This is a genomic window from Hyphomonas sp. UBA4494, from assembly GCF_002388935.1.
Lineage (GTDB): Bacteria > Pseudomonadota > Alphaproteobacteria > Caulobacterales > Hyphomonadaceae > Hyphomonas.
This window is the reverse complement of sequence record NZ_DGNK01000012.1, coordinates 115,343-171,672: the sequence shown is the minus strand read 5'-3', so window position 1 is coordinate 171,672 and position 56,330 is coordinate 115,343. Positions and strand designations below refer to the sequence as shown.

At 57.3% G+C, this 56,330-nt stretch carries 59 protein-coding genes (2 of these 59 running past the window's edge); 19 read left to right on the top strand and 40 right to left on the bottom strand.

What is annotated here, in order from left to right; translation table 11 throughout:
* The 5 genes from ntrX to B2P82_RS04955 all read right to left on the bottom strand — a co-directional run.
* Positions 1–936 carry the 5' portion of a nitrogen assimilation response regulator NtrX gene (gene ntrX, locus B2P82_RS04975; protein ID WP_206990434.1) on the bottom strand. It extends 453 nt beyond the left edge of the window, so only the first 936 of its 1,389 coding nucleotides appear in the window; its start codon is at positions 934–936; the stop codon falls past the left edge of the window.
* Between the two features lie 13 nt (positions 937–949).
* Positions 950–3,214, bottom strand: a complete 2,265-nt coding sequence (locus B2P82_RS04970; protein WP_290495565.1) for a sensor histidine kinase — start codon at positions 3,212–3,214, stop codon at positions 950–952.
* A gap of 110 nt (positions 3,215–3,324) precedes the next feature.
* Positions 3,325–4,701: a sigma 54-interacting transcriptional regulator gene (locus tag B2P82_RS04965; protein WP_290495563.1), complete on the bottom strand. Its 1,377-nt coding sequence runs from the start codon at positions 4,699–4,701 to the stop codon at positions 3,325–3,327.
* Positions 4,694–5,767, bottom strand: coding sequence for a two-component system sensor histidine kinase NtrB (locus tag B2P82_RS04960; protein ID WP_084333139.1), 1,074 nt, complete (start codon positions 5,765–5,767; stop codon positions 4,694–4,696). The genes B2P82_RS04965 and B2P82_RS04960 overlap by 8 nt, the downstream gene beginning before the upstream one ends.
* Positions 5,767–6,756, bottom strand: a complete 990-nt coding sequence (locus tag B2P82_RS04955; RefSeq protein WP_290495561.1) for a tRNA dihydrouridine synthase — start codon at positions 6,754–6,756, stop codon at positions 5,767–5,769. Before B2P82_RS04955 ends, B2P82_RS04960 begins: the two co-directional genes overlap by 1 nt.
* A gap of 118 nt (positions 6,757–6,874) precedes the next feature.
* Between B2P82_RS04955 and B2P82_RS04950 the strand changes: the two genes are divergently transcribed.
* Positions 6,875–8,017: a bifunctional 2-C-methyl-D-erythritol 4-phosphate cytidylyltransferase/2-C-methyl-D-erythritol 2,4-cyclodiphosphate synthase gene (locus B2P82_RS04950; protein ID WP_290495560.1), complete on the top strand. Its 1,143-nt coding sequence runs from the start codon at positions 6,875–6,877 to the stop codon at positions 8,015–8,017.
* 51 nt (positions 8,018–8,068) lie between these two features.
* Entirely contained in the window at positions 8,069–8,560 is a 492-nt protein-coding gene (locus tag B2P82_RS04945; protein WP_034812824.1) for a CinA family protein, read from the top strand.
* Here the strand turns inward: B2P82_RS04945 and B2P82_RS04940 are convergent.
* The gene (locus B2P82_RS04940; protein ID WP_034812822.1) at positions 8,557–9,015 is read right to left on the bottom strand and encodes a type II toxin-antitoxin system RatA family toxin; all 459 of its coding nucleotides are present in this window, start codon (positions 9,013–9,015) and stop codon (positions 8,557–8,559) included. The genes B2P82_RS04945 and B2P82_RS04940 overlap by 4 nt on opposite strands.
* 2 nt (positions 9,016–9,017) lie before the next feature.
* The gene (lipA, locus tag B2P82_RS04935) at positions 9,018–9,995 is read right to left on the bottom strand and encodes a lipoyl synthase (RefSeq protein WP_290495558.1); all 978 of its coding nucleotides are present in this window, start codon (positions 9,993–9,995) and stop codon (positions 9,018–9,020) included.
* Positions 9,996–10,147: 152 nt separating this feature from the next.
* Here lipA and B2P82_RS04930 point away from each other — a divergent pair, with 152 nt between their 5' ends.
* On the top strand, positions 10,148–11,725 hold the full coding sequence (locus B2P82_RS04930) for an AMP-binding protein (RefSeq protein ID WP_290495556.1): 1,578 nt from the start codon (positions 10,148–10,150) through the stop codon (positions 11,723–11,725).
* Here the strand turns inward: B2P82_RS04930 and B2P82_RS04925 are convergent.
* Positions 11,722–12,060, bottom strand: coding sequence for a winged helix-turn-helix transcriptional regulator (locus tag B2P82_RS04925; RefSeq protein WP_290495554.1), 339 nt, complete (start codon positions 12,058–12,060; stop codon positions 11,722–11,724). The two genes, B2P82_RS04930 and B2P82_RS04925, sit on opposite strands and share 4 nt — an antisense overlap.
* 60 nt (positions 12,061–12,120) lie before the next feature.
* Between B2P82_RS04925 and B2P82_RS04920 the strand changes: the two genes are divergently transcribed.
* Positions 12,121–12,726, top strand: a complete 606-nt coding sequence (locus tag B2P82_RS04920; RefSeq protein WP_290495552.1) for a 2-hydroxychromene-2-carboxylate isomerase — start codon at positions 12,121–12,123, stop codon at positions 12,724–12,726.
* On the opposite strand, the gene B2P82_RS04915 is transcribed toward B2P82_RS04920, so the two are convergent.
* Complete coding sequence (locus tag B2P82_RS04915; protein WP_290482656.1) at positions 12,717–13,715, bottom strand: adenosine kinase; 999 nt, start codon at positions 13,713–13,715, stop codon at positions 12,717–12,719. The genes B2P82_RS04920 and B2P82_RS04915 overlap by 10 nt on opposite strands.
* Positions 13,716–13,797: 82 nt before the next feature.
* Between B2P82_RS04915 and B2P82_RS04910 the strand changes: the two genes are divergently transcribed.
* A complete protein-coding gene (locus tag B2P82_RS04910; protein ID WP_290495550.1) occupies positions 13,798–14,673 on the top strand; it encodes an ATP-grasp domain-containing protein in 876 nt (291 codons plus the stop codon).
* Positions 14,674–14,679: 6 nt separating this feature from the next.
* On the opposite strand, the gene B2P82_RS04905 is transcribed toward B2P82_RS04910, so the two are convergent.
* On the bottom strand, positions 14,680–15,441 hold the full coding sequence (locus B2P82_RS04905; protein ID WP_290495549.1) for a DUF481 domain-containing protein: 762 nt from the start codon (positions 15,439–15,441) through the stop codon (positions 14,680–14,682).
* A 120-nt stretch (positions 15,442–15,561) separates the two neighbouring features.
* A complete protein-coding gene (gene nth / locus B2P82_RS04900) occupies positions 15,562–16,284 on the bottom strand; it encodes an endonuclease III (RefSeq protein ID WP_290495547.1) in 723 nt (240 codons plus the stop codon).
* A 54-nt stretch (positions 16,285–16,338) separates the two neighbouring features.
* Between nth and B2P82_RS04895 the strand changes: the two genes are divergently transcribed.
* The 4 genes from B2P82_RS04895 to B2P82_RS04880 all read left to right on the top strand — a co-directional run bounded on the left by B2P82_RS04895 (position 16,339) and on the right by B2P82_RS04880 (position 19,647).
* Positions 16,339–16,833, top strand: a complete 495-nt coding sequence (locus B2P82_RS04895) for a DUF2244 domain-containing protein (protein ID WP_290495545.1) — start codon at positions 16,339–16,341, stop codon at positions 16,831–16,833.
* A gap of 96 nt (positions 16,834–16,929) precedes the next feature.
* Positions 16,930–18,261: a cytochrome P450 gene (locus tag B2P82_RS04890; protein ID WP_290478849.1), complete on the top strand. Its 1,332-nt coding sequence runs from the start codon at positions 16,930–16,932 to the stop codon at positions 18,259–18,261.
* Positions 18,262–18,323: 62 nt separating this feature from the next.
* On the top strand, positions 18,324–18,995 hold the full coding sequence (locus B2P82_RS04885; RefSeq protein ID WP_290495543.1) for a nitroreductase: 672 nt from the start codon (positions 18,324–18,326) through the stop codon (positions 18,993–18,995).
* A gap of 43 nt (positions 18,996–19,038) precedes the next feature.
* Positions 19,039–19,647, top strand: coding sequence for a DUF1287 domain-containing protein (locus B2P82_RS04880; protein ID WP_290495541.1), 609 nt, complete (start codon positions 19,039–19,041; stop codon positions 19,645–19,647).
* On the opposite strand, the gene B2P82_RS04875 is transcribed toward B2P82_RS04880, so the two are convergent.
* The 6 genes from B2P82_RS04875 to B2P82_RS04850 form a co-directional block, all read right to left on the bottom strand.
* Positions 19,619–20,659 (bottom strand): hypothetical protein, encoded by a 1,041-nt coding sequence (locus B2P82_RS04875; RefSeq protein WP_290495539.1) that lies wholly within the window; start codon positions 20,657–20,659, stop codon positions 19,619–19,621. The two genes, B2P82_RS04880 and B2P82_RS04875, sit on opposite strands and share 29 nt — an antisense overlap.
* 254 nt (positions 20,660–20,913) lie before the next feature.
* Entirely contained in the window at positions 20,914–21,912 is a 999-nt protein-coding gene (scpB, locus tag B2P82_RS04870) for an SMC-Scp complex subunit ScpB (protein ID WP_290495537.1), read from the bottom strand.
* Between the two features lie 10 nt (positions 21,913–21,922).
* Positions 21,923–22,756 carry a segregation and condensation protein A gene (locus B2P82_RS04865; protein WP_206990416.1) on the bottom strand — a complete coding sequence of 278 codons (834 nt, stop codon included), beginning with the start codon at positions 22,754–22,756 and terminating at the stop codon, positions 21,923–21,925.
* On the bottom strand, positions 22,753–23,793 hold the full coding sequence (gene nagZ / locus B2P82_RS04860; RefSeq protein ID WP_414652011.1) for a beta-N-acetylhexosaminidase: 1,041 nt from the start codon (positions 23,791–23,793) through the stop codon (positions 22,753–22,755). The genes B2P82_RS04865 and nagZ overlap by 4 nt, the downstream gene beginning before the upstream one ends.
* Entirely contained in the window at positions 23,790–24,620 is an 831-nt protein-coding gene (locus B2P82_RS04855) for an SPOR domain-containing protein (RefSeq protein WP_290495533.1), read from the bottom strand. Before B2P82_RS04855 ends, nagZ begins: the two co-directional genes overlap by 4 nt.
* Before the next feature lie 134 nt (positions 24,621–24,754).
* Positions 24,755–25,927 (bottom strand): deoxyguanosinetriphosphate triphosphohydrolase, encoded by a 1,173-nt coding sequence (locus B2P82_RS04850; RefSeq protein WP_290495531.1) that lies wholly within the window; start codon positions 25,925–25,927, stop codon positions 24,755–24,757.
* 27 nt (positions 25,928–25,954) lie between these two features.
* Here B2P82_RS04850 and erpA point away from each other — a divergent pair, with 27 nt between their 5' ends.
* The gene (gene erpA, locus B2P82_RS04845; protein WP_206990414.1) at positions 25,955–26,296 is read left to right on the top strand and encodes an iron-sulfur cluster insertion protein ErpA; all 342 of its coding nucleotides are present in this window, start codon (positions 25,955–25,957) and stop codon (positions 26,294–26,296) included.
* 58 nt (positions 26,297–26,354) lie between these two features.
* On the top strand, positions 26,355–27,536 hold the full coding sequence (locus B2P82_RS04840) for an epoxide hydrolase family protein (protein WP_290495529.1): 1,182 nt from the start codon (positions 26,355–26,357) through the stop codon (positions 27,534–27,536).
* 308 nt (positions 27,537–27,844) lie between these two features.
* On the opposite strand, the gene nusB is transcribed toward B2P82_RS04840, so the two are convergent.
* The 7 genes from nusB to glyA are packed head-to-tail and all read right to left on the bottom strand — an operon-like array spanning position 27,845 to position 32,941.
* On the bottom strand, positions 27,845–28,312 hold the full coding sequence (gene nusB / locus B2P82_RS04835; protein WP_290495528.1) for a transcription antitermination factor NusB: 468 nt from the start codon (positions 28,310–28,312) through the stop codon (positions 27,845–27,847).
* On the bottom strand, positions 28,309–28,737 hold the full coding sequence (gene ribH, locus B2P82_RS04830) for a 6,7-dimethyl-8-ribityllumazine synthase (RefSeq protein ID WP_206990411.1): 429 nt from the start codon (positions 28,735–28,737) through the stop codon (positions 28,309–28,311). The genes nusB and ribH overlap by 4 nt, the downstream gene beginning before the upstream one ends.
* Positions 28,737–29,864: a 3,4-dihydroxy-2-butanone-4-phosphate synthase gene (ribB, locus tag B2P82_RS04825; RefSeq protein ID WP_206990410.1), complete on the bottom strand. Its 1,128-nt coding sequence runs from the start codon at positions 29,862–29,864 to the stop codon at positions 28,737–28,739. The genes ribH and ribB overlap by 1 nt, the downstream gene beginning before the upstream one ends.
* An 8-nt stretch (positions 29,865–29,872) precedes the next feature.
* Positions 29,873–30,490 carry a riboflavin synthase gene (locus B2P82_RS04820; RefSeq protein ID WP_206990409.1) on the bottom strand — a complete coding sequence of 206 codons (618 nt, stop codon included), beginning with the start codon at positions 30,488–30,490 and terminating at the stop codon, positions 29,873–29,875.
* A 22-nt stretch (positions 30,491–30,512) separates the two neighbouring features.
* Positions 30,513–31,160 (bottom strand): RibD family protein, encoded by a 648-nt coding sequence (locus B2P82_RS04815; RefSeq protein ID WP_290495525.1) that lies wholly within the window; start codon positions 31,158–31,160, stop codon positions 30,513–30,515.
* A complete protein-coding gene (gene nrdR, locus B2P82_RS04810; RefSeq protein ID WP_206990407.1) occupies positions 31,157–31,627 on the bottom strand; it encodes a transcriptional regulator NrdR in 471 nt (156 codons plus the stop codon). Before nrdR ends, B2P82_RS04815 begins: the two co-directional genes overlap by 4 nt.
* A gap of 6 nt (positions 31,628–31,633) precedes the next feature.
* Complete coding sequence (gene glyA / locus B2P82_RS04805) at positions 31,634–32,941, bottom strand: serine hydroxymethyltransferase (protein ID WP_290495523.1); 1,308 nt, start codon at positions 32,939–32,941, stop codon at positions 31,634–31,636.
* Positions 32,942–33,163: 222 nt separating this feature from the next.
* On the opposite strand from glyA, the gene B2P82_RS04800 reads away from it, so the two are divergent.
* Positions 33,164–33,589 (top strand): Ros/MucR family transcriptional regulator, encoded by a 426-nt coding sequence (locus B2P82_RS04800; protein WP_290495521.1) that lies wholly within the window; start codon positions 33,164–33,166, stop codon positions 33,587–33,589.
* Positions 33,590–33,602: 13 nt separating this feature from the next.
* On the opposite strand, the gene hemA is transcribed toward B2P82_RS04800, so the two are convergent.
* Entirely contained in the window at positions 33,603–34,820 is a 1,218-nt protein-coding gene (hemA, locus tag B2P82_RS04795) for a 5-aminolevulinate synthase (protein WP_034812777.1), read from the bottom strand.
* A 103-nt stretch (positions 34,821–34,923) separates the two neighbouring features.
* On the bottom strand, positions 34,924–35,715 hold the full coding sequence (locus tag B2P82_RS04790) for a class II aldolase/adducin family protein (protein ID WP_290495519.1): 792 nt from the start codon (positions 35,713–35,715) through the stop codon (positions 34,924–34,926).
* Between the two features lie 170 nt (positions 35,716–35,885).
* Here B2P82_RS04790 and B2P82_RS04785 point away from each other — a divergent pair, with 170 nt between their 5' ends.
* Entirely contained in the window at positions 35,886–36,650 is a 765-nt protein-coding gene (locus B2P82_RS04785; protein ID WP_290495517.1) for an NAD kinase, read from the top strand.
* A 175-nt stretch (positions 36,651–36,825) separates the two neighbouring features.
* Entirely contained in the window at positions 36,826–37,290 is a 465-nt protein-coding gene (locus B2P82_RS04780; RefSeq protein ID WP_290495580.1) for an Hpt domain-containing protein, read from the top strand.
* Here B2P82_RS04780 and B2P82_RS04775 read toward each other — a convergent pair whose 3' ends face one another.
* Complete coding sequence (locus B2P82_RS04775; RefSeq protein ID WP_290495515.1) at positions 37,291–38,130, bottom strand: alpha/beta fold hydrolase; 840 nt, start codon at positions 38,128–38,130, stop codon at positions 37,291–37,293.
* Positions 38,131–38,154: 24 nt separating this feature from the next.
* Positions 38,155–39,843 (bottom strand): alpha/beta fold hydrolase, encoded by a 1,689-nt coding sequence (locus B2P82_RS04770; protein ID WP_290495513.1) that lies wholly within the window; start codon positions 39,841–39,843, stop codon positions 38,155–38,157.
* 155 nt (positions 39,844–39,998) lie between these two features.
* Between B2P82_RS04770 and B2P82_RS04765 the strand changes: the two genes are divergently transcribed.
* Positions 39,999–40,631 (top strand): TetR/AcrR family transcriptional regulator, encoded by a 633-nt coding sequence (locus B2P82_RS04765; protein WP_290495511.1) that lies wholly within the window; start codon positions 39,999–40,001, stop codon positions 40,629–40,631.
* Between the two features lie 54 nt (positions 40,632–40,685).
* Here B2P82_RS04765 and B2P82_RS04760 read toward each other — a convergent pair whose 3' ends face one another.
* Positions 40,686–41,630: a helix-hairpin-helix domain-containing protein gene (locus B2P82_RS04760; RefSeq protein WP_290495510.1), complete on the bottom strand. Its 945-nt coding sequence runs from the start codon at positions 41,628–41,630 to the stop codon at positions 40,686–40,688.
* A 143-nt stretch (positions 41,631–41,773) separates the two neighbouring features.
* Here B2P82_RS04760 and B2P82_RS04755 point away from each other — a divergent pair, with 143 nt between their 5' ends.
* A complete protein-coding gene (locus tag B2P82_RS04755; protein WP_290495508.1) occupies positions 41,774–42,475 on the top strand; it encodes a dienelactone hydrolase family protein in 702 nt (233 codons plus the stop codon).
* Here the strand turns inward: B2P82_RS04755 and phoB are convergent.
* From phoB to pstC, 5 genes are all read right to left on the bottom strand, one after another.
* Positions 42,472–43,158 (bottom strand): phosphate regulon transcriptional regulator PhoB, encoded by a 687-nt coding sequence (phoB, locus tag B2P82_RS04750; RefSeq protein WP_034812767.1) that lies wholly within the window; start codon positions 43,156–43,158, stop codon positions 42,472–42,474. The genes B2P82_RS04755 and phoB overlap by 4 nt on opposite strands.
* A 26-nt stretch (positions 43,159–43,184) precedes the next feature.
* The gene (gene phoU, locus B2P82_RS04745) at positions 43,185–43,877 is read right to left on the bottom strand and encodes a phosphate signaling complex protein PhoU (protein WP_034812765.1); all 693 of its coding nucleotides are present in this window, start codon (positions 43,875–43,877) and stop codon (positions 43,185–43,187) included.
* Between the two features lie 9 nt (positions 43,878–43,886).
* Positions 43,887–44,777: a phosphate ABC transporter ATP-binding protein gene (locus tag B2P82_RS04740; protein WP_414652010.1), complete on the bottom strand. Its 891-nt coding sequence runs from the start codon at positions 44,775–44,777 to the stop codon at positions 43,887–43,889.
* Complete coding sequence (pstA, locus tag B2P82_RS04735; RefSeq protein WP_290495506.1) at positions 44,771–46,339, bottom strand: phosphate ABC transporter permease PstA; 1,569 nt, start codon at positions 46,337–46,339, stop codon at positions 44,771–44,773. Before pstA ends, B2P82_RS04740 begins: the two co-directional genes overlap by 7 nt.
* Positions 46,332–47,747: a phosphate ABC transporter permease subunit PstC gene (pstC, locus tag B2P82_RS04730; protein WP_290478865.1), complete on the bottom strand. Its 1,416-nt coding sequence runs from the start codon at positions 47,745–47,747 to the stop codon at positions 46,332–46,334. The genes pstA and pstC overlap by 8 nt, the downstream gene beginning before the upstream one ends.
* A 129-nt stretch (positions 47,748–47,876) precedes the next feature.
* On the opposite strand from pstC, the gene hslV reads away from it, so the two are divergent.
* Together hslV and hslU are read left to right on the top strand one after the other, a co-directional pair.
* Positions 47,877–48,434 carry an ATP-dependent protease subunit HslV gene (gene hslV, locus B2P82_RS04725; protein ID WP_290495504.1) on the top strand — a complete coding sequence of 186 codons (558 nt, stop codon included), beginning with the start codon at positions 47,877–47,879 and terminating at the stop codon, positions 48,432–48,434.
* A gap of 62 nt (positions 48,435–48,496) precedes the next feature.
* Positions 48,497–49,801, top strand: coding sequence for an ATP-dependent protease ATPase subunit HslU (gene hslU / locus B2P82_RS04720; RefSeq protein ID WP_290495502.1), 1,305 nt, complete (start codon positions 48,497–48,499; stop codon positions 49,799–49,801).
* On the opposite strand, the gene B2P82_RS04715 is transcribed toward hslU, so the two are convergent.
* Complete coding sequence (locus B2P82_RS04715; protein WP_290495501.1) at positions 49,798–50,601, bottom strand: NUDIX hydrolase; 804 nt, start codon at positions 50,599–50,601, stop codon at positions 49,798–49,800. The genes hslU and B2P82_RS04715 overlap by 4 nt on opposite strands.
* On the opposite strand from B2P82_RS04715, the gene B2P82_RS04710 reads away from it, so the two are divergent.
* Positions 50,580–51,404, top strand: coding sequence for an EAL domain-containing protein (locus tag B2P82_RS04710; protein WP_290495499.1), 825 nt, complete (start codon positions 50,580–50,582; stop codon positions 51,402–51,404). The two genes, B2P82_RS04715 and B2P82_RS04710, sit on opposite strands and share 22 nt — an antisense overlap.
* Here B2P82_RS04710 and spbR read toward each other — a convergent pair.
* The 5 genes from spbR to B2P82_RS04685 all read right to left on the bottom strand — a co-directional run.
* Complete coding sequence (spbR, locus tag B2P82_RS04705; RefSeq protein ID WP_290495497.1) at positions 51,401–52,561, bottom strand: SpbR family protein; 1,161 nt, start codon at positions 52,559–52,561, stop codon at positions 51,401–51,403. The genes B2P82_RS04710 and spbR overlap by 4 nt on opposite strands.
* A 141-nt stretch (positions 52,562–52,702) precedes the next feature.
* Positions 52,703–54,040 carry a trigger factor gene (gene tig / locus B2P82_RS04700; RefSeq protein ID WP_349679729.1) on the bottom strand — a complete coding sequence of 446 codons (1,338 nt, stop codon included), beginning with the start codon at positions 54,038–54,040 and terminating at the stop codon, positions 52,703–52,705.
* A 337-nt stretch (positions 54,041–54,377) separates the two neighbouring features.
* Positions 54,378–55,292, bottom strand: a complete 915-nt coding sequence (locus B2P82_RS04695; protein ID WP_290495493.1) for a hypothetical protein — start codon at positions 55,290–55,292, stop codon at positions 54,378–54,380.
* Between the two features lie 12 nt (positions 55,293–55,304).
* Positions 55,305–56,159 (bottom strand): CsgG/HfaB family protein, encoded by an 855-nt coding sequence (locus B2P82_RS04690; RefSeq protein WP_290495491.1) that lies wholly within the window; start codon positions 56,157–56,159, stop codon positions 55,305–55,307.
* Positions 56,160–56,161: 2 nt separating this feature from the next.
* A protein-coding gene (locus tag B2P82_RS04685) for a hypothetical protein (RefSeq protein WP_290495489.1) crosses the window boundary here: on the bottom strand, positions 56,162–56,330 show its 3' portion. The gene runs 218 nt beyond the window's last position; the window shows 169 of its 387 coding nt (coding positions 219–387); its start codon lies beyond the right edge, outside the window; the stop codon is at positions 56,162–56,164.

The window sequence follows — 56,330 nt, the reverse complement described above, 5'->3', positions numbered from 1 at the left end:
CTCTGCAAGCGACGGGACCCGCAACGGCACGACACTCAACCGATAGAACAGATCTTCACGAAAGCGGCCTTCCGAAATTTCATGACGAATATCCTTGGTGGTGGCCGACATGACCCGAACATCTACGGTCACGTCCGACTTCCCGCCTACGCGTTGAAAACGCTGCTCGGTCAGGACCCGCAAAATCTTGTTCTGGGTCCCCAGTGGCATGTCAGCCACCTCATCAAGCAACAATGTGCCGGTATGAGCTTTTTCAAAGAGGCCAATTCGGGTTGTCCGACCCTGGGAGTCCTCTTCGCCAAACAGGGCGCTCTCCATCTGGTCCGGCGCTATGGTGGCCGCGTTCACAACAATGAAGGGGCCATTTTCGCGCAGGGAATTACGATGGATGAGCCGCGCGGCAAGTTCCTTGCCGGACCCGGCTGGCCCGGAGATCATCACTCTGGAATTCGTTGGCGCTACCTTCTCAATCGAAGCTCGTAATGCCGAAGCCGCCTGACTGTCTCCGATCCATTCTTCATTGTCACCGGCTCTGTTCTTCAGCGCAGCATTCTCGTATTTCAGCGCCGCGGACTCGATTGCGCGCTCCACCATGTGCAATAGACGATCAGTCTTGAACGGCTTCTCGATGAAGTCATAGGCTCCACGCCGGATCGCCGCGACGGCTGTTTCGATGTTGCCGTGACCGCTTATCACGATGACTGGAAGAATTGGATCAATCGACTTCAGGTATTTGAGGAGCGACAGCCCATCCATTCCACTGCCCTGAAGCCAGACATCCAACACCACGAGCCGTGGCGTTCGTGCACGGACTTCCTCAAGAGCGCGTTCGGCGGTGTCGGCCGTACGGGCTGAATAGCCTTCATCTCCCAGCACACCCGCAATCAGTTCACGGATATCTGGTTCGTCATCAACCACAAGAATGTCCAAGGCCATAACGCAGGCTCCTCTACACTAGTCCGGCACGTGCCGGTGATTCATCTGTTTCTTCTTCGGGCGTCACTTCAAAAGCGTCGTGCACCCGCATCGCATTGTGCGGCAGCCAAACGCGCACTCGCGCCCCGCGCATCCCATCAAGCCTGTTCTGAAGCGAGATAGAGCCACCATGATCAACTATGATCCGATTGACGATGGCCAGACCAAGTCCGGTCCCCTTTTCGCGCGTCGTGACGTACGGCTCCAGCAAGCGGTCGCGTGCGTCCTCTGGAAATCCGGGACCATTGTCTTCGATGGTAATATCAACGCCCTTGTCAGTATCCGAGAGCACAACTCGAATTTGGCCACGCACCTCAGCCTCTTCCGGCATGCCCTCGATCGCCTCTGCAGCGTTCTTGAGCAGATTGCCCAGCGCCTGACCGATCAGGCGTTCGTCGCCAAGATAGGAGACCTTTTCAAGCTCTGATTCAAACTCCACGGCAATATCCGGCGTAACCATGCCTTGAGAAAAGCTGGTCGCTTTCAACAGGGACGTCATATCGAACTGGCTGGCATTCGGCTTCGGCATGCGAGCGAATGAAGAAAACTCCTCAACCATTCGGCCTATGTCGCCTACCTGACGCAGAATTGTTTCGATGCACCGGTCAAATACGCCGTCAGTATCATCAATCTTGTCGGCATAACGCCTCCTCAGGCGTTCCGTGGACAGCATAATAGGCGTCAGTGGATTGCGAATCTCATGCGCGATGCGACGGGCGACATCTCGCCAGGCCAACTGTCGCTGCGCATTCACAAGCCGCGTTGTATCATCGAAGGTCAAAACGCAGCCGCCTGCCGGATCTGGCGCTGTCTTGAGCCTGAAGTGTCGTATGGCACCGTTGCGATTGATGTCGATAGACGCATCGACCGGAGAGTTCTGCTGTAATGTATCGTGAGCATATCGAACGAAGTCAGGTGCCACCGCGCCCAGGCTCTCACCGTCTTCAATCGCATCAATGCCGAGCAGGTCTCCGGCGGACCTGTTGGCAAGCGTGACAACCATATTGCCATCCATACGGATAACGCCCGCGCTGACTTCCGCCAGCAATGTCTCGACAAAGCGCCGGCGGTCTTCTTCCACTTCGCGCGCCTGGATGAGCGCATTTCGCTGTTCTGACAATTGCTCTGTCATCGCATTGAACGACTGGCTCAGAGCATAGACCTCGTCCTTCGCACCCGTCACAGGAACGCGAACAGTGAGATCTCCGTCGCGCACGGTATGAGCTGCAATTGCAAGGCGACCAATGGGGCCGGTCACCCGACCAGCTGCTTCGAGGCCCAGTCGACCAGCGAGCAGCAGAACCAGCGCCGCGATTTGCGCATAGCCAATGGCGAAAATCGTCTGCAACCGGCCACCCTGCCGCTTGGCATTATTGTATTGAATGATCTCGGCTTCGGCTTCGCGGAGACGCACGGCAGCGTTCCGATCAAAATTCTTCACCGCATAGATGTATCCATCCAGCGGTTCCGTAATATGGATCAGGGCTGTTGCGATGCCTCGATTTTCATAAAGCGTGGTCGCAATCTCGCCCCGGTCCGCCTCTTCAAAGGCAGGAGCCGGGGGCGGAATCAGGATCGCATCCTGCACGCTCTCCTGAGCAATCAGTTCAACACCATCGGCCCCCAAAATGGCGATGGTGAGGAAATCGCGAAAGGCGAGTTCCGAACGCAAGCCTTCCGAGAATGCGAGGGACGCTTCAGATGACAGGTTTCTGGCGGCTTCTGCGTCTGTGAGATTGGCCTCAACTTCACGCGCGAAGTTTTCAACATCAAGCGCGGCGAGGCGCACATCCACGTCAAACGTAGTCTCGAAATTATCGACATAGGTACGAAAGATTTCAGCGTTCTTTTCCATGACGGAATCGACGCGCTCTCCAAGCCAGTTATCCAGGCCTTGGGTAAAAATGGCTCCCAGAAAAACCGCGACGATGGCCGATGGAACAAGCGCGGAGAAACCGAACAGCATGACGAAACGGCGGGCCAGCCTGCCGCGTCCCTCGCTCTCGCTGTTCGACTGGATCGTCAGATACTCGCGAACAATGATGGTCGCGAGCACAATAATGACGACAAAGTTCAGCCCCAGCAGCCAGGGTGTGGCGCCGGCGGTCGGATTGTCAGGATCAACTCCGGATATGGCAATGAAGGTCGCAAACACGGCGACGAGAGCCGCAATGATAAAGAGACCTTCAAAGAGTGCCCAACTGGCCTTGGTGGCTTGCTGGCTCAGTACATTCGACAACGATACACCGTTCTACACATGGCCGCCCCGGCCCAGTTGCGCTTAAGTCACACTTTCGTGCCTCAAAAGCAACAGTGGTGCAGTAAAGCCACAGTCGTCGATGCAGTCAATCACTCTTCTGCAATCCCCAATGCGTTGATCTTGGCTCTCAACGTGTTGCGGTTCATGCCCAGCAATTGCGCGGCCTTGACCTTGTTGCCCGCAGTCACTGAAAGAGCCAACCGGATCAGAGGTCGCTCAACCTGATCAATGACGTTGGAATACACACTGGAATCCTCGTGGTCGCCACTCGCAATCAGGTCCCCCATCACATAGCGGTGCAACAGGGTTTCAATATCTTTTTCAAAGCCCGCACTCGATCCCTTCTGCTCGCTGGCACCGGCGCGGAGCTCCCGCTCCACATCGCGCAATGTGATCGTTTCGTCGGGACAAAGCACTGCCAGCCGCAAGACAAGGTTTTCAAGTTCACGCACATTGCCCGGCCAATCATAGGCGGTGAGCAGATCAAGCGCTGATTTGTCCAGCGTCTTGGCGGCCAGGCCCTGTCGCTGTGCCCGGATGAGAAAAGCCCGAGCGAGCTCAGGAATGTCCTCCTTGCGAAGTCGCAGAGGCGGCATGGTCAGCCGCACCACATTCAGTCGATAATAGAGGTCCTCGCGGAACTTGCCGTCATCAACCAGCCTACCGAGGTTTCTGCGGGTGGATGCAATGATCCGCGCGCCACTTGAATCCCGCATCAACTTCACAAGCTGCGTCTGCGCTTCAGCGGGAAGATCACCAATCTCGTCCAGATAAAGTGTGCCGCCTTTCTGGTGGACAGCGCCCTGTTCGCCATTGTGGCCAAATAGCTGACGATTGATTTCCGAAGCAGGTAGTGCCGCAAGATCCAAAGCGACGAAGTTTCCATTTTTCGCGTCGCCAAGTTGATGGATCGCACGTGCCGCCAACTCTTTGCCGGTCCCGCTCTCTCCCTCAATCAGCACAGTCAGATCGGTGTTCATCACTTTCGCGATGATCCGATAGACTTCCTGCATCGCATCAGACCGCCCAATCAACGGAAGACCCGCATCGCTGATGGCCTTTTGAGACTCGGGATTGATTGCGCGGGCAGACACTTTGGGTTGTGATTTCAAGGCGCGCTGGACAAGCCCGGACAGCATGTCGATGTCGAATGGCTTGGGCAAATAGTCGAACGCACCATGCTGCGCCGCCGAGGCTGCGGTCAGGATTGTATTCTGGCCACTCATGACGATGAAGGGCAGATCGGGTCTGGCGAGCTTCAGCGAAGGGAGCAGGTCAAAAATGGAGGCGTCCCCAAGGAACACATCCGAGACGACCACGTCGCCCTCCCCGTTACGCACCCAGCGCTCCAAGGCCTCAGGGGAACTCGTCGCCCGGACCTCATAGCCCGCAGCCACGAGGGTCTGGTTCACAATCAATCGAATGCTTGCATCATCTTCTGCAAGCAGAACGGTTTTCTCAGCCATCGGTCTTTTCCCCAGTACCAAGCGGTAACAATACTGAAAAGCGCGTCGAGCCCGGCACGCTGTCTACACGAATCTGGCCGCCATGAGCGGTCACGACTTCCTTTACAATCGACAGTCCAAGCCCACGGGCCCCAGACTTGCTGCTCTGGAAAACCTCGAAAATGGTGTTTTGCCGATTGCGAGCTATGCCCTTTCCGGTGTCTTCTACCGAAACCAGCATTGCGCGGCGAAGACCTGCACCCAGTCGCGCCTGACGGAAAGAAAGACCGGCGGCATAGGAGGTTCTTACCGTCACCTTGCCCGGCGTGTCGCCGTCCATCGCGGCTTCCGCAGCATTGCGGATGAGATTTTGGAAAGCCTGCTGCAGATGGTCAGAATCCCCAATCACTGGTGGAAGCGATGGATCAAAGTCCCGTTTGAATTCCACCTTGCTCCCCATCGCGGCACGTTCCGAGGCCAAAACGCGCTCCAGGAGAGCGTGGATATTGAAAGGCTCCATGTGCGGCGCTGAAAACAGTTCGAATGCCGAAAGGCGGTTCACCAGTCGTTCTATGCGCCGGGCCTCTTCCTTGATGATTGATAGCAACTCGGACTGGCCATCGACCGATTGGCGTTCGAGCAATTGCGCGGCACCGATAATGCCGCCGAGCGGGTTTTTCACTTCATGGCCCAATATGCGACCGAAACCAGCCACACCAGCGGCAGACTCGTTGACGTCCCGCGTAGCGGCTTCGCACATGGCGATCATGAAACCATTATCGTCAGTTGATCTGACCCAAATATCGCAGATCTGTCGCGACATAAGACCAGGACCGGTGATCGGAGTCCCTGGCGCAGTAATATCGCCCACGGTTCGATGGGCCCGGTCAAGCAGTTCGAAGACCGGGGAGTCGTGATAGACGATCTCGCTCAGAGGCTTGCTGCGAAGGCCCCGACGAGACAGCTGCAACAGGCTTTCCGCTGCCGCGTTCACCTCAACAACCTTCCTGCGTGAATCAATCAGCAACAACGCAATAGGAGACAGATCTCCCAACCTCGGAGCTGACATGGCGACGTCGCTGGCCATCAGGCGGCCTCCATTTCTTTGGTTCTTGAGTAGACGGCACGAAGCGCCGATTTCAGTTCTTCGAAATCGGCGATTTGACAGAGCCGGGAGCGAAGCCTCCGCCGCGCATCCGATTCGAGCGGCAGGTGGACAGCATCAATCGCCGCCGAAACGTGCTTGCGTACCGTGCGAAGACCGAGAAACTCTCCGTAGAGTTCAACACTGTCAGAAACCTGCTCAAGCAGACTATCGAGTTGCTCGGAAAGGCCAGGCATATGGAAGATTCTACCTTCGAGATGAGCGCTGATTTGACCCGGCAGCCAGGGACGACCCATGGCGGCGCGGCCAATCATGACGCCATGCGCGCCCGACTGCGCAAGCGCAACATCAGCATCTTCGGACGTCTCGATGTCGCCATTCACGATCACTGGCAGGGATACCGCCGCAACCGTGTCAGCCACCCGCGCCCAGTCTGCATTGCCTTTGTAGAATTGGCATCGCGTCCGGCCGTGAACGGTGAGCATACAAATACCCATCCGCTCGGCAGCGGCCGCGATCTCCGGCGCGTTCAAGCTCTGGTCGTCCCAACCAAGGCGCATTTTCAATGTCACGGGCAGGCCGGCTGCGCCATCAAGGGCAGCTTGAATAATTTCGAGCGCCAGAGGCACATCCCGCATCAGGGCAGAACCTGACTGCGCGCCCGTCACCTGACGAGACGGACACCCCATATTGATATCGATCACGTCGACGCCGGTCTCACGCAACAGTTGCGCCCCCCTCAGCATCGCCTCAGGACGGCTGGCCGCGAGTTGGACGATCCAGTGCCCCTGGCCATCATGACGACATGTGCGACGCACCACATCCGGACGAGCTGCAGCGAGCATGTCACCGGCAACCATTTCTGACACGACAGCAGGCGCGCCAAAACGACTTGCTTGACGACGCATCGGCGCATCTGTCGCGCCGGACATCGGCGCGAGCCATACTCGAGGTGCCCGAAAATTGGTCATTCTACTATCTTTCCGTTTTTTTAGACTTTCGCAAGTGCACAATATGCAAGCAGTTTTCCGCGAATGTCGCCACAATCACCTGTAGCCAACCTTTGCGACCTCCCATAAAAAGCGTCGTATGAACAAGGTGATCGCCATCATAGTCGCCGCAGGCCAAGGTCGACGGGCAGAGAGTGCACGTGCGAAACAGTGGTGCGATCTCAATGGCCGACAAGTCATCGAGTGGTCAATTGAGGCTTTCAGGACACACCCTCGTATTGATGAGATTATTGTCGTTACAGGTTCGGATGTCCCGGAGGATTTCACTCCAACACACTGCCTATGCGTATCCGGTGGAGCCACCCGCACACTATCCGTCCGCAACGGGCTCAATGCGATCAATGCCCCGCAAGACGACGCAATCGTCCTGATACATGATGCGGCAAGACCGGGGCTGACCCATAAGGTGATCGATGTTCTATTGGACGCCCTGAACACACATGCTGCTGCAGCACCTGCCCTGCCCGTCCAGGATGCGTTGAAACGACAGACGGACAACACCCTGGAGACCGTCTCCCGCGAGGCCCTGTTCCGCGTCCAGACCCCTCAGGCCTTCCGGTTTGGCGCCATATCGCACGCACTCGAAGAGGCGAGTGATGATCTGGTTGACGATCTGGCAGCGATTGAGGCGCAAGGCATCGAAGTAAAACTCGTGCGCGGCTCGGACTGGCTGCACAAAATCACCTATCCCGAGGATTTCGATATGGTTTCGAGGCTCATGGCACCACCAGTCAGTCATATGCGTATCGGAAAGGGGTTCGACGTCCATGCTTTTGAACCAGGAGATCATGTCACGCTATGCGGCGTAAAAATCCCGCACTCCGCATCGCTGAAGGGGCATTCTGATGCAGATGCTGCCTGGCATGCCCTCACCGACGCAATTCTGGGTGCGGCTGCACTTGGCGATATTGGCGATCACTTCCCTCCAAGCGATGACCGGTGGAAGGATGCCGATAGCGGCATGTTCCTCAAGCATGCCCAACGGCTTGTCGGCGAGCTGGGGCTAGCCATAGGAAATTGCGACATCACCGTGATCTGTGAAACACCGAAGGTGAAACCGCATCGGGAAGGTATGCGGGTTCAGACCGCGGAGTTGCTCGACCTGCCTCTGGAGGCAGTGAGCGTGAAAGCAACGACAACCGAAGGGCTTGGCTTTACCGGTCGCCGGGAAGGCATCGCCGCCGAGGCCGTCGTCACGCTTTACCCAACGACGACCGACTGAGGCTCAAATCTGCTCTTCACGGCAGGCCGAACTCCCCATATCGTGCGCCACATGTTTCCAGACCGACTCCGAAATCTCGCAATGTTGATCCTCGACGACGCGGCTCAAGCTCGCCTGCGCATCTGCACGGCCGAAAGCTGCACAGGTGGCCTTCTTGCAGGCTTGCTGACAGACATCCCCGGCAGCTCCGCCGTGTTCGAACGGGGCTTCGTCACCTATTCCAACCGCGCCAAAGAAGAAATGCTGGGCATCGCTGGCGATGTCATGGCTGACTATGGTGCCGTGTCCGAGCCCGTTGCGCGCATGATGGCAGAAGGCGCGCTGGACGCCAGCCGCGCTAATATCTCCGTTGCCATCACAGGCGTAGCTGGCCCCGGTGGCGGCACCCCCATGAAACCAGTGGGGACCGTCCATGTGGCGTGTGCGCGCGAAAATCGCGCCGTCATTCATGAAATGCTTCAGGTTGGCGATATCGGACGTGAGCAGATTCGTCTCGCGGCAATGGAATGCGCGCTGAAACAGATCCAGATGCAGATCGCCTAGGCTGAACCGCCATAACGCCGCTCGGCCTCGGCCAGGAAAGCCGAGAGGATCTTGTTGACCGCAAGCTCCTGATTGGCGGCGGCCAGCATGCCGATGAACGGATTCCGAAAATCATAATCGATTGAAAGCGAAATATCAGAGCCATCCTGGCTCGATGCAAGAATCGTCCACTCGGCTTTCAGCTTCCGAAATGGCCCTTTGACCAGGGACGCAACCACATTGCCGGCATTCGGGTCGGCCACGACTCGCGTGGTGAACCGCTCAACGAACCCCTTGAAGCCAACGGCGGCCTCTCCGATACAGGTAAAGCTGCCATCCTGGCGCGCCGTCATTTCGGACACGCGCATGGCGGTGATCCACTTAATGAAGTTCGGATACGCCGCAATGTCGGACACAAGCTCGAAAGCCTGCTCCCCACTATACGGAACACGAACAGATTTCGAGAAATGCGGCATGCCTAAACGGCTGCAGCGGCCATCTTGGCCTCACGCGCAGCCCGCAACCGGGCAAAATCTTCGCCCGCATGGTGCGACGACCGGGTAAGAGGTGAAGCTGACACCATCAGGAAACCTTTGGAGCGGGCGATTTCCTCATATGTCTTGAACTCTTCCGGCGACACATAGCGATCGATCGCGGCATGCTTGCGAGTCGGCTGCAGATATTGACCGATGGTCAGGAAGTCGATTCCGGCTGACCGCATGTCGTCCATGACTTGCATGACCTCTTCCTTGGTTTCACCCAAACCCACCATCAAACCAGATTTTGTGAATTGGGTCGGATCACGGTCCTTCACTTTCTCCAGAAGTCTGAGGGAATGAAAATAGCGCGCGCCCGGTCGAATGGACAGGTAAAGGCGAGGCACCGTTTCGAGATTGTGATTGAATACGTCCGGCTTGGCGTCGATCACCAGATTTTCGGCACCGTCCTTGCGCAGAAAATCTGGCGTCAGGATTTCGATTGTGGTACCGGGTGACATCGCCCGGATTGCCTGAATCGTGTTGACGAAGTGCATCGCCCCGCCATCAGGCAGGTCATCCCGATCTACCGATGTGATAACAACATGCTGCAAGCCCATTTCGGCGACGGCCTCTGCCACACGGCGCGGTTCATCTTCTTCTACCCGGCCCGGAGTCAGTGGCTTGCCTGTGGAAACATTGCAGAAACTGCATGCCCGGGTGCATATCTCACCCAGAATCATCATCGTGGCGTGTTTCTTGTCCCAACACTCTCCGATATTCGGGCATCCGGCTTCTTCACAAACAGTGACCAGCCCTTTCGACTTCACGATCTGGCGCGTTTCAGCATAGCCCTGCGAGGTCGGCGCTTTAACACGAATCCAATCAGGTTTGCGCAGGAGCGGCGTATCTGGCCGCGACTGCTTTTCCGGGTGTCTGTGCTTACGCGTGCTTTGCGTCAGATCGATGAGATTTGCCATGGCGTGAAAATGGACGTGACCAGCTGTTTCATCAAGGGAAATACACTGCAGAGTGTTTATGCAATCTTGCATTAGGGGTTGCGACAGTGTCGATAAATGACAGATTGTTACAATAAACATGAGGCAACGCCTCGGAGGAAACGAAGGCCATCATGACCGGACAGACCATCCCGGCACCTTTGCCATACCAGCCATCTCGCACCAGAACCGACCTTTTCAGCGCGCTCTTTCGCGCGAAAAAGGAATTCGGCGCGAACAAGACGATTCTCGTTGATGGCGACGACCGGCAACTCACCTACAAGGATCTTGTTCAGGGGTCCCTCGCCCTCGGATCAGCGTTGCGCCAAGGAACCAAATCGGGTGAGGCAGTCGGCGTGATGTTGCCCAGCGGCGCCGGTGCCGTGATTGGGTTTTTCGCGCTCAGCGCCTTCAATCGCATTCCCGCCATGTTGAACTTTACCGCTGGCTCGCGAAACCTGAAGGCCGCGCTTAAGGCAGGTCAGATAAGCCGCATCATCACGGCTCACAAGTTCGTCGAGCTCGGCGGACTCGAAGCACTGATGGAAGAATTGTCGGGCTCCGCCGAGATCGTCTACCTTGAGGATGTGCGCGAAAACCTGACACTGGCCAACAAGCTGATAGCCGCTGTAGGGAGCATCCTGCCCGGTCTTGTCCGGAAACAGTCCCGCTACAAATCCCCCGGCGTCATGCTGTTCACGTCTGGCACAGAGGGCGAGCCCAAAGGGGTCGTGCTGAGCCATGAAAACGTCATGGCAAATGTTGAACAGGTACGGGCACATATAGGTCTCAGCCCCGATACGGACAGTCTGTTCAATCCCCTGCCGACATTTCATTGTTTCGGCCTGACGGTTGGTGCGGTCTTGCCGCTCGTGGCCGGCATCCCGGTCATATTCCATCCCTCACCGCTGCAGCCCCGTGAAATCGTGCGACGGATCCGTGCGAACCAGTCGACCATCCTGCTCGCAACGGACACGTTCATCTCTCAATATGCCCGGATCGGGAATGACGGTGACATGAGCTCTGTGCGGTTGGCTGTGTGCGGCGCGGAACGGGTTAAGGATGAAACCCGCGCCCTGGTCCGCCGCAAATTCGAAATCGAAATCCTCGAAGGCTATGGCGCAACCGAAGCCTCTCCCGTCATCGCGGCCAATAAGTGGGAAGACAATCGGCCGGGAACTGTCGGGCGTCTGATGTCAGGCATGGAGTCCAAGCTGCTGCCGGTCGAAGGCATCGAAGATGGCGGTCGGCTACATGTTCGCGGGCCGAACATCATGATGGGCTATCTGCGGCCGTCAAACCCCGGCATGCTTGAACGCCCCGAAGGCGGCTGGCACGACACCGGCGACATCGTTGCGATCGATGAAAGTGGGATCATTCGTATCATGGGCCGCGTCAAACGCTTCGCGAAGATTGGCGGTGAAATGGTCTCTCTGGCGGTGGTTGAAAACTGCGCGAGTGCGATCTGGCCCGACAATCTGCACGCAGCCGTTACGCTTCCGGATCCCCGCAAGGGTGAGCAGGTCATTCTGCTCAGCGATACCAAGGCAAGCAATCGCGAAGACATTCTCGCTTGGGCCAAGAATCACGGCGTGCCGGAATTGTCTGTTCCGAAACGCGTCTATCATGTTGATGAAATCCCGGTCCTCGGAACCGGCAAGATCGACTATGGTGCTGTGCAGAAAAAAGTAGAAGCTCTGCTGAACGACTAAGCCGACGTCGTGCGTCGCACGGGCATGTGTTTTTTACCCCAATCCTTCAGGGTCAACAGGGCTGGAGCCAATTCCTGACCCTTCTCGGTCAGCACATAGTCAAACCGTTTTGGCGTCGTTGTATAGGCTATGCGTTCCAGCACGCCTGCTTCGACAAGCCGTTTCAAGCGGTCGGCCAGGATGTGTCGTGTCATACCGCTTGAGGCAATAAACTGTTCGAAACGGGACAGGCCCAGGAAGCAGTCTCGAAGAATCAGCATCGTCCAACGATCCCCAACCAGTGAAAGCGTTCGCGCAACCGGGCACCAATTATCGGATAAATCAGACCATTTCATGCTGACACACCTATACTGATTTGCCATAGTTCCAAAATGAAACTCATCTGAGAGGGTCCCATGGCAGGCAAATTCGAATTCTATTTCGACTATATCAGTCCATTTTCTTACGTGGCCAATGCCGCAGTGCAACAAATATCCGCCCGTACCGGGGCAGATATCGTGATCAAGCCAATGTTTCTGGGCGTTGTAATGCAGGCTACAGACAACAGGCCGCCTGGCATGGTGCCGGCGAAGGGTGCATACATGATGAAAGATCTCCAACGCTGCACAACCCGCTATGGCTTGGACTTTCGGATGAACCCCTATTTCCCGATGGTCAGTACCCGCAATCTGTTGCGCGCAACCTGCGGACTGGACAATGACCCCACTGAGCAGAAGCGATTCATGGATGCCTGCTTCCAACATATGTGGGCGTCCCCAACCCCACTCAAACCAGATGATGACGATTCGGTTCGGGCAATGTGCGAGCAGGAAGGGTTCGACTTCCGACAGATTCAGGAACTCGCTCAGGCAAGCGCCAGCAAGGACGCCATGAAAGCCAACACCGATTCAGCCATTGCCCGAGGAGCATTCGGCGCGCCGACATTCTTTGTCGGTGACGACATGTTCTTTGGGCATGACCGGCTCGACTATGTCGAAGAGGCTCTGAAGGCTCAGGCGTAAATGCCGGCCTGCTCGGCGAGTGTCTTGTAGGACTGTTCCGGGCGTGGTCCGAAATGCGCGATGACCTCGGCCGCAGCGATGTGACCAAGGTGCGCGCATGTCTCCAGCGGCAGTCCACGAGATATTCCGAACAGGAAACCCGCCGCATATTGGTCGCCGGCACCGGTTGTATCGAGAACCTGATCGACCGGCTCTGCCTTGACGCTGATGGGGTCACCGGCGCCGATCACGACCGATCCCTTCTCGCTGCGCGTAACCGCCGCGACGGCAGTGTCCTGTTGAAGCGCAGCCAAAGCCGCGTCGAAATCTTCCGTTTCGTACAGGGAGAGCAGCTCTTCCTCATTCGCAAACAGAATGTCGACATTGTTGCGAACCAATTGAAGAAAGCTCGCACGATGCCGGTCTACACAGAATTTATCCGACAAGGTGAGCGCCACTTTGCGGCCAGCGGCCTTGGCTATTTCTGAGGCAAATACAAACGCTTCCTTGGCATCTTCGCGGTCAAACAGATATCCTTCCAGATAAAGAATGCCCCCTGCCCGCACGGTGTTTTCGTCCACGTCATCCTTGGAGAACAGGACCGACGCGCCGAGGAATGTGTTCATGCTCCGCGCACCGTCTTCCGTCACGAAGATGATGCTGCGTGCCGTGGCGGGTCCGCTCTCAAGAGGTTTCGTCGCAAAGGGCACACCCGACGCGGTCATCTCGCGTGTAAACTGGCTGCCGAGTTCATCCTTAGAGACTTTGCCAATATAGGCGGCACGTGCGCCGAAGCTCGCAAGACCGGCGATCGTGTTGGCGCCACTGCCGCCAGATGTATAGAATGGGTCCACCGCGGCCTTGGTCAGAGCTTCTGCACGATCTTCCTCGATCAAATTCATCGCATTCTTGTGAATGCCCCATTTTTCGAGGAACGCATCGTCCGTTTTCGACATCACATCCACAATGGCATTTCCCAAGCCGACGACATCGAAGCGGATTTCACTCATTTCACAGATTCCCTGATTGCTCGGCGCCAATTGCCAGAGCTGCCTGCTGGACGCAACAGCTGCGCATGATAAACGCCTGCGGATGAAAATTGCATATTTGTCCTCCCAAGTTACCCAGCCCGGCTCTCCCATCCGGCGGTCCGATGCGTTCGAGCACGATTACATGATGCGCGCATTGAGACCCGAATTCTCAGAGCGTGGCATGGACATTGTGGATATCTGTTGGGACGATAGTTCTGTTGATTGGTCAAACCATGACGCCGCGCTGATTGGCACGACGTGGGATTATTGGGACCGACAGGACGAATTCCTGACCACGCTTGAGACCATTGAGGCTCAGACACGCTTGTTCAATCCTGCCGCGCTGGTCCGCTGGAACAGCGACAAGGTCTATCTCAAGGATCTCGCAGCTCGCGGCGCAGATCTGATCCCGACTCTCTGGATTGATGAGATGACCGACGATCAGTACCGAAGCGCCTTTGACGCGCTCGGCGAAACGAAACTGGTGTTCAAGCGTCAGGTCGGCGCAGGGGCGAGCGGTCAGCACTTGCTGAACTCAGATGACCCAGCCCCCAGGATGCCACACCCAATGATGGTGCAGCCCTTCCTGTCGACGATCCAGACCGAAGGCGAACTGAGCTTCATCTTCATTGATGGTGAGCTGTCGCACGCGCTGATCAAGCGCGCCAAGCCCGGCGACTATCGCATTCAGTCGACTTATGGCGGCCAGGAAGAAACGATCGAGCCGAGCCGGGCGGATCTGGACGTAGCGCGGGCGATACTCGGTCTACTCGACGACATCCCGCTATACGCCCGGGTCGACATGCTGCGCCATCCTGACGGCTCCCTGCTCCTGATGGAACTCGAATTGATCGAGCCATATCTTTATCCGGAACAGGGCGCACGTCTTGGAGGACTTATCGCCAAGGCCGTGGAGACCCGTCTAAAAGCGGGTTAGGCGACCTTAATCGCCGAGCGTGTAGACGAGCGAGAATTTCGTGGCGGTATCGGTTGCCTCATAGGTTGGCTGAGGCGCAGTGTCGTGGCGCACATCGAAGGACACGCGAGCCGCGAGGTGGCCATTCAACGCCGCGGTCAGTCCGATACTGTTATTGATCTGAGTGGATTCCTGACCATAGACCACATTGGTCTTGTTGCTCAGAGACACAGCCTCATTGAAGGCATAGAAATACTCAGACTGCGCTACCGCACCCAGTGACTCTTCAGTACTCGCCGGCGTGATCGTTTCAGCCCCGGTGCTATCCGTCGTGATCTGACGTTTGACTTCATCAATCTTGAAACCAGGGCCGCCGCGCACCGTCCAATGATGGTCTTCATCATCCAGGACATGCCAACCGACACCCCCACCAACAAAAGTACGGCTGTCGAAGCCGGTAAACTGGTCGACCTCATAGGAGGCCCGTCCGAAAGTGAACATCGTGTCGTTGAAGTCATGCTCCAGGTCCACCGCGCCGAAGTAGCGGTTACGGCTCTCAACGCCATCTTCCTTGCCGTAGTCTCCGGAGAACTGAATCCCGAAATTCCAATCGCCGGCACCGCGATCAAGGTCGATGCCGAGACCGGCTTCAGACGTTTCCGTGTTCCCGGTTGTCAGTCCTGCGCTGAGGGAAGACTCCCCCGACCAGCCATCCTCAGCCACAGCTGGCAGGCCGGACAGAAGACAGAGGGAGGCTGCGCCAAGGACGAATTTTCCTATGCGGTTCATGCGGTACGCTCCATTTTTACCTGTGCGATGCGGTGTCGGTTGGAGGTGGCCGTGATTTGGTTAAATTTGGGCGAACTGGAGGCAAGCCGCGTGTAGTGCAGTCGCGACACACCCTACCCGTCAGGCTTTGGGACCAAGAGACGATACAGCGGACGGGTCAGATGTCTTGGGTTTGAACCGGCACAAATCGGATATGGCGCAATGCCAGCATTCGGGTTTGCGCGCCTTGCAGACATACCGCCCGTGCAGGATCAGCCAGTGGTGCGCGCCCTTCTTGAACTCGGCAGGCGTCGCGCGCTCCAGCCCGGCTTCGACCTCGTCCGGTGTCTTGCCGGGGGCTAGCCCTGTCCGATTCGAGACGCGGAAAATGTGCGTGTCGACCGCAATTGTGTGGTGCCCAAAGGCTTCGTTCAGAACCACATTGGCGGTCTTTCGGCCGACACCGGGCAAGCGCACAAGTTCTTCCCGCGATTGCGGCACGTCGCCGCCGAATTCATCCAGCAACATCTGGCTCAGCGCGATGACGTTCTTGGCCTTATTGCGCCACAAGCCAATCGTCTTGATGTGCTCCGCGACGCCGGCCTCCCCCAGCGCCAGCATCTTTTCCGGCGTATCCGCAAGCGCGAACAATTTCGCAGTGGCTTTGTTCACTCCGACATCGGTGGCCTGTGCCGACAAGGCCACAGCCACGACCAGCGTGTACGGATTCACGAAATCAAGTTCTGTGCGAGGATCCGGGCGATCTGCGGCAAGTGCCGAAAAGAGCGCGGTCGCCTTCTCGGGTCCAAAAACGCGCGGAGCACGCTTCTTCTTGGTTTTCGGGGTGGATTTGAGCTGTGTCATTCCGCCTGTCTAATGCCCCCTCGCCTTCGCACAAGGCCATGCTATTTTAGACATATGACCCCGCCGAACGAAATCATCTATATGGACGCCGTTCTTCGGCCCAATCAGTCGCTCAGTCAGCGCGGTTTCGCCATGGTCATGGCAGTTGTCGGCGGCGTCAGCTTCCTGACGGGTATCGCCTTCATCTCAATGGGGGCCATCCCCGTGATCGGCTTCTTTGGTCTGGATGCCCTCGCCTTCTACTTTGCATTTCGCATGTCCTTCCGACAACAGCGGGAAGAAACCCGAATCGTCGTGACAGCTGAAGAGCTGCGGTTAACTCACAAAGGCGCCAATGGCAGCGAGAAGTCAGCGACTGTGCCGTCCGCCTTCGCGAGAATCGAACTCGATGAGCCGCTGAACGCGGATAGCTGGTTGCGGGTTGAATACGGCCAGACCGCCTATGTCATTGGGCGTTTCCTGACCTTGCCAGAACGAAAGTCGCTGGCCCGCGCGACACGCGCAGCACTACAGAATGCAAAACGCGAACGGCATATCGCAAAAAAATGACGCCTGCGTCATAGTTTTTTCAGAATAGCCGTGTTAAGGTGACGCCGACGTCATAAATCGAGCCTGAGACAAAGGCTTACTGTCGGAGGAAAATTGATGGCTGCTGATACGGTTCACCTGCTTGATCACCCTGCCCTGGAGCGCCCAAAGATCACTCACCGTGATCCGCTCTTCGAAGGCTATCTCGAAATTGGCGAAAAGGCACCGCCTGCCAGTTCGCTGCCTCTTGCGGAGCTGCACCCCGAGGATCCGGAACTCTGGCGGCAACAGGCGATGTGGGATCGTTTCGAGCGACTGCGCAATGAAGCCCCCGTGCATTACACAGCTGACTCCTTTGTCGGCCCGTTCTGGTCGATCACCCGCTATGAAGACATCATGGCGGTCGATACCGACCACAAACGCTTCTCTTCCAGCTGGGAACATGGCGGCATCACGCTGGGCAGCCCACCGGAAGATTTTGAGCTGCCGATGTTCATCGCAATGGATGAACCGCGCCACTCTGAACAGCGCAAGACGGTCCAGCCAGCCGTTGCCCCAAACATGCTCAAGGAATTCGAGCCACTGATCCGCTCGCGCACCCAGGGCCTGCTCGACTCCCTTCCGGTTGGTGAGCCGTTCGACTGGGTCGACACCGTCTCCATCGAGCTGACCACGATGATGCTGGCCACGCTGTTCGACTATCCATTCGAAAAACGTCGCGACCTGACCCATTGGTCCGACATGGCGACCGGCATGAACAATCCGGACATCTGCCCCGGCGGGGAAGAACAGTGGAAGCGCGAAATGATGGAATGTCTCGCCACTTTCATGCAGATCTTCCAGGAGCGTGGCGCACAGCCACAGAAGAATGATCTGATCAGCCTGCTTGCGCATGGTGAGAAGACCCGCAACATGACGCCAATGGAATTGCTCGGGAACGTCATTCTGCTCATCGTCGGCGGCAATGACACGACCCGAAACTCGATGACCGCTTCGGTCTACGCGCTGAACAAGTTCCCAGCAGAATATGACAAGCTGAAAGCAGACCTGTCGCTGATCCCGAACATGGTCTCCGAAACGATCCGCTGGCAGACGCCGCTGGCTCACATGCGCCGCACGGCGCTCGAAGACGTCGAGATGCACGGCCAGACCATCAAGAAGGGCGACCAGGTTGCCATGTGGTATGTCTCAGGCAACCGGGATGAACGCTTCTGGGACCGTCCGAACGACTATATCATCGACCGTCCCGATGCGCGTCGGCATATCTCGTTCGGCTTTGGTATCCATCGCTGCGTCGGCAACCGTCTCGCAGAACTGCAGCTTCAAATCCTGTGGCAAGAACTGATGGAACGCTTCAGCCATATCGAAGTGCTCGACGAACCATCCTTTTCTGCAGGCGGCTTCGTGAAGGGCTACACCTGGATGCCAGTGGTCCTGCACGGCAAATAAGTTTTGGCTGACGCCACGCCAAGACGATAAACCTCCCATCAGACCAGATGGGAGGTTTTTTCATGGACGTATCACAGGCAGTCGCGCAACGTATCTCCACCCGGGCCTTCAAGCCCGATGCACTTTCTGAAGCCGATATCCGCGAGTGGCTGAATCAGGCCCAGCGGGCGCCCTCCGGCGGCAACACACAGCCTTGGCGAACCATTGTCGTCACTGGCGACGCCAAGGATGCCGTCATCAGCATGGCCGCGCCTGTACTGGCTGCAAACCCAAAGGGTCAGCCAACAGATCGCCCAATTTATCCGAAAGACCTCTGGGAGCCCCACGAAGCGCGCCGCCGCAAAGTGGGCGAGATGATGTACGAAACGCTTGGCATTCCGCGAGAAGATCGCGCAGCGCGCATCGCCTGGTTCGCCAACAATTTCCGTTTCTTTGACGCCCCCGTGGCGACATTCATCGTCATCGATGAGCGGATGGGACATGGTCAGTGGGGTCACACCGGCATGTACCTCCAAACCCTGGCACTGCTCGCGGAAGAGCGTGGCTGGGGGACGTGCATGCAAGAATGCTGGGGCATGCTGCGCCCCGCCCTGAAAGACCATTTCAAACTGGCCGATACCGAAATGGTCTGGTGCGCGATGGCGGTCGGAAAGCCTGATCCATCCCATCCGGTAAACACATTGCGGGCAGAGCGCGCACCATTGGAAGAGATAGCAGAACTGCACGGCTTCTAATTTCGGCCCTATTCCTGCCGGATCGGTATGGCGCAATGGGATCATGCTCACACGTCGTGCCGCCATCTTGGGAGGTTTCAGTGTCCCGCTTGCGCCGATCCGCCTCGGGCAAAGAACGCTTCCGTGGCAGACTCGCCTCGCATTTGCTGCGAGATCCCAGATCGGGATCACACGCATGTATGACCCGGCCTATGCCCACCTCTCCTATCCGATGGGAGATGTGGAAAGATCGCGGGGCGTGTGCACCGATGTGATTGTGAGGGCCTATCGCGATGCGTTCGCAATGGACTTACAGCAACTTGTTCATGAAGACATGACCACCGCTTTCAGCAAGTATCCGACAATCTGGGGCCTGACCCGCCCTGACCGCAATATCGACCATCGTCGCGTACCAAATCTGGAAAAATATATCGAACGCCACGGCCTCGCCCTGTCAACGCCGCCAGACGATACAGGCTGGAAGGCAGGCGATCTCTATACGATGCGATACAAGGAAAGCCTTCCTCATATCGGAATTGTTTCTGACAAAACCACACGGACGGGACGCCCTCTGGTCATTCATAATATGGGTTGGGGAACGTCCGAGGACGACATTATCGGTCAGTTTCAGCATGAGCGCCGCTTCAGGCTGGCGCCTCGACCGGCTGCTTGACCCTGCCCGAAATCAGAAAGACGGTCCCGATCGCAAGTAATGGCAGTATTCGATGATGATACCGGTCGGGTGGACCCGACAGAAGGGCAAACAGCGCGTCATTGGCGATGGCGATCAATCCAATACCTATGATGGTTCTACGAATATCTGCACCAGTCCGTCTCCAACCGAAGAATAGTGCGGCGGCAAATGCAAGATAGCACCCATACCTCAAGATCGTCGCGGCCAACTCCACCGGCACCGCGGCGAAAAATCCTTTCGCCTGATGTGAGGCGTAGAAGCGTTCCGGAAAAGGCTCTGACAAGACAGGTTGGAAATCGAATTGGGTTGCTGGCCCATAATAGCTCAGAAAATCCAAAAAGATGGTACGGGCCAAGGGTACAGGCTCAAACATGAATGCATCCTTGAGTATGGGAAGCGAATGGTGCTCCTCAAACTTGGCCAAGTCGAATTCGCCCTCTGAGGTCTTCCAGACATCCCAGAACAGATCACGCCGACCTTTGTTCTCTGGATAGGTTTTTATTCTAACCACTTCGTTAGCCGCTTTAGACAGAACCAGGTTTCCGGACCGGTCTGCTTCCCTCTGCAGCAATTCCGGCTGGACCGAGAATACACGGGCGGCGGGAAACGTTTTCGAAAGTCGAGGCGTCTCAGGCATGATCATGGCATCAAGCAGCACGTTCGTACCAAATGCGATGACCGCGGCAACCATGCCAGCCACGACTTGCCGCCTCGAACGGAAAAGCACCGCCGCCAGCACAGCGAAAACAAGAGCAAAAATCTGTCCTGATCCGTGACCTGACAAAAGCAGGCCAGCTAAAATTCCCACATATATTTCTGGAAGCTTACGTGCAGACAGGAGCAGTACGATAGCTGGAAAGAACCACGCATCGACCAGGACTGCGCTCGTATAGATCGGCTGCAGGCTGAGCACAATCAGTATACACAACACTATGCGGCTGGGGCGAATATCATAAACGCGGAACAACAGAATCCATGCGCCCGCAGCCATTGCGCTATTGAGGATTGGCATCGCCCAATACCCAACCAGTTTGTAAGGCAGCGTCAGAAGCAGGGCCGGAAACTTGCCCCTGAACCAGTTTGCCCCCTTCCCTGAATAGGCAATGGAGTCAGACATCACCAGCGGGAATCCGTTCAGCACCGCAGGCAAGATCAGTACCGCGAACAGAGCGTAAAGCCAGATCGCTTCCTTCGACGTGAAGCGTTGAAGGAGAGCGACAGGCATCATCCGCACCCAAGCACTATCTATTCGTCATCATCCCATGCATCCATGGGCTGTTCCGGCACGCGCGGCTGCTTTGCCAGCTGAATCACGGCCGCTTTCACATCACCGCTGTCGAACTCATCAACATCAGACTGCGCACGTTCCGGTGCGCGCGTATAGGAGAACACACTGACGGAAGCATCATCTTCGCTATCGAGATCGGCCTGAGCATCAATGCCATTGTCTGACGAAGCCATTTCCAGCCTGACACCCTCATCGGTCTCTGAATCCTCGTCATCGCCTTCTTCCATGAAGTCTGTGACGAAAGATTCTGTCTCCGCGATCTCAGGGGACTCCACCTCTGGCGCTTCTTGGCCGTTCAGGGCTTCCTCGTCCGGCATCTGGAAACCGTCCGGAATAACATCCGACAATAGCCCCTCGGCTTCGAGATCGGCTTTGCCCGGCAATGTGTCGAGGCTTTCCAGCCCGAAATGCTCCATGAAGGCATCGGTCGTGCCATAGGTGATTGGTTGACCCGGGGTTTTGCGGCGGCCCTTGATCTTCACCCAGCCGGTTTCCAGCAATGTATCGATTGTTGTCTTTGACACCGCAACGCCGCGCACTGCCTCAACTTCAGCTCGCGTGACCGGCTGGCCATAGGCAATAATCGCCAGCGTCTCGAGCGTCGCCTGGCCCAGTTTTTTCTGAACCTGACGCTCCTCCACAAACAAATATGAAAGATCGGAAGCCGTCTGGAAGCGCCATTTGCCCGCGACTTCGACCAGATTGACCCCACGGTTCACATATTGTGCCCGGAGCGCCATCAACACTTCGGCCGCTTCGACACCATGCGGCAAAGTCTCGGCAATCTGCTCGGCGCTCAGCGGCTCGCCAGCGGCAAACAGGATGGCTTCAGCACGGCGGATACCCTCGACCAGCGCTTCGCTGGCGCCTTCAGTCAGGGCCTCTTCGGAACGACGATAGGCAAACGCCAACTGCGCAACCGCGTCGCGTTCTGTTTCGGGAGTGTCGTCAGTCATCAAGTACTTCTCAAGCGGTTGCATCTCTGCCCCCTTCCGGTCTGATACCCGCATTGCGCAGGTAAAGTGGCGCAAAGTGCTCGTCCTGGCGCACATCGACTTCGCCATCGCGGGCGAGTTCCAATGCAGCCGAGAAGACACTTGCGGTGACAGACCGAGGCGGCAATTCCGGGTCCACGTCTGTCATGGTTGAGCGGATCTCGTCCAGCGAAGACCACTGCTCCAACTGTTGCCTGAGTGCGCGCAGTGTTGTTCGCGCCAGTTCCAGCGGCAAAACAAGCTGTTGCTCAATCGTGTGCGGGCGTTCCTTTTCGCGGCGATCGCGAATCGTCCCGAAGGCTTGTGTCAGCTCGTACAGCGACGCTTTGTATTCAGTGTGCTTGACGACTTTGGGCTGTACCGGCGCGCCGCGCAGGAAGACCACATTGTCGAGAATAGGCCCCGCTTCGAGTTCTTCGACGGCCCCGCGCATGGCATCAAGCCGCTTCAGGCGAAAGGCCAGCCGCGCTGCCATTTCTTCGCCAGTTGGTTCGTCTTCCGCGGCCTTTTCCGGCTTCGGCAACAAAAGGCGCGATTTCATGAAGGCGAGCCAAGATGCCATCAGAAGATAGTCGGCTGCCAGATCGATGCGCTGAGACTTCGCCTCTTCGATGAAGTCGAGGTATTGTTCTGCCAGCGACAGGATCGACAGATGCAGCAGGTCGACCTTCTGCCGGCGGGCAAGCTCCAGTAACAAATGAAGCGGGCCTTCATAACCGCCAACATCGACCGTAAAGAGATCGCCGGCTTCGGCCTCCTGCGCGTCTGCAGACAGCGCATCAATCGAGATCATTTCGGAGTTCATGCCGCCCCTGCCAAATGAGGAAAATATGACCGGAATGTCTGCCAGCCCTCCACGAGGTCGAACTCCTCCTGATGGGTCGAGAGTGCTTCAGCACGCAGTGCCCGCTCCAGTGGCCGTCCCGTCAGCTCTGGCGAAACAGCTGCGACTTCAGCCATTTCTGAATGGATCGCAAGTGGATCAGAAAGAAAGCCGGAACAGTGCAACAGCACGTCACAGCCCGCAGCAATCGCCGCTTCGCCCCGCTCGCCCAGGCTATCACCCAGCGCCTGCATCCCGAGATCATCCGTCATCAGCAAGCCATCAAACCCGATTCGCGCGCGGATCACGTCTTGAATCATGATTTTTGACAGAGTGGCGGGGACATTGGCGTCAAATGCATCATAGGAAATGTGCGCTGTCATCGCCATTGGCGCATCGGCGAGACGGGCAAAGGCATCAAAATCTTTCGCCAGTTCCGCTTCGCTCGCCGCTACGCGCGGCAGCTCCAGATGGCTATCGGACATGGAGCGCCCATGACCCGGAATATGTTTGATCACGCCGGCAACACCGCCGGACGCGAGCCCTTTCAGAGCCGCGCCCGCGAGACTTGCGACCGTTTCGGGATCAGTGCCAAAAGCCCTGTCGCCAATTACGTCATGTGCGCCCGGAACCGGCAGATCGACGACAGGCGCACAATCTGCATGAATCGACAGGGCAGCGAGTTCTGCTGCGATGAGCCTGTGGCCAAGCCAGGCAGCGGAAAGACCCCGCTCACGATCATTGGCATAAATATCGGCATAGTCCTGACCACGCGGAAAAAGAGGCCATTCAGGCGCCTTCAACCTTGCCACACGTCCACCCTCCTGATCGATAAAGATCAGGCACGGCCGATTCATCGCGTTCCAGATGTCATCGACGAGGCTTCGGACTTGGGTCCGCGATACGCAGGAGCGGCCCATCAGGATGACCCCCCAGGGCTGCTCGGCGGCGAACAGTGCCGCTTCCTCCTTCGTGAGCACAGGCCCCGAAACGCTGAGGATGCAAGCCCTGATCACTATCCTGTCACCACAATGCAATTGTCACCGCCGGCCTTCACCGCATCACAGAATTTCGATGCTTCAGACCGTTCCGCAAAGCTGCCGACGCGCAACCGATAGAATACACCCTTGGCCCCAAGATCGGCTCGTTGGATACGCTTCCGTGCACTCCGGTAGAGGCCGGGCTTTGTACTGTTCATTTTCGCCCAGGCGGTTTCAGCGGCGTCTTGTGAGCGGAAAGCTGCCAACTGGACGAGGTAAATACCATCATCGGTAAAGGCAAACTGTGAGGACGCTTCGCTGGCGGCCGGCGCCTTCCGCGGCGCGGGAGCAGGCGCCTGCACCACCGGATTCGTTGGCACGACACGCAGTGTCTCTTCCTCATCCTCTGGCATCGCCTCCAGGTCAGCCAGTGCGCGTACTTGCGCATCATCAGGCTCGATGCCTTCCCGGCCTGGCCTGAGCTCAATTGGGGGGCCGCCTTGCAGCGCATCACCACCTTCAGTGTCATTTGCAGCGAAGTCGGTGCCCGGCTCCACTATACGCTCGGAGTCATCCATCTGATCGTAGAAGCGCTTGTCAGTGTCTGGGACTGCAACACCTTCACGATCTTCAGGCGCACGCTTGTAGGGCTCTTTATCGGCGATGACGCTGGGGATACCGGCACCGTTGTCCCGAACTCCCTGACGATATGTGTTCCAAACAACTGCGCCGAAGACGAGCAAGACCCCCACGGCAAGCGCCAGGATGAGCGGTCCGCGCGTGGAATCGTCCTCGCGAACATCAAATCCGCGGTAATCGTCTTCGAACGGGGAATAATCCCGCTCGTCGTCCCGATATCGCCCCATGGAATCATCCTCAGATTAGGTTCACAGAGTTAAGATTACGGCGTGTTTCGTTAACGACACTTGAATATTCAAGAGCTTTCACCGGCCCCGGCCCGTGCAACGCTTTAAAACCTGTAAATGTGATGACAGTACGGCTAGCGCAGGACATCCGGATGATAGAGCCGTCGATGTTCCTCGATTGCGTAGGAATCCGTCATCCCGGCAATATAATCACAAACAATGCGCGCGCGGCGCGCTTCGTTAGCCTGTGACGCATCTTGCCGCCACGGGCTCGGCAGTGTGTCGGGCTCACTCAGGAATATTTGAAACAGCTCGGCGAGCATGCGTTTGGCTTTGCTGCGCATGCGGTTGACTGTGTAGTGTTTGTACATCCGCTCATACAGAAAGGCGCGCAGCGCCCGCTGACGGCTTTCCAACTCTTCGGAAAACGCAACCAGTGGCACGTCCATGGCGCGCACTTCCGCTGCGCTCTGTGGCGCGTACTGCTTTGCGCGCCGCCCGGTCTCGGCGGTCAGGTCGTTGACCCACAGGCCGATCAGGCGACGAACCGCCTCATAGGAGACCATCCGGTCGCTGAGATGCGCATATTCCAACTTCACCGCGCGGAACTCGTCTCCGACGATCGGCAAATTCATCAGATCGTCAATTGTGAACAGGCCGGCTGCAATACCATCATCAATATCATGATTATTGTAGGCGATGTCGTCTGACAGCGCTGCCACCTGCGCTTCCGGACCTGCAAATTGGTGCGGTTCCAGATCCATGAAGTTCGCATATTCCCGAAAAGCGGCCGGCAGTGATTCCATCGGTGTATCGCGCGTCACCATCGGGCCATTGTGCTTCACGAGGCCCTCCAGCAGTTCCCAAGTCAGGTTCAGGCCCTCGAAATTGGGGTATCGGACCTCCAGTTTGGTCACAATGCGCAGGGTCTGGGCGTTGTGGTCAAACCCTTCATAGTCCGCCATGCACGCGTCCAACTGGTCCTCGCCCGCATGACCGAAGGGCGGGTGGCCCATATCGTGGGCCAGCGCCAGCGCTTCGGCGAGGTCTTCATCAAGCCCGAGCGTCCTCGCAATGCTGCGCGCTATTTGCGCGACCTCAAGGGAATGCGTCAGACGCGTACGAAAATGATCGCCCTCATGTGCAACAAATACCTGCGTCTTCTGCTTCAATCGCCGGAAGGCGGTCGAGTGGATAATCCGGTCTCGATCACGCTGGAAAGGCGTTCGAGTCGCCGATGGCGCCTCCGGGAAATACCGGCCGCGGCTATCTTCGTGTCGGGTGGCATACACTGATCTCTTTTCCATTGGCTCGGGAATCCCTATGTTGAGGTCATGAGCACGACAACTGCCCCCGATGTGACCCTTACAGCCTCGGCTGCCAAGCGGATTAATGCGATTCTGGCCAAACAGGACGGCGTTGATTTTCTGCGCGTCTCCGTCGAAGGCGGGGGATGTTCGGGCTTTTCCTACAAGTTCGACTTCGACCAAGCGGCCAAGGAAGACGATATCGTCCTGGAACGCGATGGCGCAAGAGTGTTGATCGACGAAATGAGCCTCGAATTCCTGAAGGGCTCACAGATCGATTTCACGACCGAACTGATTGGTGCTGCCTTCAAGATCAGCAACCCGAATGCTACGGCGGCTTGCGGCTGCGGAACCAGTTTCTCGATTTAACTTGCTTCGCCCCACGGCATGTCCGCTAGCTGGATGACACCCTAGCGAGGAGACAAACATGCCGACCGCTCAGCCCTTCCGCATCGACATTCCCCAGGAAAAGCTCGACGCCATCATGGCGCGGGTGAAAGCCTATGACTGGTTTCCAGCCCCGGCCAATGAAGAAGGCTTTGCCTACGGCATGTCCACACCGGTGATGAAAGACATCCAGCGCTATTGGATTGCAGGCTATGATTGGCGCAAATCAGAAGAGATCCTGAACAAGTATCCCAGCTACAAAATCGAGATTGATGGTCAGATGATTCACTTTGTCCATGTCGTGGGCGAAGCTGGCGGGCGGCGCCCCCTGCTCATCACACATGGGTGGCCGGGTTCAGTTTTTGAATTTTGGGAAGCGATCGCGCCCCTGGCCTTTCCATCCCGCTATGGCGGCAAGGCCGAAGATGCTTTTGACCTGATCATCCCTTCCCTGCCCGGTTACGGATTTTCAGGGCGGCCAAAATCCCCGATCGGACCCCGAGGCACGGCCGCGCTTTGGGACACTCTGATGCGCGACATACTGAAATATGACACCTATCTCGCTCAGGGCGGCGACTGGGGCAGTATGGTGACCTCCTGGCTCGGCTTCAATCATGGCACAGTCGATGGCAAGGGCGGTTGCCGCGCGATCCATCTGAACATGGTCGGCTTCCGCCCGACACCCGCCACGCCGCAGACCGAGGCCGAAGGCGAATGGCTGGCCGCGTCGCAGGGCGCCATGCAGCGCGAAGGCGCCTATCTGATGCAGCAGATGACCAAGCCCCAGACGCTGGCGATGGCGCTAATGGATTCCCCGGTCGGCACTGCAGCGTGGATCATCGAGAAATTCAATGGCTGGTCAGACCTGTCCGACGGCGGACTTTTGGATACCTACTCAAAAGACCAGCTGCTCACCAATGTGATGATCTATCTGGTCAATGATGCCATGGCCACCAGCGTCTGGTTCTACAATGGCTTTGCGCAGGAAGGTGGCAATGCCCTGCCAGAAGGCGTCCGGTGTGAAACGTCGACGGCGTTCGCGAACTTCCCCGGCGAGCCCGTCTACAAACCCGCGCCGCGGAGCTGGTTCGAGAGAGCCTACAACCTCACCCGTTGGACGGATTTGCCGCGCGGCGGTCATTTCGCAGCGATGGAAGAGCCCGAACTATATGTCGAAGAGATCCGCGCCTGGGGTAACAGCGTAACTGAGCCTGAGGGCTGATGGCTGCCTGTCCGCAGGGTGATCCCAACCGAGCCGGGCGATGGCGCGTCACCAATCCGACCGCCGGGTGAAGCCGTCTATCTTGGCCTGGCTGCGGGGTTTTCGTCTTCTTCCGCAGCTAGGTCTGGTGAAATCCAGCAGTCTGGTCTGGCAACCAGTTGAATTTCACTGCGCGGATGGGACGGGCCCCAATGCATGGGGGCACCTACTATCCAGTAATTTGACTAATCGTCCTCGTGACAGCGGAGCCCTGCTCCCATCCGCAAGGACCGATCCCTGCACAAACCGGATGGCATCCGCCTGTCCGGCTATTTGCGCAGGTCCTTGGCCAGATTATCCAGCACGGCATTGGCAAATTTCGCTTCCTGCTCGTCGAAGAAATCATGCGCCAGAGACACGTACTCATCCAGGATGATGGCGTTCGACAAATGTTGGTGCGCGATGAATTCAGCGGACCCCGCGCGTAAAAGCGCGCGCATGGTTGCATCGAGCCGGGTCAGCTTCCATCCGTTTGCCAGCCTCCCAAGGATCGCCTTGTCGATGGCTGCCTGATGATCAACGACCGCGTTCACGATAGATTTGAAAATATCGGGATCGGCTTCCTCGATCGGTTCTTCGTTCGGACCAATGCCGAGCCGGTCTCCCATGAAGGCGCGAATGGTCGCGCGGGCCGACTTGCCGGTCTGCTCCATTTCATAAAGCGCCTGAACGGCTGCGAGGCGCGCTCCCGCCCGCCTCGCCCGTGTAACCTCGAAGGGTATATTCTGGTCGTTCACCGAATGAGTTCCTTGCGGAATTTGATCATGGCCAAACAGGCGTCTGCGGCATCCTTGCCCTTATTGCCGCGCTTGCGGTCAGCGCGGGCGAGCGCCTGCTCTTCATTCTCGACAGTCAGGATGCCATAGCCAATCGCCTGACGACGCTGCACGATCAGATCCATCAGACCGCGGGCGCTTTCACCACAGACATAGTCGTAATGGCTGGTTTCGCCCCGGATCACGCAGCCCAGTGCCACAGCGCCGTCAAACCGGCCACTGTCGGCCGCCATGGCAATCAGGCCCGGCAGCTCGAACGCGCCCGGCACTTCCATGACCGTCACAGTCGCGCCAGCAGCTTCAAGAGCTTCCAGCGCGCCAGCTTCCAGCTCATCGGAGATGTGCTTGTAGTATTTCGAAATGGCGACAAGAACGCGGTCTGCCATCAGTTGTTCTCCTCATGAAGATTGCGCCACCCCTCTATCGTCAGGCCGTAGCCGTCAAGGCCTGCCAAGCGGGTGGGCTGCGTTCCGGACAGGTAGATCATGCGACGTACGCCCAAATCCCGCAGAATTTGAGCACCGACACCGTATTCACGAATAGGCGCGGTCGGATCGGGGGCCACTGAGGGCTTCAGGCCGAGCCGTTCGGCAATGATGTTCGGCCGCATCGTGTTCACGAACACGACCACGCCCGGTTCTTCAGCGTCAGCAATCACGCGCATCGCGCGCTCAACCAGGCCGTGTCTTGGGCCGTTTTCTCCCAGCACGTCCGACAGGATGTCCATCCGGTGCACCCGCACCAGCGTTGTGCTGTCCGGCGTGATATCCCCGTGAACGATGGCGATATGTTCCGAATTGTCGAGCGCGTTACGGAAACAGACCGTCCGGAACCCTTCCCCGTAACCGGAATCGAGCGGCGCTTCGACGCGGCGCTCCATGAACCGGTCATTCTTTCGGCGCCAGGCGATGAGGTCGGCAATCGTGCCGATTTTGAGATTGTGCAGCTGGGCGAACGCGACCAGTTCCGGAAGACGGGACATGGTGCCGTCTTCATTCATGATTTCGCAGATCACACCGGCCGGATAGAGGCCGGCCATGCGGGAAATGTCGACGGCCGCCTCTGTATGCCCGGCGCGGACGAGTGTGCCGCCTTCGCGCGCAATCAGCGGGAAGACGTGTCCGGGTGATACGATGTCCTCATGATCCTTGGTCGGGTCGATGGCGACGGCGATTGTCCGGGCACGATCATGGGCCGAAATACCCGTCGTGACGCCGTCTTTCGCTTCGATCGAGACCGTGAAGGCCGTTCCCATGCTTTCCCGATTGTTCCGGGTCATCATGTCGAGGTTCAGCGTATGCGCGCGCTCCTGGCCCATTGCCAGGCAAATCAGCCCCCGGCCGTGACGCGCCATGAAGTTCACATGTTCCGGCGTGGCAAAATTGGCCGGAATGATCAGGTCGCCCTCATTCTCCCGGTCCTCTGCGTCGACCAGGATATACATCCGGCCATTGCGGGCATCTTCGATGATCTCGTCAATCGAGGAGATTGCTTGATGAAATTCGCTGCTCATATCTGCCCTTATCCCTTCGGCGCATCCGCGCCGATCATCCGCGCCACGTAGCGTGCCAGCATGTCGATCTCAAGATTGACGCTGGAACCGGGCTGCAACTGGTTGAGTGTAGTCACCTCCCAGGTATGGGGAATGATCGCCAACTCGAAATCACCATTCGGCAGGGCTTCAGCCACGGTCAGAGACACACCATTTACCGCCGCGGACCCCTTGGTCGCAAAGTAGCGCGCGATCTGTTCAGGTGGCCGTATGGTCAAACGATAGCTTTCACCTTCCGGTTCGACGGAAACTACCTGACCGACGCCATCAACATGGCCAAACACGAAATGGCCGCCCAACTCGTCGCCGAGTTTCAGGCTCTGTTCCAGATTGACGTGAGATCCAACCGTCCAGTCACCTAGAATCGTCTTGGAAAGTGTTTCCGGCACGGCTTCGGTGGCGAACCACGCGCCGCGCTCGCCCTGCCCCATATCCACGACCGTCAGGCATACGCCCGAATGCATGATGGATGCGCCCAGGGTGATATCTTCCAGTTTGTAACGGCTTTCGACCTCAAACCGGCGAAGCCCATTGCGGTCCTCCACGGATCGGACGGTCCCGACATCGGTAACGAGGCCTGTAAACATTTTCCTGCCCTCAGTTTCTTATTCAGACCCTTACATAGGTGTCCAGGACATCAACCCCAATCCGTTCCGTAGCGATAGCGCGCCAACGTGACGCTTCGCCCAGATTGGAGAGTCCCAGGGCGGCGAGCGCTGGCAGGCCGTCTCCTCCGATCAGGATGGGGGCGCGAAACCAGGCAATTTCGTCCACAAGCCCTTCCCGAATGAAGCTGGCCGCCAGCGTGCCGCCCCCTTCTATCAGGAGAGATGCAATTCCTTCGATCTCAGCGCGATGAAGGAGGTCATTCACGTCCACGCGAATGCCTTTCCCGCAGCGCCAGATATCCACGCCGCTCGCTGCGAGGATATCCTGCGGCTGGCCATTGGTTGCGACAACAACGCGTCCGGATGAAACAGACTGGACCAGTCTGGAACTGCGCGGTGTGCGACCTTGAGAATCTGCGACGATCCGGATGGGTTGGGTTTTGGGGAGCGGAACTGTCCGCGCGGTCAGCAACGGATCATCGGCGAGAACCGTGCCCACTCCGACCAGAATCGCATCATGCGCGGCGCGCATCTCATGTGCCCGTGCGCGTGACTCGCTGGTCGTGATCCACTGGCTCGTCCCATCGGACAAAGCTATGCGGGCATCCAGCGATGTAGCGATCTTAAGGGTGACTTTCACCCCGCTCATTCAGGATCGCTCTCTTCTTCCAGCGATGTCTGCTCAATGAATTGAGCGAAATCGTTCGGATCCCTGAAATCCTTGTAGACACTTGCGAACCGCACATATCCGACCGGATCGACTTGCCGCAGCGCCTCCATGGCAAATTCGCCTACTTCATTGGACGTCACCTCGGTTTCACCACCACTTTCCAGCTTGCGCGCAATACCGGACACCATCTGGTCGATCTGTTCACGATCCACGGGGCGTTTCCGCAAGGCGATGGTGATCGAGCGCGTCAGACGGTCCCGGTCAAACGGCACGCGTTTGCCATCCCGCTTCACCACCATGATCTCGCGCAACTGAACACGTTCAAACGTCGTGAACCGCGCACCGCACGCCTCGCATACACGCCTGCGACGAACAGCCGTGTTGTCTTCAGCCGAGCGGCTGTCCTTCACCGATGTATTCTCGGAACCGCAGAACGGACATCGCAAGGTCTATCAGCCTCCCAATCCATTATAGATCGGGAATTGCGCCGTCAGGCCTTTCACCTCTTCGCGCACCTTGTCTTCTGCTGATGTGCTTTCGCCGGACGCAACCGCGTCGACAATCTCGCCGATCCAATTACCGATCTGCGTGAACTCATCCTCGCCGAAACCGCGAGTCGTACCGGCTGGCGAGCCCACACGAATACCGCTGGTGATCATCGGCTTTTGCGGGTCGAAGGGTACGCCGTTCTTGTTACAGGTGATGAAGGCACGCTCGAGCGCATGCTCAGCGTCGCGACCGGTCACATTCTTCGGGCGCAAATCGATCAATGCGACGTGCGTATCCGTACCGCCTGAGACAACGTCGAGCCCGCTGGATTTGCAAGCCGCAGCCATAGCGCGCGCATTTGCAACAACTTGAGCCGCATACTTCCTGAATTCTGGCTGAAGCGCCTCTCCGAAGGCTACCGCCTTGGCCGCGATGACATGCATCAGCGGTCCACCCTGAATGCCGGGGAAGATGGCTGAGTTGATCTTTTTCGCGAGCGCTTCGTCATTGGTCAGGATCATGCCGCCACGCGGGCCACGCAATGTCTTGTGCGTGGTTGTCGTCGCAATATGTGCATGGTCCAGCGGGTTCGGATGCGCGCCGCCGGCGACGAGACCGGCAAAATGCGCCATGTCCACGAGGAACAACGCCCCGACCTCATCGGCGATGTCGCGGAACCGCTTGAAGTCGATCGCGCGAGGATAGGCAGAGCCACCTGCGATGATCAGCTGCGGGCGGTGCGCCTTGGCAAGGCGCTCCACTTCCACGAAGTCAATGCGATCATCTTCCCGACTTACACCATACTGAACGGCGTTGAACCATTTGCCGGACTGGTTTGGCTTTGCACCGTGGGTCAGGTGACCACCTGCGTCCAGGCTCATGCCGAGGATCGTATCGCCCGGCTTCAGCACCGCATTGAACACACCCTGATTAGCCTGGCTGCCGGAATTTGGCTGCACATTGGCAAATCCGCAATTGAACAGCTTCTTGGCCCGCTCAATCGCCAACTCTTCCGCAATGTCCACAAACTCGCAGCCACCGTAATATCGCTTGCCCGGATAGCCTTCCGCATACTTGTTCGTCAGGACCGTTCCCTGAGCCTCCAGCACGGCTCTGGAAACAATATTCTCTGACGCAATCAGCTCGATCTGCTGCTGCTGACGGGTACGTTCCTTCCGGATCGCATCGAACAGCTCGGGATCACGATCTTCTAGAGATTGGCTGAAAAATTCCGTGGTATCAAACCGGGCGGGCTGGGCTGTGTCTGCCATGGGCGAATCTCCTGCTGGGTCTTGCGCTATTTACGCTCAGGCGGGTCGCGCCGCAACCGCCGGTGCGTGCTGGGCCCACAATATCGCACCCTGCGTGCACAATTTGAGAGATTGTGTCGGGATTGTCGTGCAAATACTTGAAGAACTATGGTATTTAGCAGTTTAGTTGGGGCGCGATTGTGCAGCTGAATATCCAAATACCTGACAGAGTCTTGGTGGGCCATGAGTGAATACGAGTCATCTGACCTGCTCGACATGACTGCCGAGATTGTCTCGTCATATGTGTCGAACAACCAGGTCGAAGCAGATGCGCTGCCACAGCTCATCAAGAACATCTATGAGACGGTTTCCGGGCTATCGAAAGGCGCGGAGCCTGCAGCAGATACTCAGGAACCAGCAGTTTCAATTGCGAAATCCATCACACCGGACTTCCTGATCTGTCTCGAGGATGGCCGGAAGCTCAAGATGCTGAAGCGATATCTTCGATCAAAATTCGACATGACGCCCGAAGAGTACCGCGCGAAATGGGGATTACCATCCGACTACCCGATGGTTGCGCCAAACTACGCAAAGCTGCGCTCAAAACACGCCAAACAGATCGGGCTTGGCAAGAAGGCACCGCCCGCGCCCAAGAAAAAGACCAAATAGTCGAAAAACCGGATCAGGCTGCCTTGTCGAGGCCGAGCTGCTTCCAAACGGCAAGTATCGCAGCCACCAACTCATCCATCATGACTTCGTCATGCACAGGGCTCGGCGTGAAGCGCAAGCGCTCGGTACCCTTCGGGACAGTCGGATAATTGATCGGCTGCACATAGATGCCGAAATCGAACAGCAATGTATCGGACAGCGCCTTGCAGCGCTCCGGATCTCCCACCAGCAATGGTACGATATGCGTGTCAGTGTCGATCATGGGCAGGCCGGCATCACGGAATTTCTGCTTCAGCTTGGCAGCGTTCGCCTGATGCGTCCGGCGCAATTCCCGTCCCGCATCCGTGCGCAGTTTCTGGATGCTGGCCAGCGCACCCGCCGCCATCACGGGACAAGTGGATGTCGTGAAGATAAAGCCTGAAGCCATTGAGCGGATGGCGTCGACCACGGTCTCGTGGCTGGCAATGTAGCCGCCCATGACACCATAAGCCTTGCCAAGCGTGCCCTCGATGATGTCGATCCGATCCGCCAGACCCCACATCTCCGCAACGCCGGCGCCATTCTGGCCATACATGCCAACCGCATGCACTTCGTCCAGATAGGTCATCGCATCGAATTCATCGGCCAGATCGCAAATTTCTTCCATCCGGCCGAAATCACCGTCCATGGAATAAACGCTCTCAAACGCGATCAGCTTCGGGCGATCCGGATCATCATTCTCCATCAGCGCCCGCAGATGATCCACGTCGTTATGCTTGAAGATGCGACGGTCTGCACCTGAGCGACGAATGCCTTCAATCATCGAAGCGTGGTTCAACGAGTCGGAATAAATGATCAGGTCAGGCAAAATCTTGCCCAAGGTCGACAATGTCGCCTCATTGGAAACGTAGCCGGATGTGAACAGGAGCGCTGACTCCTTGCCGTGCAAATCTGCCAGTTCGCGCTCAAGATCGACATGGTAACGAGTCGTGCCGGAGATGTTACGCGTGCCGCCCGAACCTGCACCGAAACTATCGATGGCCTCATGCATGGAATTGATGACGTCTTCGTCCTGGCCCATGCCAAGATAGTCATTGGAGCACCAGATGGTGACTTCGCGCTCGCCGTCCTCGAAACGCGCCGTCGCCTTTGGAAACCTGCCCTTGTGACGGTGCAGGTCTACAAATACGCGATAGCGGCCTTCGCCGTGAATCGAATTAAGCGCGTCCTCGAAGGCCTTCAGATGCTTCATCTGTTTCGTTCCTGATCTTTTCCGAGCCTACATAGTGGCCAAAACGACGATTGATAATGGCTCCATACGTCGCGGACCGCTTTTGTCGCATACGGGATTACCCCTAGGCGTCATAGCCCGGCATTTCGCGATCCAGCTTGCGAAGCAGCGCCGGCCAAACCAGTTTTTCCGTCACCATGTTCATGCCGGAACTGTGTTCTGTCATGCCGCCCTGCCCGGCAACCTTCTGCTGAAGATCAGATTCGCACTCCAACACACCGTCGCGCCCAGCCGAAAGCGCCATGATCTGCATGTTGCAGGCACGCTCCAGAAAGAACATCCGCGTAAATGCAGACGCCGCCGTGTCGCCGACCGTCAGCGTACCGTGGTTGCGCAGAAGCATTGAATGTTTCTTGGGGCCCAGATCAGCGACGAGCCGCTCACGTTCGTCCAGGTCGAGCGCGATACCTTCATAATCATGGTAGGCGATGTCCTCACGTACAATCATGGCGGTTTGGCTGAGTGGCATCAGGCCTTCCTTCTGCGCCGAGACAGCAACGCCCTGATCGGTGTGAACATGGATCACGACCTGCGCATCGTCGCGCGCATCATGGATTGCCGAATGGATGGTGAAGCCGGCCGGATTGATAAAGCTATCCGTCTCCTGGACGATATTGCCCTCCAGATCGACTTTCACGAGCGAAGACGCCGTAATCTCCTCGAAGAAATAACCATAAGGGTTGATCAGGAAGTGATGATCCGGCCCGGGCACGCGATGAGAAATATGCGTGAAAATCATATCGTCCCAGCCATGCATCGCGATCAGGCGATACAGCGCAGCGAGGTCCACGCGAGCCTGCCACTCTTCTGCGGATACAGAGGAACGAATATCTAATTTGTGCGCGCCGTCGGCCATGATTGAATCTCCCAGATATGTTTTGCTGGCAAACTAGCGGAAAATCCGATCACAGGCCAGAAAAAGCTGACACCCGCGTCAACTTGGTGGACTCGCACTATCCGGTGCACGCGGCGGTATGCCAGAATCCACCTTGACGCTTCCACCCTTCGCAAAGCAGATGGGCCACTATGAATGGTCTACGTCTGCACTTTTACGCTTCCAAGCGCCCAGAAGCCCAGGACGCGCTGTCTGTCCTGACCAAAAAGTACGGCCAGTGCAGCGAGGATGATGCCGATGTGATCGTTGCGCTCGGCGGCGATGGGGCGATGCTGGATTCGTTGCGGCGTCAGTTTGAAGGGGGCCAACCCGTATACGGCATGAACCGTGGCACGGTCGGCTTCCTAATGAACGAATTCAACGTCGACAATCTCCCCGACCGTATCAACTCAGCCGAACGCGCCGTCATCTCGCCCCTGCGAATGACCGTTCGCGACGTACATGATCACGAACACCGCGCCCTTGCGATCAATGAAGTATCGATGTTTCGCCAGACGGCGCAGACGTCGAGGTTCAAGATCACAATCGACGGCAAGATGCGGATGGACGAGCTGGCCTGTGACGGTTTGATGGTCGCAACGCCAGCAGGATCCACGGCCTACAACTTGTCCGCGCATGGCCCGATCCTGCCGATCGGAGCTGGCCTGCTCGCCCTCACGCCTGTCAGCGCCTTTAGGCCGCGCAGGTGGAAAGGCGCCCTACTTCGGCGCGACGCGCATGTACGTATTGATGTGATCGCTCCGATCCTGCGTCCGGTTGCCGCTGCCGCGGACAATCAGGAAGTGCGCGACATTGTCAGCGTGGACATTCAAGAGGACCGGCGTCGGCTTACCATGCTGTTCGATCCAGGGCATGCGCTTGATGAACGCATCTTGCGGGAACAGTTTGGTTTCTGAAGCGATTTCAAAGACCTTCGGTCAGGAAAGCGTTAAGGCTTGAACGATACGATTACCCGAACGATAGGGAATCGCGATGCTCAAGGCTCTTATAAACAAACTGAAACCCAATGCTGGCGCGAAGAGCGACCAGCCAGCTACCTCAATAACTCCGGATATCAGCCGAGTGATAAAGATGGCCCCCGTTGCGTCAGTTGGTGATGCCGCTGTTGCTGCATCGGACGCCGGTCACGATCCGGACGAGCTCGGGGATAGAGCAGAAGCCGCGGTCGAAGACCTGTCATCTCGTTTCGACGCGTGGATGCAGGCGGACCTTGATCGTTTGAAGAGTGCCTGGGGAGCCGCCAAGACTTCCGGTGCCAGCCATGCGGACTACAAATTACTCGAAACCTGCGCGCACAATATTCGCGGTGTTGCCACATCATACGGATATCCCGCGGTGTCGCGCCTTTGTGGGTCGCTCTGCAGGTTGCTGTCTGAAACTGAGCCAGGCGAGAATTCTGCGCTGATCAATCTCCATGTCGAGGCCTGCATGGCCGCTTTTGGATCGATTGGCCGGGGTGACGCCGCCCAATCGGTCGCGAACGCAGTGTGTGATGCCCTTGAAGAGCGGGTCGCCGTGAAGACAGCAAAGACCTGATCAAGCCGCAGCTTTCGGCTCACTTTCTGACCTGATCAGAAATTGCCGTATCAGGTCGGCGGTCTCTTCAGCGCGCGTCACAAGAAACAGATGCCCCCCGCCTTCAATGACTTTCAGCTCGGCGTCAGGCAGTGCCACCCGTAATACGTGGCCATTGGCGACAGGCACGATCGTGTCGCGGTCTCCCATCAAAACCAAAGTTGGCATTGTCAGAAAGCGGATGAATGGCAGACTCGACCAGCCGACAAAGGCCAGTAACTGGTAGATATAGCCTTTGGGGTCTGGCGGCAGGAGATTGTCGATATGGCTGCCAGCCTCTCCATCGACGGCTTCGCCATAAAGCGACTCGAAACTCTTCCGCATGAATTCCGGGTCCGAGTAGCGTCGTGTGTCCACCATTTTCGATAGCGACTTCGGGTGGCCTGGAATCATCGTCATCCCGGCTGTGGTCGCGCAAAGCACCAGCTTTTCGACGCGGCGGCGATACTGAAAGGCGAATTGCTGCGCCATGGCTCCGCCCCAGGACACGCCCATCACGTCCACTTCTTCAATGTCATGCAAATCCAGAAGCTTGCGAGCCCAACGTGCCAGCATCCAGGGGCGATAAGGCCAACTGGTCACCGGACTCAAGCCAACGCCGGGCACATCAAAGGTGATTATGTCCCGGTCAGGAAACATGTCGCCAAGACCGAGCGTCAGTTCCAGATTGGCTCCAATGCCATTGAAGAACAGCAAGGTCGCCTGCCCCGAATTGGACGCCGATGTCCATCGCGCTGTGCGCAATTCGATACCGTCTACGTCTTGTGTCTCGATGATCGGCATGCGTTTCGGCGACGTCATGAAGGCTCCCGTGAGATATTCGGCCTATTCGTCAAACACGTAATGGCCCGGCGCGTCATAGAGAGCCGGGAATGCCTCACCACCGCAAGCGCGGGGCGCAGCTTTCAATGTCCCCGAGCGCTCTTTCAGCCACTCGCCCCAGACAGGCCACCAGCTGCCAGCTTCTTCTGTTGCCTTTGCCGCCCAGGTATCGGCATCCGCGTCCAGGTCCGGGTTGCGAAGCATCTTCGCCTTCGGATTGCCTGGTGGATTCAATAGGGACTGGATATGTCCGCTGGAAGACAACACGAATTTTATACTTTGTGATCCGAGGAGTTGAGTTGTGCGGTAACACGCCTTCCACGGGGTGATGTGATCGGTCAGGCCCCCAACCACAAAAGCGTCGGCTGTCACTTTCGTCAAATCAACTGCGTGGCCAGCCACTTCAAACTCGCCCGGGTGACTGAAAGGCTGGTTCAGCCCCATGTCGAGATAGTCCGAATGCAATTGCGCCGGCAAGTTCGTGGAGTCGTTGTTCCAGAACAGGATGTCGAAGGGCGGCGGATCCTCGCCCATCAGGTAATTGTTCACCACATAGTTCCAGACAAGATCATTCGGACGCATCCAGGCAAACATGCGTGCCAGATCATCGCCTTTAAGGATGCCTTTGCGTCTGGAATATTTCCGGGCGACCTCAAGGCTCTGATCAGACACAATCTGCCCCATCTCACTATCTTCCCGCTGGGGATCCAGGACACATACCATGAAGGTCAGCGAGTTGATGCGGTCGTCACCTGCTGCTGCAAACAGACTGGCCAAAGTCGCCGCCGTGATACCGCCCGAACAGGCGCCGGCGATATTTATCTTCCTGGATCGCGTGACCTTGCGGATAACTTCGCTCGCCTGGATCAAGCTGTCGATATAGGCGCTCATGCCCCAATGCGCGTGCTCTTTCTGAGGATTGCGCCAGGACACAACAAAGGTCTGCATTTGCTGCGCCATCAGGAACTGGACCATTGAGATCGCGGGAGACAGGTCCATCGCATAAAACTTGTTGATCTGTGGTGGGACGATCAGAACTGGCGTGCGGTGAACCTTGTCGGTAACTGGCTCATACTGGATCAGTTCCAGCATCTCATTTTTCCAGATCACCTTGCCGCGCGACATTGCGAGATTCTTGCCGACCTCGAAGGGCCGCTTGTCTACCTGGCTCGGCAAACCACCATTTTTTGTGATATCCGTGTACGCATTCTTCAGCCCCTTCAGCAGGGACATGCCACCTGACTCCACCACTTTCTTGCTAGCGGCCGGATTGCCGAGCAGGGAGTTTGTCGGCGCCATGGCGTCGGTAATCATGCTGGTCAGGAACTTCGCCCGCGCATGTTCCAACTCCGTCATGCTGAGATTGGCCACCCAGTCATTCAGATGCTCCTGAGTCGACAGATAAGCCTGCATGCCGCGCTTGTAGAAGGGGTTCTCAGACCAGGTCGAATCCTTGAAGCGGCGATCGCGAGGATCTGCCGCCCGATCGGACCTGCCCATCAAGATCTTCGCGCCGTCAGATGCCATCCGGCTGGCAGCTTTCGCTGTAATGGCCGGATTTTTCATGGTCGAGCGCAGCATCATGGCTACTGCGCCGACCATCTCCTGCGGGTCGGAACCGGACAAGAACGGGTTCACGTCCTTGAATGCCATAGCCGCCTTGTTTGCGTAGTCTTTCTTCGGGCGCGTCATGCCCCTCTCCCCTTGGGTCTGCCCAGTCATTCCCACCAAACGTGGCGACTGGATCTTTTATTGGGCCTCTTTCACATTCGGAAAAAGGTTACATCAAAATTTCAAATAAAATTCGTTCCATAGTGAGAATTGCGTGTCAAACACCATATCAGACCATGAAAACACGCGATCGCATACTTCACGTTAGTTTGCTTCTCTTCAATGAAGAAGGAGAAGCCCAACAGACGGCTGTCGATATTTCGAATGCGCTCGATATCAGCCCTGGCAATCTCTATTACCATTTCAAGGGCAAGGACGCGATCATCCATGCCCTGTTTGACCGGTTCGAGGACGAGATGCGCATCATCCTGAGCGGGTCCCGTGGCCGGATTACCAGTCTGGAGGACAGCTGGGTCTACCTCTACATCATTCTCGAAGAAATTTACGACTTCCGGTTTTTTTATCGCGATCTTGGACTAATGCTCGATCGGTATCCTGACCTTGCCAAACGGTTCAGAACCATCCTGTCGCGGATGCGAACCGCGCTTGTGGATGTGCTGGATGAATTGACCGCGGGATCGGTGTTGCGGCTGGATCCGCGTCTGAGAGAAGTTCTGACAGACCAATTCATGACGACCCTGACCTTTTGGTTGGCGGAGGATCATTTGAATGCGGACAGTCATGATGGGCCAACCTTGATCCACAGGACTGTGCTTCAGGTCATGTGCCTGCTGCCACCCTATATGGGTGACCGGGGTGTGGAGACGCTGACAGATCTCTTCGAGCATTACGACACCGTCGTCGCATAAGAAAAGGGCGGTCCCTCACGGAACCGCCCTCACCAGTTTCATGATTGTGCCGGACTACTTCATCAGCACTTTGGCTTGTTTGACCCATTCATCGCGGGCGATACGGCCACGCGCCATAATCTTGGCGTCCAGGGCCTGAATGTCTGCCGCCTTGAGCGCGGCGATATCGGCAAAGCTCTTGATACCCGCCGCTTTCAGCTTGGCGGCTAGTGCAGGGCCGACCCCTGTCATGAGCGTGAAGTCATCCGCCTTGGTTGACGCGGCAGAGGCCGGTTTTGCCTTTGCGACAGGCTTGGCTTTTGCAGATGTCTTCGGTTTAGCCTCCGCTGGCTTTGCGACGGCGTCCTGAACAGCCTTTGATGTGCGTTGGGCCGCCTTCTTGCTCGTCTTAACAAGTTCCGCACCGGACTCCGTTGCCACAGCTTCGATCTCTTCGGTCAGCCGTGAAATACGCTGCTTCAGATCATTGCTGCGGTCTTTGGTTTTGGACCGAGCCTTCGAAACCGTTTCAGCAACTTCGTCTTCCAGTTTGTCGAGCTTGGCGGCGAGCTTGCCACCTTTCTTGCCGAGGCCCTTCACGCCCAGCAAGTCGCGCATGCGTTCCATCCGAGCTTCGAACTCGTCACGTGCCTGAGTCTGGAATTCGCGGGCGACGCTGGCATATTTGGCGGCGTTCTTCGAAGCGTTCTGAACAACATCATTGTCCTGAACGCGTGCGCGGACGTCATGCTCAATCTCTTCGCCACGCTTGACGAGGTCTTCGAACAATTCGGTGGACTGCTTGTTGAACGTCTTCGTATTGGCGATTGCCTTGTCATAGGCTTTGCCATAGGCGCCAACGCCTGCGAGCCAGATCTTGTGTGCCATGTCGGCCGTGTTTGGCTCAGGCGCTTTGGAAGCCTTCTTTGCCTTGGCTGGCTTCTTGGTGGATTTGGAGGCTTTTGCGCTCGCGGCTTTTGCCGACTTCGCTTTCACCTTCTTCTCATTTTTCTTGGCCATGTGTGGCGCTCCTTTATCCGTAAGTTTCAATGGAACAGGACGTATCGAAAATTCCTAGAATCTTCATACTAATCGCTGCCCCCCTTGAAACAGAGGACCGAATGCCCTGTATCTGACAGGCACACACCAAGGAGAGCAAAGACATGAGCGAAGTTGATTACACTGTCGATGGCAAGACCTATGAGGGCTACTTCCTACGCCCAAAGGGCAAGGATACCGCTCCAGTCGTCGTGATCGCCCATGCATGGGGCGGCCTGGGCGACAATGAGCGCGAGAAGGCCGAACGCATAGCAAAGCTTGGTTACGCCGCTTTCGCCATGGACGTCTATGGCAAGGGAAAGCGCGGCACGACGGTCGAAGAGAACCAAGCCCTCATGAATCCTCTTGTTGGCGACCGGGCCGAATTGCAGAAGCGCCTTGCAGGTGGCCTTGCTGCCGCAAAGCAACAAGTGGGTGTTGACCCAACGAAAGCGGCAGCCATCGGCTTCTGTTTTGGGGGTCTCGCCGTTCTGGACATGGCTCGCGCCAATCATGAGGTTCTGGGCGTAGCCTCATTCCACGGCCTATTCCGCCCAGCCGAAAATGTGCCGGCACCGAAGATCACCGCGAAAGTGATGATCGAGCATGGCTGGCATGATCCAATGGCCACTCCGGAAGACGTGATGGCCATTACGAAGGAACTGGACGGGTCAGGTGCGGACTGGCAATTGCACGTGCACGGTAATTCCATGCACTCCTTCACGACGCTTGGCGCTGATAACAGGGAAATGGGTACGGTCTACAACGCAGATGCAGACCGTCGCAGCTTTGAAAACCTCGAAAACTTCCTGACTGAACTTTTCTAGTCAGCTCGAAGAGCATACCCAGCGGAGCGGACGGTCCGGATCGGATCGTCCCCGCCTTCCTGACGCAATGCCTTGCGCAGACGCCCGACATGCACGTCTACGGTCCGCGCCTCGACATAAACGTCCGAGCCCCAGACTGTGTCGAGCAATTGCTCGCGTGAAAACACACGTCCCGGATGCTGCATGAAATAGTCCAGCAAGCGAAACTCGGTCGGCCCGAGATGGATATCCTGCCCATTCCGGGCGACCTTGTGCGCGACCCGGTCAATCTCGATATCCCCTACTGTAATTCGATCATCCTTCAGGCCGGGGCGGATACGACGCAACACGGCGCGAACACGCGCCATCAATTCGGTCGTTGAAAAAGGCTTGGTGACGTAATCATCGGCGCCGGTATCGAGCCCCCGAATGCGGTCACTTTCTTCGCCCCGTGCGGTCAACATGATGATTGGCAAGTTCGGATTGGCCCCGCCACTGCGGATCCGACGGCAGACTTCGATGCCGCTGACCTTGGGAAGCATCCAGTCAAGCAACAGCAGATCCGGCGCGCGTTCCTCGATCATCAGCATCGCTTCTTCACCATCGCTGGCTATTGCGACCTCATAGTCCTCTTTCTTGAGATTGTAGAAAAGCAACTCCGAAACGGCGCTCTCATCTTCGGCGATAAGCACATAGGGCTTCATGACAGATCCTCTTGTCCTACGTCTTTTCAGACGCCCGTATTGGGGGCTTTCGGGCGCTCATGGGGCATGAGATATTCGCCAGTGATTTGAAAGTAAATGAATTCTGCGATGTTCGTGCAGTGGTCGCCGATGCGTTCAAGGTTTTTGGCCATGAACAACATATGCGCTCCAGCACCGATGGTGCGCGGATCCTCGATCATGTAAGTGATCATTTCCCGGAACAATGAATTATAGTGCTGGTCGATGTCGTCATCGCTTTCCCAGACCATTTTGGCGGTCTCGGCATTGCTGGTCGCATAAGCATCCAACACGGAATGCAATTGCAGTGACACCGGGCGTGCCATGCGCGCTACGCCGTGGCGCATCATGGACGGGACAGCATCATCCAGCATCAGCGTGCGCTTGCCGATATTCTTCGAAAGATCACCAATCCGCTCCAGCTCACCCGCTGTCTTCAGCGCCGCAAAGACCGACCGCAGATCATGAGCCATGGGCTGGCGGCGCGCGATCAGACTCACAATCTGGCGCTCCACTTCTTCTTCCAGCCGGTCGACACTGGGATCGCGGGAGATCACATCCTTTGCGAGTTCCTTGTCATTGCGGTCTACCGCCTGGCAGGAATCCAGGATCATTGTTTCCACAATGCCGCCCATACGCATGAGATCGGCAGCGATCTTGTCGAGCTCGTCTGTGAATGCTGAGACGATGTGATCTGCCATGCAGTCTCCCTATCCGAACCGGCCGGTGATGTAGTCTTCAGTGCGCCGCTCACGCGGGCTGGTGAATATTTGGTCGGTGTCGCCCATCTCAACGAGGTGGCCAAGATGGAAGAAGGCCGTGCGTTGCGACACTCGCGCTGCCTGTTGCATGGAATGGGTCACGATTACAATGCAATAGCGCTTTCTGAGCTCGTCAATCAGTTCCTCGATCCGTGCCGTTGCAATCGGATCCAGCGAAGAACACGGCTCATCCATCAAAATAACCTCAGGTCGCACCGCGATTGCGCGGGCAATGCACAAGCGCTGCTGCTGCCCACCTGACAGGCTGGTGCCGGGCTGGGTGAGCCGGTCTTTAACTTCCTGCCACAGACCGGCGCGGCGCAGGCTTTTCTCGACGATGGCATCGAGTTCCTGCCGATCGTCTACGAGTCCATGAATGCGCGGCCCATAAGCGATGTTGTCGTAAATGGATTTCGGAAACGGGTTGGGCTTCTGGAACANNTAGGCCACGTTGTCGTAGATCGACTTGGGGAACGGGTTGGGCTTCTGGAACACCATGCCGACACGCGACCGCAATAGCACCGGGTCCACATCTGGCGAATTGATGTTCTCACCATCCATGAAGATGTCGCCGGTCACCTTCGCTCCATCAATCGTATCATTCATGCGGTTCAGGCAGCGCAGAAAGGTGGATTTTCCACACCCGGATGGGCCGATCAGCGCCGTAACCGAACGGTCGAAAACTGGCAGAGACACATCGAACACGGCCTGTTTGCCGCTGTAAAAGACGTTAACGTCCTGACAATTGATGCGGGGATAAACCAGCGCCTGCGCCTGGTCAGCGCCTTCTCCGGTCAAAGCCGGATCGTGATCTGTCTGGGCCGTGGTATCCACTACCATCTCCGCTCGAATTTGCGTCGCAACATAACGACGATGACATTCATTGTAACAAGAAGCGCTAGAAGGATCACGATCACTGCAGCCGTCATCGGCTCCCAGGCGCGCTCCGCATTCGACGCCCAGCTATAGATCAGCACCGGTAGCGCAGTTGCCTCGTCGGTCGTCGAGGACGGCACTTCCGCAACAAATGCCACCATTCCAATCAGAAGCAATGGTGCTGTCTCCCCCAATGCGCGCGCCATTCCGAGGATTGCGCCGGTCAACATGCCCGGAAAGGCGAGCGGCAGAACATGGTGAAACACGGCCTGCATTCGAGACGCGCCAACAGCGAGGGCGCCACTTCGGATCGACGGGGGCACAGCCCTGAGGGCTGCGCGGGCAGCGATGATCACAACCGGCAGGATCAGCAAAGCCAGAACGAGACCGCCCACCAGAGGCGCCGATCGCGGCAAACCGAACGTGCCGAGCAACAAGGTGGCCCCCAACAGGCCAAAGACGATGGACGGTACCGCTGCCAGATTGTTGATGTTCACCTCAATCAGTTGAGTCAGCCGGTTCTTCGGCGCGAACTCCTCAAGGAATATGGCGGCAAAAATGCCCATGGGGATGGCAACCATGCCAGTAACCAGCATCGTCAACAGAGATCCAACAATTGCCGCTAGAGATCCCGCAAGTTCCGGATATGTGCTGTCTGTGCTGGTCAAGAGGCTCGTATGGGGTACGCGCCGAATGATACCTTCCGATTTCAAGGCCAATGCCCATGCGATCTGCAAATCAGAAATCGTCCGGTTGCTCTCGGGAACGGCCACGATCAGACCCTTCAACGGCTTGCCTTGAAAGTCTGCGAGATCGCCAGCCAGTATCTCGAACCCGGCGGTCTGGTCTTGCAAATCTGTCAGACGCGCCACTGCGCTGTCGGCGATCACCAATACCGATGGCGCGCCTTGCTGCGATCCGAGCGCTGTGAGCGAGGAAAGAACGGACTCCAAGGCCGGATGCCTCAGGACCATTTCATCCGTACCCTGCCCCGGGCTGATTTGTGCGCCCTCACCGAGCCGGAACGGTATGCTGCGCGGCGACGACCGCTTCAGGAACAGGTCGACGTCATCCGAAACGGGAACCTGGATCGAGACCGTCTGGTCAATCAATGTAGGATTTTTCGCCACCCGACGCGCGAGCGGCAAAACCGCCAGCCGGTCAATCAAGGCGCTGAAGTCCTTCCGTACTGCGGGAGTGTCTTCCAGGTTTGCGAATTTCGCAAAAAGGTCATCCCGCACCAGCGTGTAAAAGCCTTCGATATTTCGGGTGATTTCTTCTGGCGAGGCGCTGCCATCTGGTACAATGCGGTCGGCATCGAGCGCGATATCCATCTTCACCACGTGATACGTGACCGCGCTGCTCGCCTTCCAGGCAATCGCGCAGATCAAAAAAACCAAAGAGAAAAGTGCAAAGCCAAGGGCCACGAGCCCATACACCCGGAATCGCGTGTCCGCAGCGCGGCGGCGGCGCAGGTGCTTCAAGGCCTTTTCTGACCGAAGCGGTGTTTCCACGGGACTACTCATACTTCTCTCTGTATCGCTGGACGACCCGGAGGGCGATCAGGTTAAAGCCGAGTGTAACGACGAAGAGGACAAGTCCCAACGCAAAGGCTGACAGCGTCTTCGGACTGTCGAACTGCGTCTCCCCCGTCAGAAGTGCCACGATCTGGACCGTAATTGTCGTCAAATCCGTAGACGGATCGAAAGAAATGCGTGCCCGCTGACCTGCCGCCATAACAACAATCATGGTTTCGCCTATGGCTCGGGAAACGGCCAGCAGCATGGACGCGACAATACCCGGCAAGGCGGCCGGCAAGATGATCTGCTTGATCGTCTCCGACTTGGTTGCCCCCATAGCGAACGCAGCATCACGCAAAGTTTGCGGCACGGCATTGATCACGTCATCCGACAAGGATGACACAAATGGAATGACCATGACGCCCATGACCAATCCCGCCGCCAGCGCGCTTGTCGGTTGTGCTGCCAGCAAAGGTTCGGACGTGATGCCAATATTGATCAACAAGCTGTTGATCCCGAGTGCGGCCGCCCTCACGCCGGGCGCAATTACCAGAAGCGCAAAGAAACCATATACAACCGTCGGAATGCCGGCGAGCATCTCCAGCAACGGCTTCGTGTACCGCCGAACGCGCGGGGAGGCATATTCCGACAGGAATATGGCGGCGAACAACCCGATCGGGGCCGCCACCAGCATCGCGATCAATGCGATCATGAACGTGCCGAAGAAAAGTGGTAGTGCGCCGAATTCTGCGCTTGTCTGCGCGTTCCACCGCGTGCCAAACAGAAAGTCGGTTATCGGCACCTGAGCAAAAAAGCGTATGCTTTCATAGAGAAGGGACGCAACGATGCCGACTGTGGTGGCGATCGCGATGGCCGCGCACAGGAACAGGAATGCTTCTGCCCCACGCTCCACTTTGAGCCGGGCCCGAAAAGCCGGAGCGACCTGGCGACGCGCATAGGCGATACCTCCAATCGCAGCCAGAACCATCGCCCCCAGCGTAGCACCATTCAGACTGCCAGATAATTCAAGGTAGCGGTTCGTAACCGTCGCGAATATGCGGTCTGCGCCAGTATAGCCGCCGGTCCTCGCCGCCGCTGAGACAGCTTCCAAATAGGATTGAAGCTCAGCCCTGGAAAATTGGCGGAAGCCCTCCGGCAACTCGCTGTCCAGCCACCCGAAGATGGCCGCGCGTGAAAACAGGATATAGGCCGACGCGATGAACAGCGTGGGCAGCAGGCCCCACATTGCCACATAGTAGCCGTGATAGTTTCCACGTGAATGAAATTTGTGACGGCCCGACACCAAGTAACGCTCAGCGCGTATTCGCCCCACAGAAAATCCGGTCGTGACCACGAAGATTATCAGCGCGGTCAGCAACCATCCCATAGGTAGTTGGCCGAGCTGTTGCACCATTCAGGCGGTTCCCTTCCATCCGCGCCCAGATAGCCGGGCAAAGCTACACTTATATGACATATCTCTGTGGAAATTCATGTAACAGGTCCTCTCTTGAACAGACAGCACGGATCGGCCACATCATTCGCCATGACGCACGACACTGACAACGCCGCCATTTGGCATGGCACAACCATTCTCGCCGTCCGCAAGGGCCGAAAACTCGTCATGCTCAGCGATGGGCAGGTTTCGATGGGTCAGACCATCATGAAAGGCAACGCCCGCAAGGTCCGCCGAATCGCTGCCGGAGACATTCTCGCAGGATTTGCCGGCGCAACTGCGGACGCTTTCACCCTGTTTGAGCGACTTGAAGCCAAATTGGAGCGCCACCCTGGCCAGCTCCAACGCGCTGCCGTTGAACTTGCCAAGGATTGGCGGACCGAGAAATATCTTCAAAAACTCGAAGCCTTGCTGATCGTGGCCGACAAGGAATCGACACTCGTCATCACAGGCGCCGGTGATGTGTTGGAGCCTGAACACAATGTCGTTGCTGTCGGGTCTGGCGGCAATTACGCCCTGGCCGCGGCCCGCGGCCTTTACGACTATGAGGACGACTCCGAAGAGATCGGCCGCAAAGCAATGCAGATTGCTGCCGACATCTGCGTCTACACCAATAGCCATTTCACGCTGGAAACGCTGGACCTCTAGGTTTCCGCATTTCGCGCCTTGTTTCACGCTGGCCGAGCGCCAGACCCATTTCGGAAGTCCTGATGAAAGACCTTACTCCCCGCGAAATTGTCGCAGAACTTGACCGCCACATCGTTGGGCAGACTGGCGCGAAGCGCGCAGTTGCCATAGCACTCCGCAATCGCTGGCGCCGGAAACGGGCACCCGACTCGATCCGATCCGAGATCACGCCGAAGAATATCCTGATGATCGGACCCACGGGCGTCGGCAAAACCGAAGTGTCTCGTCGTCTTGCCCGACTTGCCAATGCGCCCTTCCTGAAAGTTGAAGCCACAAAGTTCACGGAAGTCGGCTATGTCGGGCGTGATGTGGAACAGATCATCCGCGATCTGGTGGAGTCATCGGTTTCGATGATCCGCGAACAAAAACGAGAGGGCGTTACGGCGCAGGCCAAAGACGCAGCCGAAGAACGTCTACTCGATGCGCTGGTCGGCGAAGAAGCCCAGTCCTCCACACGCGAAGTCTTTCGCACCAAACTCCGCGCCGGAGAACTCGACGACAAGCCGGTCGATCTCGACATCGCTGAAACCAACAGCCCGATGCAGATGATGGATATTCCCGGCCAAGGTGGCTCCATGGGCATGATCAATCTCTCCGACATGCTGGGTAAAGCCATGGGCGGTCGCACGAAACGTGTGCGAACGACGGTCAAGGAAGCCTACCAACCGTTGATCGAGGAAGAAGCTGATCGGCTGCTGGACGAAGACGCGATTGTTCGGGAAGCCGTTCATGCGGTCGAAGAAGATGGTATCGTTTTCCTGGATGAGATCGACAAAGTTGCCGCCAAACAAGGCCGTGGCGGCGCTGATGTCAGCCGCGAAGGCGTTCAACGCGACCTCTTGCCCCTAATCGAAGGCACGACCGTCAGCACCAAGCGTGGCGCCATCAAGACCGACCATATACTCTTTATTGCTTCCGGCGCGTTTCACGTTTCGAAACCGTCTGACCTCCTGCCCGAACTGCAGGGGCGCCTCCCCATCCGCGTAGAACTCGACGCTCTGACACGGGATGATTTACGTCGTATTCTGGTAGAGCCCGAAGCCAGCCTGATCCGCCAGTATCAAGCCCTGATGGAAGCTGAAGGCGTCACACTGGAATTCGAAGACGCTGCCATCGACCGCCTTGCCGATCTTGCCGAAGCCGTGAACAGCAGCGTGGAAAATATCGGCGCCCGTCGCCTGCAAACAGTCCTGGAGCGCCTGCTGGACGAAATCAGCTTCGAGGCGCCCGACAAGTCAGGCGAGACCATCACGATCACGCCCGACTATGTGAATGAGCGTGTCGAGAGCCTGGCTGGAGATGCCGACCTCTCGAAATTCATTCTCTAGACGTTTACGCGGGACAGCAGCTCAACGGTCTGGCCGTACCCCTCCACGTCTGGAATGATCAGACACGGCTCGCCTTCGGGTGTCTCTGACTGCTGCGGTTTGACGGTTATAACGGTTTCGCGGCCAAATCGCTCGATCGCATCGGCCACGGAACTGGCCGTTGCGAACTTTTTCAAATTCATCCGGGTGGGGAAGATGATAATAGCCTCACCGGCCTCCTCTGCATCCAGTGCGGCTTGCGCGCCAATCCATACAGAGTCCGTTGTCTCGCGGCCATCATGGGCGGCAATCTGATCTGGCGGTGCAGGCGCAACATAGAAATGCGTATCAAAGCGCTTGGGCATCATGTCGGGTGTGATCCAGTGCCCAAAGTAAACGAGACTATCGAGCGCGAGCACGAGATCATTGTCGCGTATCAGCTCCAGAAAGCTCTGCTCGCCCCGGTCTACAGCTGACCGGAATGGATCCAGTTTTTCCGCCATGTCAGGGCCAACCAGCGGCTGATTGGTACCGCGCTGCGCGCGTGGGCGCGCCAGCAACAGGCCCGACTCCTCATAAGCTTCGCGCACCGCCGCGATACGGGCGTCCTGCTGCACCGGCCCGAAATCGCCATCGGTGTAGGGATCCCAATCCGCACTTGCATCTTCCGCATTTGCCTTGCCGCCCGGGAAGACGAGCGCGCCCGCAGCAAAGTCGATCTGATAGTGGCGTTTCACCATCAGCACTTCGGGAATGTTTGCTCCATCTCGAACGATGAGCACTGTGGCCGAGAGTCTTGGTGCGTCGGGCTGCGTTGTCATTTTCTTATGGTCCCGTATTTTTCTGTCAAATTTCCTCAAAATCCCAACGGATTTCTGCGCGTGATCTTCAATCCTCTCCCTTAGGTAAGGCAATAGGCACGGTCAGAAAGACGGGAAGAGTGATGCGGGAATTGCTTCAAACGAAAGTTGTCGCCCACAGTGGACAGAAGGTCCATCTCCGCTTCCAGCCTGTCATGCATGTGCTCGACGGTACCTCATTTGGTACGGTCTGCGAGATGTCCAAGCGGTTTGAAGAGAAGGCCGCCTTCGGCCCGGCCGCCGCTACTCAGTCAGCAACAGGCCCAGCCAAATGGCTTGCTGATCGTCTCCTCGAAGTTGCCAGTGCGGCGCATACATTTGACAATCGGATGCGTCCAATCATCGTGCCGGCCCCAGCAACGGCGCTAATGGATGATAACACGGCTGTAGGTTGTGACGCTGCCGTCCGCCGAACGACTCTCTGCCAACAAGAAATCAGTCTCGAATTCCAGGATTCTGTCTTCGCCGATGGGCGCACGGACGCGATCCACAGCGTGGCAGGTCTCCGCAAGCGCGGCTTTCGCGTATCAATCGATATGCGTAAATCGTGGCAGACCCAACTGCGCGATGGTCTTGGCCTGATGATCGATAGTGTCCGAGTGGATGCCCGAGAACTGCAAATCAATGAAGAGCTGATGGATTTGTGCGAATCTGCAAGCGCCGCCGGTATTCTCGTCATTGCCGACAAGGCGAATTGGCGTGATGGAGCGTTTTTTGACAGTCTGGGTGTCCAGGCGGGCGTCCGGATGCGCACCGACTGCTAGGCGACATCTACCGTACCGTTGGCTTCGTCCATCGCCGCCATTTCCGAATAATAGTCCAGCTTCTCAAGCAGATAGTCGAGGTCTTCCTTCGGGATGGCCTGGAACTGGGTCAATACACGTTCGATCATGCGCGCGCGGAATCGGGCGCGATCATTCGGCCCGCCGTCATGCGTTGTCTCATGGAAAACATTCACAGCGGCCCGGAACGCGGGCAGCATTTTCCGTGGCATACCGGCTCTATCGAATACAGCCTGTAGCCCCAACGGCCCCGCATCATGGATCATCAACCAAACGCGCTGGTGGCCCACACCAGACAATTCCGCCAGCGAATGCTCAACGAACGGCATCTGGCCGCAGCAGAGCGCCCGCATAATCAGTGAATGGGTCAACCGCCCATTCAGGTGAAGCTGCGAGACAAAACGCGGCAAATCATAAGTTCGCCCCGCCTGCTCTACCAGATCAATCGTTGCCCGCTCACGCGATGCCGAGGCGAGGTCGATCGCCATTTGTGCCGGAAGCTCGTGGCGATTGACCAGCAGGTCAAACAACTGGCCAGAAACCAGCGAAACCATCTTTTCGGCGATATGGGTAGGAATGTATTCGCGACTGATAAAGCCCTTTTGCACATCCTCATCAGACCCAAACCGGCGGATCGAGTTTTCATAAGCGGCGTCCGTAAACTCCGCCCCCTCATTTGCGGACAACATCCGCACGGCCTCAACCGTTCCATGCTCGGAAATCACGTCCGTCAGTGTCGTCGACAGGGTTTCACGATTGGCAATTGCGGCCTGTTTTGCCGCGGTGACGGACAGGACAAGTTCAATCAGATCCTCTTCGGTAAACACCGGCGAGTCCTGCAGTACGGGAATGGCTACAGCCTCGATATCCTGCGCCAGCTTCAAGGCGATCTCTCGTGGCAAAATCGGCGAATTTCGTAACGTGACAGACAAGGTGCGCCGCACCAGATCCGCCGCATCATCCGCGAGTATTCCCATGATTTCCTGTGCATATTCGCGCTCGGAATCACTCAGCACATCCAGAGCGATCCGGCGACACAACCGATGGGCAACCGATGCCCGATCTTCGGGTGTTTCACCCTTGATCAGTCTGTGGATGTCCTGTTCGTTCAGTTGTGGGCGAATACTCTGGACGCTCATCTTCTGATGCCTCTTGTTTTCGATTCGATACAAACTCGCGGTATGCGGTTAACATCCGGTTTACCTATTGGGGTTCGCCGCATGAAAAAAGCCGGCCCCTGCGGACCGGCTTTCATCAGATTTCGTCTACTGGCGTGAAGACTACTCGTCTTCTTCCTTAAACAGGTCTTCGCGGGACACCGTTTCCTCGGTGATTTCAGCGACTTCCAGAATATGGTCGACGACCTTGTCTTCGTAGATCGGTGCGCGCAGCTGGGCCATCGCGCCAGGATTGTTGCGGAAGAATTCCACCACCTGCGTTTCCTGACCAGGATACTGGCGTGCTTCGCGGACCAGAGCCTGGTTCACTTCCTGCTCGGAAATGCGAACGTCGGCCACGCGGCCGATCTCGGCGAGGACCAGACCGAGGCGCACGCGACGCTCTGCGATCTTGCGATACTCTTCCTTGAGTTCGTCTTCCGACTTGTCCTTGTCTTCGTCAGCCGTGCGGCCCGCATCCATTTCCGACTGCAGTTGCTGCCAGATCTGATTGAACTCCTGCTCCACCATGTTCGGCGGCAGATCGAAGCTGTGAGCCTCATCCAGTTGGTCAAGCAGGTTACGCTTCGCTTTGGCGCGGGACGCACCGTCATGCTCAGCTTTCAACTGGTCTTTCACAAGGCCGGTCAGCTGCTCAAGGCTTTCCAGACCGAGACCCTTGGCGAATTCGTCGTCGAGTTCAGCCGTTTTTGGCGCGCGAACTTCGTGCACTTTCACTTCGAAGACAGCTTCCTTGCCGGCAAGGTCAGCGGCGCCGTACGCTTCCGGGAACGTTACGGTCACGTCTTTTTCGTCACCCGCCTTCACGCCGACCAGTTGGTCTTCGAAGCCCGGAATGAACTGGCCGGAACCAATGACCAGTGTCTGCTGCTCGGCGCTACCGCCTTCAAAGGCTTCGCCATCGATCTTGCCCACGAAATCCATGACGACTGCGTCGCCTTCCTTGGCTTTCGCCGTCTTGGCGCGCGGTTCATACTGTGTGTTCTGTTCGGCGATACGGCCAAGCGCTTCGTCGATCTGTTCCTGAGCGACGTCCGCGACGGGGCGCGTGATGGTCAGCTTGGTCACATCGGCCGGCTCGAACTCCGGCATCACGTCGACATTCATGTTGTAGGACAGATCGGCCTGGCCCTTGACCACAGCTTCCATATCGCCATCGATCTGGACGTCTGGCTGGCCAGCCGGGCGCAGCTCATTGTCTTCAAGCGCCTTCTGGTTGGTCTCGGTGACCAGCTTGTTGATCAACTCGCCCATCAGGTCCTGGCCGTACAGCTTGCGGACATGGGATGCGGGCACCTTGCCCGGACGGAAGCCCTTAAGCTTCATTTGCGGCCGGATTTCTTCAATCCGCTCGTCGAGTTTGGCCTGCAGTTCCGAGGCCGGCACTTTAACGGCGAACGTGCGGCTAAGACCTTCTGCCTTGGTCTGGGTAACTTCCATCGGTTCAATCATCCGTAATCTTGGGTCACGGGCGCAAGAAATGCGCGCGGGCGCCCTGTGAATCCTGTCTGAAGGGGCGGCTTATGTCATAGCCGAAAGCCCCTGTCCACGCTGGACTATGCGCGGATAGCAGCACTTTCAACCATGCAAATACGAGAAAGCGCAAATGGAGGGTTTTCCATGCAAGCCAAGACCGCCAAACCGTAGTCTTCACCGAAGAAAAAAGGCCCGCCGCAAAAGCGGACGGGCCCGGAGACCGGTGAGTGAACCGGCCAAAAATGAGGGCACCGAACGATCATTCGGGGGACTGACGGCCGCCCGGCGCCCTCTTCCGCAGCTACTGAACCGAAATGTTCACCGTGTTGCCGATGGACGCTGCGGTAGCAGCAGCCTCGGCACCATGGGACACTTGGGCAGCAAGTGCAGAAATCTGATGGCCAGAATTCGCCTGTCTGACGCGAGTCAGGGCGTTGCCCACGACATCAGAGTTCAGGCTGGTGAGCGATGCGGAATTGCCGATCGCAGCTGCGGTGGCTGTGCCGTCAGCAAAGCCAACCAAACGGCCGTTCAATTCGGCGACCATCGTACCGGAATTGTACTGCTGCGCAGTCATGCTGCCGCTTCCCGGGATCTCAACGGATAGCGAGTTGCCGATCGACGCCGCAGTTGCAGTGACTTCAGTTATCTCACTGATCGTCGCATTCATCTGAGTGGTCATGTATCCGCTGTTCGATTGCGTTGAGCGGCTTGCGAGTGTGCTGGCTTCTGACGTGACCGATGCAGTATTGCCGATGGCAGCTGCCGTCGCTGTTGCGATACCGGAATTCTCGATGTTCACATTGGCATTGGCATAGGCTGCACCTGAATTGCCTTGGGTGACCGATGAGACGGCGTCGGCAACCGAGTCGATCGAATAGGAATTGCCGATTGTCGCAGCCGTGCCGGTGACTTCACCCATCGCACCGCCGAGGAGGTTGAGGGTGGCACTCTGATTGCCGCTGTTGACCTGACGAGTTGCGTAGTCAATTGCGTTGGCGGCGGCATCGGACACGTCACCAAGAGCTGAATCGCCCAGCACGTCCAAATCGGCATCAACCACACTGTCGCCACCAATGTCGACAGAGGCATCGACGACGTCTCCAATGCCGAGATCGACATCGACTGGACCTCTGCCATTATTGTTGCCGCGGTCGGCGACCGCCTGTCCGCACAGTATGAGGGCAGAAGCGAAGTAAAGAGCAGACCGTTTCATGAATATTCTCCTTTAATGATTAGTCTGTTGAAAGGCAGGCACGTCCGACATGACGAACTCTGCTTGAGCGCAGGCTTGCGCGGACGGACCGGCGATGCCTGAGACGAGATCGAAAACGGCGCTTTCGACGATCGTTCGGATTGCGGTGTGCACAGGCTCCTGAGCGCGCTCGCCCATGCCGATGTCGATGGTTGTGTCCCCAATGAATTCGAACACACCCGCGCGAATTTCGCGCCCGCGAATTATTTTCCGTTGGCTGACCAGATTCACCACGCTCAAATCAGTGGCGTTGACCAGACGAAGGTCCAGAGCGACGGTCATTGCATAGTGGCGCTTACCACCAACAACCGGCCCTATACGTGCTTCGCGAACATTGCTGTGCACGTTGAAATTCAGTTCCGTGATACCGCCGAGCAGGATGTAGTCGCTGCCGGCAATAGAACCTGTGAATACTTTACGGTAGTCCTCGGTTGGCTCGCCCGCTTCACTGATCAGGCGATTGTTTGCAAATTCAAGCTCCTGCTCGGCAACGGCGGTATCAAGGCGCTCGGCGAGTGGGAAACCAGCTTGGCTAACTGCCGACATCACCATCAGAGAGGCGCCCTGCGTGGCCACTGCGCCTTCGAATGTCGAAAATCTTCCGGTCATGTCGCGTATGTCGCCCACGGCGATCCGTGGCTTTTCCGCTGGTGTGCTCCACTTCATGCAAGTGAGCTGGCCCGAATAGGCAGTGGAGCTGTTTTCCACAATTGCGCCGGTCGACAGATAGTCCGGATTGGAGACGATCCCTTCCATCGACGTGCAAGCCGTCGAGATGACCAGACCGGCGCCGATCAGAAACGGGCGAAATGCTTTGCGACAGGTCATGATCAGTCACCCCCACTCGTTGGAAGATGGGCAACGATTGCGGACTGGTTTCCCAAATTGATTTGGGAGGCATCCACCATCACGGTGTTGTTGTTTCCTTCAATCTCCACACTGATCATGTTGCCGATTGCGGTTGCGCTGCCGCCAGTCGTCGTACCTGACCATGACGGC

Coding starts and splice junctions, on each gene's coding strand:
- B2P82_RS04965 (WP_290495563.1), bottom strand. CDS start 4,701: ATGGCTGAGAAAACCGTTCTGCTTGCAGAAGATGATGCAAGCATTCGA.
- B2P82_RS04960 (WP_084333139.1), bottom strand. CDS start 5,767: ATGGCCAGCGACGTCGCCATGTCAGCTCCGAGGTTGGGAGATCTGTCT.
- B2P82_RS04955 (WP_290495561.1), bottom strand. CDS start 6,756: ATGACCAATTTTCGGGCACCTCGAGTATGGCTCGCGCCGATGTCCGGC.
- B2P82_RS04950 (WP_290495560.1), top strand. CDS start 6,875: ATGAACAAGGTGATCGCCATCATAGTCGCCGCAGGCCAAGGTCGACGG.
- B2P82_RS04945 (WP_034812824.1), top strand. CDS start 8,069: ATGTTTCCAGACCGACTCCGAAATCTCGCAATGTTGATCCTCGACGAC.
- B2P82_RS04940 (WP_034812822.1), bottom strand. CDS start 9,015: ATGCCGCATTTCTCGAAATCTGTTCGTGTTCCGTATAGTGGGGAGCAG.
- lipA (WP_290495558.1), bottom strand. CDS start 9,995: ATGGCAAATCTCATCGATCTGACGCAAAGCACGCGTAAGCACAGACAC.
- B2P82_RS04930 (WP_290495556.1), top strand. CDS start 10,148: ATGACCGGACAGACCATCCCGGCACCTTTGCCATACCAGCCATCTCGC.
- B2P82_RS04925 (WP_290495554.1), bottom strand. CDS start 12,060: ATGAAATGGTCTGATTTATCCGATAATTGGTGCCCGGTTGCGCGAACG.
- B2P82_RS04920 (WP_290495552.1), top strand. CDS start 12,121: ATGGCAGGCAAATTCGAATTCTATTTCGACTATATCAGTCCATTTTCT.
- B2P82_RS04915 (WP_290482656.1), bottom strand. CDS start 13,715: ATGAGTGAAATCCGCTTCGATGTCGTCGGCTTGGGAAATGCCATTGTG.
- B2P82_RS04910 (WP_290495550.1), top strand. CDS start 13,798: ATGAAAATTGCATATTTGTCCTCCCAAGTTACCCAGCCCGGCTCTCCC.
- B2P82_RS04905 (WP_290495549.1), bottom strand. CDS start 15,441: ATGAACCGCATAGGAAAATTCGTCCTTGGCGCAGCCTCCCTCTGTCTT.
- nth (WP_290495547.1), bottom strand. CDS start 16,284: ATGACACAGCTCAAATCCACCCCGAAAACCAAGAAGAAGCGTGCTCCG.
- B2P82_RS04895 (WP_290495545.1), top strand. CDS start 16,339: ATGACCCCGCCGAACGAAATCATCTATATGGACGCCGTTCTTCGGCCC.
- B2P82_RS04890 (WP_290478849.1), top strand. CDS start 16,930: ATGGCTGCTGATACGGTTCACCTGCTTGATCACCCTGCCCTGGAGCGC.
- B2P82_RS04885 (WP_290495543.1), top strand. CDS start 18,324: ATGGACGTATCACAGGCAGTCGCGCAACGTATCTCCACCCGGGCCTTC.
- B2P82_RS04880 (WP_290495541.1), top strand. CDS start 19,039: ATGCTCACACGTCGTGCCGCCATCTTGGGAGGTTTCAGTGTCCCGCTT.
- B2P82_RS04875 (WP_290495539.1), bottom strand. CDS start 20,659: ATGGCTGCGGGCGCATGGATTCTGTTGTTCCGCGTTTATGATATTCGC.
- scpB (WP_290495537.1), bottom strand. CDS start 21,912: ATGACTGACGACACTCCCGAAACAGAACGCGACGCGGTTGCGCAGTTG.
- B2P82_RS04865 (WP_206990416.1), bottom strand. CDS start 22,756: ATGAACTCCGAAATGATCTCGATTGATGCGCTGTCTGCAGACGCGCAG.
- B2P82_RS04855 (WP_290495533.1), bottom strand. CDS start 24,620: ATGGGGCGATATCGGGACGACGAGCGGGATTATTCCCCGTTCGAAGAC.
- B2P82_RS04850 (WP_290495531.1), bottom strand. CDS start 25,927: ATGGAAAAGAGATCAGTGTATGCCACCCGACACGAAGATAGCCGCGGC.
- erpA (WP_206990414.1), top strand. CDS start 25,955: ATGAGCACGACAACTGCCCCCGATGTGACCCTTACAGCCTCGGCTGCC.
- B2P82_RS04840 (WP_290495529.1), top strand. CDS start 26,355: ATGCCGACCGCTCAGCCCTTCCGCATCGACATTCCCCAGGAAAAGCTC.
- ribH (WP_206990411.1), bottom strand. CDS start 28,737: ATGGCAGACCGCGTTCTTGTCGCCATTTCGAAATACTACAAGCACATC.
- ribB (WP_206990410.1), bottom strand. CDS start 29,864: ATGAGCAGCGAATTTCATCAAGCAATCTCCTCGATTGACGAGATCATC.
- B2P82_RS04820 (WP_206990409.1), bottom strand. CDS start 30,490: ATGTTTACAGGCCTCGTTACCGATGTCGGGACCGTCCGATCCGTGGAG.
- B2P82_RS04815 (WP_290495525.1), bottom strand. CDS start 31,160: ATGAGCGGGGTGAAAGTCACCCTTAAGATCGCTACATCGCTGGATGCC.
- glyA (WP_290495523.1), bottom strand. CDS start 32,941: ATGGCAGACACAGCCCAGCCCGCCCGGTTTGATACCACGGAATTTTTC.
- B2P82_RS04800 (WP_290495521.1), top strand. CDS start 33,164: ATGAGTGAATACGAGTCATCTGACCTGCTCGACATGACTGCCGAGATT.
- hemA (WP_034812777.1), bottom strand. CDS start 34,820: ATGAAGCATCTGAAGGCCTTCGAGGACGCGCTTAATTCGATTCACGGC.
- B2P82_RS04790 (WP_290495519.1), bottom strand. CDS start 35,715: ATGGCCGACGGCGCGCACAAATTAGATATTCGTTCCTCTGTATCCGCA.
- B2P82_RS04785 (WP_290495517.1), top strand. CDS start 35,886: ATGAATGGTCTACGTCTGCACTTTTACGCTTCCAAGCGCCCAGAAGCC.
- B2P82_RS04780 (WP_290495580.1), top strand. CDS start 36,826: ATGGCCCCCGTTGCGTCAGTTGGTGATGCCGCTGTTGCTGCATCGGAC.
- B2P82_RS04775 (WP_290495515.1), bottom strand. CDS start 38,130: ATGACGTCGCCGAAACGCATGCCGATCATCGAGACACAAGACGTAGAC.
- B2P82_RS04770 (WP_290495513.1), bottom strand. CDS start 39,843: ATGACGCGCCCGAAGAAAGACTACGCAAACAAGGCGGCTATGGCATTC.
- B2P82_RS04765 (WP_290495511.1), top strand. CDS start 39,999: ATGAAAACACGCGATCGCATACTTCACGTTAGTTTGCTTCTCTTCAAT.
- B2P82_RS04760 (WP_290495510.1), bottom strand. CDS start 41,630: ATGGCCAAGAAAAATGAGAAGAAGGTGAAAGCGAAGTCGGCAAAAGCC.
- B2P82_RS04755 (WP_290495508.1), top strand. CDS start 41,774: ATGAGCGAAGTTGATTACACTGTCGATGGCAAGACCTATGAGGGCTAC.
- phoB (WP_034812767.1), bottom strand. CDS start 43,158: ATGAAGCCCTATGTGCTTATCGCCGAAGATGAGAGCGCCGTTTCGGAG.
- phoU (WP_034812765.1), bottom strand. CDS start 43,877: ATGGCAGATCACATCGTCTCAGCATTCACAGACGAGCTCGACAAGATC.
- pstA (WP_290495506.1), bottom strand. CDS start 46,339: ATGAGTAGTCCCGTGGAAACACCGCTTCGGTCAGAAAAGGCCTTGAAG.
- pstC (WP_290478865.1), bottom strand. CDS start 47,747: ATGGTGCAACAGCTCGGCCAACTACCTATGGGATGGTTGCTGACCGCG.
- hslV (WP_290495504.1), top strand. CDS start 47,877: ATGACGCACGACACTGACAACGCCGCCATTTGGCATGGCACAACCATT.
- hslU (WP_290495502.1), top strand. CDS start 48,497: ATGAAAGACCTTACTCCCCGCGAAATTGTCGCAGAACTTGACCGCCAC.
- B2P82_RS04715 (WP_290495501.1), bottom strand. CDS start 50,601: ATGACAACGCAGCCCGACGCACCAAGACTCTCGGCCACAGTGCTCATC.
- spbR (WP_290495497.1), bottom strand. CDS start 52,561: ATGAGCGTCCAGAGTATTCGCCCACAACTGAACGAACAGGACATCCAC.
- tig (WP_349679729.1), bottom strand. CDS start 54,040: ATGGAAGTTACCCAGACCAAGGCAGAAGGTCTTAGCCGCACGTTCGCC.
- B2P82_RS04695 (WP_290495493.1), bottom strand. CDS start 55,292: ATGAAACGGTCTGCTCTTTACTTCGCTTCTGCCCTCATACTGTGCGGA.
- B2P82_RS04690 (WP_290495491.1), bottom strand. CDS start 56,159: ATGACCTGTCGCAAAGCATTTCGCCCGTTTCTGATCGGCGCCGGTCTG.